A 52,486-nucleotide genomic window follows, 5' to 3' on the forward strand; every position below is an offset into this window, starting at 1 on the left:
GTCTCCCCCGGCGTCGAGATCGGCACGGCATAGAGCTGGTCCGGCCCGGAGAGGAAGGAGCAGCCGGCGAGCGGCAGAAGGAGGAGCGGCAGGAAAAGCGGCCGGGCAGCATGGCGCATGTCTATCGTCCTAGAATGAGGGAATTGGGCTGGCGTTCGATGGCGCGGGCGAGGTCGGAGACCGATTGCGCCGCCCGGGCAATCTCGCGGAGCGCGGAACGCGCCTCGCGAAGCGCCGGGCTTTCGGCATCGTAGCCGGAGAGGACGGCGGCGGCCGTATCGGCGAGCCGGTTGGCGCGGGCGACAAGGCTCGGCAGGTCGTTCGCCGCCTCCTCGATCGATTCCGCCGCCTCGCGGGCCGCGTCGAGCGTGGCATTGGTGTTGGCGATGGCGCCGCCGGTGCGCAGGTCTTCCAGCGCCGCCGCGAGCTCGGCGAGAGCGGCATTGAGCTGGCCTGGCAGCGCCTGCGCCTGTTCGGAGCTGACGAGATCGGCGGCGGCAGAGGCGAAGCGCTCCGCCTCGGCGCCGAAGGTCTCGAGCGGCAGGCTGTTGGCACGGGCCACGAGCGCGCGGGCGTCATCGACCAGCGCCGGCAGCTCGGCCGCGCCGGTCTCGATGCTGTCGACGGCATCGGCGGCGGCGGTGACCGCCTCGGAGATGCGCGCGGCGATCTGGTCGTCCTGCAGCGTGCGGATGATCGCGCCGGCATCGGCGGCGGCGCTGGTCAGCGCGCCGAGCGCGGTGGAGACCTCCGCCGGCAGGGCCTGCGCCGTCTCGCTGCCGAGAAGCGCCTCGGCCTCGGCGAGAACGCCCCGGGCGCGGGTGCCGAGCTCGGCGAGCCCGAGGCTGCGCGCGTCGCCGGCAAGGGCGGTCAGCTCGTCCACCAGCGCGGGGGCGGCATCGATGGACGGGCGGGCGGCATCCAGCGCGGCGGCGAAGCTGTCGGCGGCGGCGGCGATGCGCTCGGCCGTGCCGGCCGCGTCGATGCCGGCGACCAGCTCGCGGGCGGCGCCTGCGGCGGCGGTGACCTCGTCGAGCGCGGCGCCGACCCGGGCGGGCAGGCCTTGGGTCTCTTCGCTTGCAAGGATGCTCTCCGCGCTCGCCAGCACCGCTTCGGCGCGGGCGCCGAGTTCGGTGAAACCGAGCCCGCGCGCATCCTCGGCGAGCGCGGTGATGCTGTCCATCAGCTCCGGCAGGCCCTCGGACGCGCCGCCGATCCCCTCGGCGACGACAGAGATATTGTCGATGGCCGCGAGCACCCGCTCGGCGGCCTGCGCCTCGTCGAGCACTTCAAGAAGCGTGTCGATCCGCGCCAGCGAGCGTTCCAGATCGGTCATGACCGAGCCGATCTGCGCGGGCAGCGCCTGCACGGCATCCGAGCCGGTGATGCCGCGGATGTCGCCGAGAACGCCGGCAAGCTCCTCGGGGACCTGCCGGATCTCCTCGCTGCCGACGAGCGTGCCGGCGGAATCGAGGAAGCTGATGGCGCTTTGCAGCAGCTCCTCGATGGGCAGCGCGTCGATCCGTGCCAGCGTGCCCTCCGCCGTGGCGCTGACGTCGATGAGGTCGCTGGGCGCCGTCGGCAGGACGGGATATTCCCCGGGCCGCTCGACGAAGAGCCCCGGTTCGATCTCGTCCATCTTCACCAGCTCGACCTTGAGCCCGCCGGTCAGCAGGTTCGCCGTCGCCAGCCGGGCGCGGAGCCCCTGCCCCACCTGCCGGGCGAAGAACTCGAGCGCCTCCGCCTCCGACCCCTCGCCGTCGAAGCCGAGCCGGGCGGGCTGCACCGTGAAGACCACCTGAAGCTGCACCGAGGCATCGCCGAAGGTCTCGCCATCCGCGATGCCGTTGAGGCCCGTGACCTCGCCGATGCGCAGCCCGTCGAGCTCGACCGGCGCGCCGGAGGCAAGGCCGGTGACGTCCTGATCGAAGACGGCGGAAAGCGTCAGCTCCACCCCGTCGCGGCGGTTGAAGACCGAGGCGCGGGCGAGGCTGCGGTCGGTGAAGACCTCGAACGTGTCGCCCGGCTCGGCCAGCGTGCCGCCGGAGACGAAGGTGTCGAAGCTGACGCCGCCGGCGAGAAGCGAGGCGATGCTGTCGAAATTGAGCGCGGCGCCGGCGGAGCCGAGCGTGAAGGAGAAGCCCGAGCTGTCCCAGAACCGCGTCGATTCGGTGACGAGGTTGTCATAGGGCGCCTGGACGAAGGCCTCCGCCTCCACCGTCAGCCCGTCTTCCGAAACGCGGGCCGCGCCGATGCGGCCGACCTCGACGCCCTTGTAAAGGAGCGGCGCATTCCCAGAGAGCGAGGAGCCGGAGGTGCGCAGGTAGATCGTCAGCCCCTGCTCGTCGCCCTCGTTGAGCGGCGGCTCCTCGTTGGCCTCGAAGCTGCGCGCCGCAGGGCCGGGATCATTGTCCCACTGTCCGGCGAGATAGACGCCGGAGAGCACCGTCTCGAGCCCGGTGACGCCTTGCGTCGTCACCTCGGGGCGGACGACCCAGAACTGCGCATCCTCGTCCACGTAATCGGCGACGTCCCTGTCGAGCCGCACGGTGACGCGGACCTGCTCCATGCCGCCGGAGAAGGCCACGCCCTCGACGGCGCCGACCACGACATCGCGGTAGCGCAGCTGCGTCTCGCCCTCGGTGATGCCGGCGGCGTTGCGGAAGTAGATGTCGATGGTCGGGCCGCGCTGCGCCCAGCTCTGCCAGGCGATGCCCCCGGCGACGAGCAGCGCGGCGACCGGAATGACCCAGATGATCGATACACGCTCGAAGATCGAGCGGCGGGCCTTCTCGACCGGCACATCGCGGATCGGTTCGCCGGACGGATCGTGGCTCTCGTCGCTCATGTGAGCCTTTCCTCGGGGCTGCGGGCGGCCGCGGCCTTCCGCGTTGGGCGCATGTGATCCCAGATCATGCGGCTGTCGAAGCTCTGGGCAGAGAGCATGGTGAGCGCCACGGAGGCGGCAAAGGCCGCGGCGGCGGGGCCGGGATGGATCGAGGCCAGCGCGTTCAGTTGCACCAGCGCGGTCAGGATGGCAACGACGAAGACGTCGATCATCGACCAGCGGCCGATATATTCGACGATCTCGTAGAGCCTGTGCCGCGCATGGGCGCCCTCCACCGCCTGCCGCTGGACGGAGAGCGCCAGGAAGGCGATGGCCAGGAACTTGCCGATGGGAATGACAACCGAGGCGATGAGCACGATGGCCGCCACACCGCCGTTGCCGTGCTGCGCCAGCTCGATGGCGCCGCCGACGATGGTGTTCTTCGTCTCCTGCAAAAGCGTTGTCGTCACCAGCATCGGATAGAGATTGGCCGGGATATAGGCGATCAGCCCCGCCACCCAGAAGGCCCAGACGCGGCTGAGGCTGCGCGGGTCGCGCGATTGCAGCGGGGTGCCGCAGCGGCCGCAGAGGCTATCCTCCATCGGCCAGACGCGCCCGCAGCGCCGGCAGCCGACGAGCCCGGCGTCCCGGGCCGTCAGCGCCGTATCGGGCAGTTCATGCAGCGGGCCGGCGCTCACGCGGCGCCCTCCTGATCCAGCGTCTCCCAGATGGTCCAGCGGCAGACTAGCGAATCCTGGAAGACGACGAGCAGGGTCAGCAGCGCGAACATCCAGAAGGCCGGGCCGAAGGTGATGTCGGCGAGGTCGGCGACCTTCACCAGCGCCACGGCGCAACCGATCGCGAAGATCTCGGCCATGGACCATGGCTTGAGCTGGTCGGCGAAGGTGAAGGCCTGCTTCGCCCCCCGCGCCGGCGGCCGGCCGAGGGAAAGGGGGATGAGCACGTAGAGCAGCAGGATCACCCGGCTCACGGGCACGAGCACGATCAGCCCCAGCACCACCAGGGACAGCGCGAAGAGCGGCCCGCCGGTGAAGGCGATGGCGGCGGAGAGGAGCGAGGCGGAATGGCTCACCCCGGCGGCACGGATGGTGAGGAAGGGAAAGTAGAGCGCCCCGAAGGTCAGGATCAGCACGGCGAGGGCGAGCGCGATGATGCGCGCCTCGGCGCCCGTACGCGGCGTGATGAGCACGATGCCGCAGCGCCCGCAGCGCGCCCGCTCTCCCCGCGCCGGGGTGACGGCGTGGTAGATGGCATCGCAAGTGGGGCAGGCGACAAGATCGCTGGTATCTCGGGTCGCGGCGTGCATTTTCCCCCCGGCAGGTCACTCCCGTTCTAGCCCTGCCCCGGGGGGATGACCATAAGCTGTGACAGTGCCAGCCGTTTTTCCCGCCCTTTCCAGGCGGCCGCTTCCGGGGCCGCCCGGAAAGGCCGCGGGCGCTTGACGGGGGCGCGCCGGGGCGCGCGGTTCGGCCGCCGGAGCGCTACTTGCTGTGGCGTTCGAGCCCCACGGGGGTGGTGGTGAAGAGATCGTCGCCGTCGAACTGGTTCGACAGGATCACCGCCGTCGTCACCTCGGGCAGGTAGAGATAGGTCAGCTCCGCCCCGCCATCGGGGCCCCAGTCATAGCGAATCTCGGCGCGGATGACCTCGTAGTCACAGCCCGAGAGCGTCAGCGGCGGCGCGGCGCTGAAATGGACCGACATCACCTCGTTGCGGGTGCTGCCATCGTCGAACACATTGACCGTCGGCCCCTCCCAGGCGACGCCGGGCAGAGGCTCGGGCAGCCGCGCCGGATCGACCTCGAAGACCACCTCGAGCCCCGTGCCGGGGACGATTCCGCCATTCCCGTCACTCTCGCCCTCGGCCACGAAATAGATGCCGCGATGGGCGCGGAAGCGCGTGGGCGGTGTGCCGTCGACGTAATTCTCCTCGATGGTGAGGTAGCCGTCGGCCTGCCGGCGCATCACGGTGAAATCGCCGTTCTCGAAACGGGCGACGACGCCGCGCCCCAGATCGGCGGCGCTGAGGCACTCCGCCCCCGCCGTGCCGGCAATGGTGCAAAGGGCGAGCGCTGCCCCGAGCCTGACTATGCCCATGATCGTCCCCCCTTCGGACCAGTCTACCGTTTGTTCGCCGCCGCGATCAGGCGCATGGCGAAATAGCCGAGCCCCGAGCCGAGGACCAACCAGAAGGGCGAACCCCAGCTGAGAATGGCGAGCAGAATGGCGGCGATCAATTGGCAAACGATGAAGGCCAGGAGCCGCTGCTCCCCCGGCTCGAAGGTGATGCGCCCGCGCGCGGCGCGCACGATCGGTGTCGCGAGCGGCTCTTCGGCATGCGGTGCCAGAAAGCCGGCCGCGAGGCCCAGTAGAAATGCCAGCATTCGCTCATCCCCTTGCGATGTCCCTGTGGAGGGCATCATGCCTGCCCGGCGCCGGCGATCAAGTGCTATGGCCAAGGCAGGCGCGCGGCTGTATGCGCGAGGGCCATGACGAAGCCGCAGCCTGACAGCCTGACGATCCGCCAGCCCGACGACTGGCATCTGCATCTGCGAGACGGCGCCATGCTGGCCGCCGTGGCGCCGGAAACGGCCCGCCATTTCGGCCGGGCCATCATCATGCCGAACCTCGTGCCGCCTGTGGTCACGGGCGCCGAGGCCGCCTCCTATCGCGAACGCATCCGCGCCGCCCTGCCCCCGGGCAGCGCCTTCGAGCCGCTTATGACGCTCTACCTCACCGAGGGCACCGACCCTGCCGATGTGGCCGCCGCCCATACCGCCGGCATCGCCACCGCGGTCAAGCTCTATCCGGCCGGCGCCACGACCAACTCCGCCTCGGGCGTGCGCGACATCGAGGCGGTGCGCCCGGTGCTGGAGCGGATGGCCGAGATCGGCATGCCGCTCTGCGTGCATGGCGAGGTCACCGATCCTTCGGTCGACATCTTCGACCGCGAGGCGGTCTTCATCGACAAGGTGCTGAAACCGCTGCGCAAAAAGGTCCCCGACCTCAAGGTGGTGATGGAACATATCACCACCCAGACCGCCGTCGATTACGTCCGCGACCAGAAGAAGAACCTCGCCGCGACGATCACCACGCATCACCTCGTCATCAACCGCAACGCCATCCTCGCCGGCGGGATCCGTCCGCATTACTACTGCCTGCCGGTCGCCAAGCGCGAGAGCCACCGGCTGGCGCTGGTGGAGGCGGCGGTCTCGGGCGATCCGCGCTTCTTCCTCGGCACCGACAGCGCGCCGCATACCGACCCGATGAAGCTGCAGCCCTGCGGCTGCGCCGGCATCTTCTCGGCGCCGGTGACGCTCTCCTGCCTCGCCGAGGTCTTCGGGGCGGCGCTGCGGCTCGACAAACTCGAGGCCTTCGTCTCGCTGAACGGGCCGCGCTTCTACGGGCTGCCGCCGAACGAGGCGCGCGTGACGCTCCGCCGCGGCGCCCCCCTCTCCCTGCCGGAGCGGATCGAGACGGGCGAGGGCCCCGTCACGCTCTTCGACCCCGGCTTCCCGCTCCATTGGCATGTCGAGACGGAGGCGCCATGATTCCCGCCAGTTTCCCCCCGAAGGACGAGATCGCCCGCCTGACCGCGGCGATGCTGCTCGATATCGGCGCGGTGCGCTTCAACGCCGCCGAGCCCTTCACGCTGGCCTCGGGGAAGCAGGCGCCGACCTACGTGAACTGCCGGCAGATCGTCTCGCATCCGCGCGTGCGCTCGGTGCTGATGGACTTCCTCGCCATGACCATCATGCGCGAGGCGGGGGCGGAGACGTTCGACAACATCGCGGGCGGAGAGACGGCGGGCATCCCCTTCGCGGCGCTCGTGTCCGAGCGGCTCGCCCTGCCGATGACCTATGTGCGCAAGAAGCCCAAGGGCTACGGTCTCAACGCCCGCATCGAGGGCGCGATGGAGCCGGGCCAGAACGTGCTCCTGGTCGAGGATCTGACCACCGACGGCGGCTCCAAGCTCTCCTTCGTCGATGCGATCCGTCAGACGGGCGCGCGCTGCAACTGGACGGCGGTGATCTTCTACTACGGCATCTTCGAAGGCGTGACGGAGGCTCTGGCCGAGCACGAGATCTCGCTCCTCCATCTCACCACCTGGTGGGACGTCCTCGCCGTCGCCCGCGAGCGGCAGAGCTTCGATGCGGGCGAATTGACCGAGGTCGAGCGGTTCCTCCGCAACCCCCGGGGCTGGCAGGACGCGCGGGGCTGAGGCGGGCGATGGTGGTGGGTTGCAAACCCACCCTACTCTACCTCCCCGGCGTAGCACCGTAGGGCGGGCTTCAGCCCGCCACCCCTTCCCCACTTTCCCGCCCTCGCCGCGCAGGGCGAGCGCCGGCCCGGGGGTTGGCGCTCCTCACGCCTAAGCGGCGCGCTTTATGGTGAAACCAACTTCCCCGCTCTGAGCGTGAGCCCAGCCCAACCAGAGCGCCAGCCCGCGGGCCGGGCCGGCGCTCGCCCTGCGCCGTGCCGGCGCGTATCGGGCGGGGTCTGCTGCGGGAGTGTTCGGCCCCGCGTAGGGTGGGTTTGTAACCCACTGCCCCCTCTCAACCACTTCCCACCCTCACCCCGCAGGCGCGCCCCCCGCTCGGCCACCCCGCCAAAAAACCCGGCAAAACCTCGCCGATCGCTGCGCCGCCGCTCCCCCATCCTGTACCCCCCTCCCCAATGTTCGCCACATCTGGTAGGGTTAAGATGATCCACAGCTTATCCACCTTTTATACATTTTGCCCCCCGGCGGCCTCCTCCGTTAAGACCATCCTCACCGCCGGGCGCGAGGCAGCAATCAGCGCGAAGGGTGGGCCAGGGGGCAGCGATGAATGAAGTGACGGCAGTCCGTCCGCAGGCAGGCGCCGGGGACAGCGAAGAGAGCGTTCCGCACTCGATCGAGGCGGAGCGGCATGTCCTCGGCGCCATACTGACCAACAATGCGCTGCACGACGGGATCTCCACGATCCTCAAGCCCGAGCATTTCTACGAGCCCGTCCACGCCCGCATCTACGACATCGCCGGCCAGCGCATCGCCCGGGGCGCCCTCGCCTCGCCGGTGACGCTCAAGGCCTTCCTCGAGGAGGACGAGGGCCTGAAGCTCCTCGGCGGCCCGCGCTACCTCGTGCAGCTCGCCGGCTCGGCCATCTCCTCCTTCGCGGCGCGCGATTACGCGCAGATGATCCATGACATGGCCGTCCGCCGCGAGCTCATCGCGCTCGGGCAGGACATCTCGGCCAAGGCGCAGAAGATCGACATCTCCTCCGAGCCCGGCGAGCAGATCGTCGAGGCCGAGCAGGCGCTCTACCGGCTCGCCGAGCAGGGCAGCTCCGATCAGGGCTTCAAGTCCTTCCTGCGCTCCGCCACCGAGGCGGTGCAGGTCGCCGCCGCCGCCTATCAGCGCGACGGCGGGCTCGCCGGCATCTCCACCGGGCTGGTCGATCTCGACCGCAAGCTCGGCGGGCTGCACAAGTCGGACCTTCTGATCCTCGCCGGCCGGCCGGCCATGGGGAAGACCTCGCTGGCCGTGAACATCGCCTTCAATGTCGCCAAGGCCTATCGCAAGGGCGTGCTGCCCGACGGCACCGAGGGCGCCGTCAACGGCGGCGTCGTCGGGCTCTTCAGCCTCGAGATGGCGGCCGACCAGCTCGCCGCGCGGATCCTCTCCGACGCCGCCGAGGTGCCGAGCGAGCTCATCCGCAAGGGCGAGCTCAACGAATCGGAGTTCCGCCGCTTCGTCGATGCCGCCAAGGATTTCGAGGCCGCGCCGCTCTTCATCGACGACACGCCGGCGATCACCATCGCCCAGCTCTCCGCCCGCGCCCGGCGGCTCAAGCGCACCCACGGGCTCGACGTGATCATCGTCGACTACCTGCAGCTCCTGAACGGCGCCGGCCGGTCCGACAACCGCGTCAACGAGATCTCCGAGATCACGCGGGGCCTCAAGGCCATCGCCAAGGAGCTCAACATCCCGGTGATCGCGCTCTCGCAGCTCTCCCGCCAGGTGGAAAGCCGCGAGGACAAGCGCCCCCAGCTGTCCGACCTGCGGGAATCCGGCTCCATCGAGCAGGATGCCGACGTGGTGATGTTCGTCTTCCGCGAGGAATACTACAAGGAGCGCGAGAAGCCCTCCGAGCACGAGCTCGAGAAAATGGCAGCCTGGCAGGACGCCATGTCCCGCATCCACGGCAAGGCCGAGCTGATCATCGGCAAGCAGCGCCACGGCCCCATCGGCACGGTGGAGCTGAGCTTCGACGGCCGCTTCACCCGCTTCGGCAACCTCGCCAAGGAATGGCAGGGCGGCGGCGAGGAGAGCTTCCACTAACGCGCTTTTCTGCAAATACCCGCGGGGGGGGGAGTCGGCCCCTTGGGGCCGACTTGGGGCAGCGCCCCCCTCCTCACGTCACCAGGAAGAGCGTCAGCACCGGCAGCGCGAAGAGGATCGCCACCCGCACCAGATCGGCGGTCAGGAAGGGCACCATGGCCCGCCAGGTCGCCGTCAGCGGCACATCGGGCGCGAGGCGGTTGATGATGAAGAGATTGAGCCCCACCGGCGGGGTGATGAGCCCGATCTCCACCACCGAGAGCACGAGGATGCCGAACCAGATGGCGAGGCTGTCCTGATCCATCCCGAGGTCGAGCTGCAGGAGCAGCGGCCAGAAGACCGGGATGGTCAGAAGGATCATCGACAGCGAATCCATCACGCAGCCGAGCACGATATAGAGGGCGAGGATCAGCGCCAGCACCAGAAGCGGCGCCAGCTCCGCCCCGCCGACGAGCCCGGCGAGGTGCTGCGGCAGCCGCGCCAGCGCGAGGAAGCCGTTGTAGAAACCCGCGCCGAAGATCACGAGATAGATCATGGCCGAGGCGGCGGCGGTTTCCTTCAGCGCGGCGGCGAAGCTCTCCCGCGTCAGCCGCCCGCCGAGGAGCGCGAAGAGCCCGGTGAGGATGGCGCCGACCGCCGCCGCCTCCGTCGGCGTGAAGAGCCCGCCGTAGATGCCGCCGACGACGAGCACGAAGAGCAGCCCCACCTGCCAGAGCCGGCCGAGGGCCCCGAGACGCTCCGCAAGGGAGCGGCGAGGCAGGACCCCCTCCCCGCCCTTCACCCCGGCGCGGGCGGCGGCCATGTAGAGCGCCGCCGCGATGAGCCCGGGCACCAGCGCGGCGAGGAAGAGGTCGCCCACATTCGCCTCTGTCAGCATCGCGTAGATGACGAGGATCACCGAGGGCGGGATGAGGATACCGAGCGTCCCTCCCGCCGCCAGCGCCGCGGTGGACAGCCCGCCCGGATAGCCGTGGCGCCGGAGTTCCGGCAGGGCGATGCGCCCCATGGTGGCGGCGGTGGCGAGCGAGGAGCCGCAGATCGCCCCGAAGCCCGCCGAGGCGCCGATCGCCGCCAGCGCCAGCCCGCCCCGCCGATGGCCGAGGAAGGCGGAGGCCCCGTCGAAGAGCGTCCGCGACAGGCCCGACAGCGCCGCCATCTGCCCCATGAGCAGGAACATCGGCACGACGGTCAGGTTGTAATTGGCGAAGGTCGAATAGGTCTCGCTCTTCAGGCGCGCCAGCGCGATGCCGGGGCTGCCCGTCGCGATCCAGAGCCCGCCGAACCCGCAGAGCGCCATGGCGAGCCCGATGGGCATCCTGAGGAAAATGAGCGCCAGAAGCACCGGCAGCGACAGGTAGCCGAGGGCAAGGTCGCTCATCTCGCCCGCCCGAAGAGCCGGATCCAGGAGATCAGGGCGCCGAGGCAGGCGAGCACGAGACAGGCCGCATAGGGCCACCAGATGGGAATGGCGAAGATGAAGCTCGTCTGGCCGTTGCGGAGCTTGTCGGCCGTTCCGACCCCGAGCCGCCAAGCGATTGTCGTCAGCGCCAGCGCCATGACGAGCGCCCAGCCCCGCTCAAGCCAGGGGCGGAGGGCGAGCCTTTCGGTGAAGACCTCCACCCGCGCATGTGCGCCGGAGACATCGGCGAAGGGCAGGAAGGCGAAGACACAGATCGCCGCCCCCATCTCCACCAGTTCGTAATCCCCCCGGATCTGGCCGAAGGTGCCGAGCCAGGCGGCGAGCCCCTCCGGCAGCCAGGCGGCGCCGGAGAGATGCCCGAGCGCCCGGCCGGTGACGGAGGCGCAGACGAGCAGCCCCAGCCCGATGAGCAGCGCGCCGCCGGCCAGCGCCAGGGCGCGGGCCGTCCGCTCGGCAAGGGCCTGCATCACGCGGGCCGGCTCATTCGGAGGCGGCACCGGCGTCGATACCGGCGGTGGCCATCTCCTCGGCGATCAGCGCCTGGGCCTCCTCGAAAAGCCCGGTGCCGTCGCGGCCGGCATCGTCCATCTCGGCCTCCCAGGCGGCGACGACGGGCGCGGCCGCCGCGTGCCAGGTGGCGAGCGCCTCGCCGGTGACTGTCTCGATGGCATTGCCCGCCTCGACGGCCAGCGCGCGGCCCGGCGCGTCCAGCGCCTGCTGGCTCGCCCCGGCGGCGCCGGAGAAGTCGAGCCCGGCATTGGCGTCGATCACCGCCTTCAGGTCATCCGGCAGGCCCTCGTAGGTCGCCTCGTTCATCGCGAAGAGGAAGGTCGCGGCATAGAGGAAGGGGCCCTCGAACTCCGTGTGATGGTCCACCAGCTCGGCCATGTGGATCGAGGTCGTCACTTCCCAGGGGATCACGGCGCCGTCGATGACGCCGCGCTGCACCGCCTCGGGCACCGCCGGCACGGGCATGCCCACGGCATTGGCGCCGAGGGAGGAGAGGAGCGTCGTCACCGTCCGCGTCGGCGCGCGGAGGTTGAGGCCGGTGAGGTCCTCCGGCAGCGCCACCGGCGCATTGGCATGGATCACGCCCGGGCCATGGACCCAGAGCGCGAGCACATGCATGCCCGCGAGCTCGCTCTCGAAGAGCCCCCGGCTCTCGGCGAGGCGCCAGAGCGCCCGGCTGCCGGCGCCGGCATCCTCGAGGATGAAGGGCAGCTCCATCACCTCCAGCGAGGGGAAGCGGCCGGGCGTGTAGCCGGGCAGCGTCCAGACCACGTCGGCGATGCCGTCCTGCACCTGGTCGACCAGCTCCTGCGGGGTGCCGCCGAGCTGCATGGAGGGGTAATGCTCCACGGCGATGCGGCCGCCCGATTGCTCCTCCACCGCGTCGATCCAGCCCTGCAGGATGTTGGCGGGCACCGCCGAGGTCTCCGGCAGGAACTGGTGCAGGCGGAGCGTCACCTCCTGCGCGGCGGCCGGCCCGGCGAGGGCGGCCGCGAAAGCGAGGGCGGCAAAGGTCGATCTGGTCATCTGGTGCTGGTCCTGTCTTGCGGGGCCCTGCCGGGCGGGCCGATGGTCACGGCAAGGGGCGCGAGCCCGGTCACGGAGGCCTTGAGCCGGTCGCCGGGGCGGACGGCGCCGACGCCGGCGGGCGTGCCGGTCATCAGGATGTCCCCCGCGGCGAGGCTGTAGAGCCCGCCGAGATGCTCAAGAAGCGAGGGCACGTCCCAGACCATGTCAGTCAAGGGCGCCTCCTGCCGGCGCGCGCCGTTCACGTCGAGCGCGATGCGCCCGCCCGCGGGCAGCGGCCCGGGGCGGAGCGCGCCGATGATGGCCGAGCCCTCGAAATCCTTGCCCGTATCCCAGGGGCGGCGCTTGTCCTTGGCGGCGGCCTGCAGATCCCGGCGCGTCATGTCGAGCCCGACGGCATGGCCCCAGACCGCGCCGCCCTCGCCGAGCGCGACGACCAGCTCCACCTCGTGGTGCAGATCCTCGGTGCCCGCCGGATAGGGCATGATATCGCCCTCGAGCACGGCATGGGCGGATTTGGTGAAATAGAACGGCGCCTCGCGGTCGACCTCGCCGCCCATCTCGGCGGCATGGGCGGCGTAGTTGCGCCCGACGCAGAAGATGCGGCGCACGGCGAATCGCTCCGCGCTGCCCTCGATGGCAAGAGAGACCGGCTCCGGCACGGCAAAGACAAAGCTCACGGCCGCCCTCCCCCGGGTTGTCGGCGCCCCCTGCCTACGCCAAGCGCCGCGTCATTTCCACAGCGACTTGCCTGCCACATGCGGACATTCTAATGTTTGAGATCGAGAGGACCCGAGCGCCGGGCCAGCGCCAGAATGGCGAGGCAAAGCCGGTGGGACTTGACGATGGCAGGGTGCCTGTCCCTCACTGGCACCGTGACCTGGCAACAAGACCTGTCTCCGACCCGGCGACAGGCGTCTTCTCGGCCTGGGCCACCCCGTGTTCGTAACGAGTGATAGGGGTCAGGGCGGGGCGCTCTGCGCCCCGCCCGCATTTTTCCACCCGAAGGGCATTCCTCAGAGGATGTGCACGCCCAGCGGCGGGAAGCCGTTGAAGCAGACCGAAGAATAGGTCGTCGTATAGGCGCCGGTGTTGCGGATCAGCACCTTGTCGCCCGACTTCAGCCCCATCGGCAGCATGACCGGGCGCTTCTCGTAAAGCACGTCGGCGCTGTCGCAGGAGGGGCCGGCGAGGATGCAGGGGCCCATGGCCTCGCCATCCCGCTCGGTCAGGAACTGGTAGCGGATCGCCTCCCCCTCGGTCTCTGCGAGGCCCGAGAAGCGGCCGATCGACAGATAGACCCAGCGGTGCATGTCACGCTCGGACTTGCGGGAGACGAGCATGACCTCGGCGACGATGACGCCGGCCTCGGCGACCATGCCGCGGCCCGGCTCCGCCATGACGCGGGGCACATTCGGGAAATGCGCCTCGATCAGCTCCATGACACCAGCGGCATAGGCGGCGGGCGCCTCGACGCTCTCGCCGTAGAAGGCCGGAAAGCCGCCGCCGATGTTGAGGAGCGTCAGCTCGAAGCCGCGCGCCTTCGCCTCGGCCCAGGTGCGGGCGAAGACCTTGAGGACGGGCTCCCACATCTCGGCCTTGCGGGTCTGCGAGCCCACATGGAAGGAGAAGCCGGCCGGCGTCAGGCCGAGCGCGCGGGCGGTCTCGAGAAGCTCGAGCGCCATGTCATGGTCGCAGCCGAACTTGCGGGAGAGCGGCCAGTCGCCGGGCGACATCTCGACGATCAGGCGGATGTAGACCTCGGCGCCCGGGGCGTTTTCGGCAATCTTTTCCAGCTCTTCGGCCGAGTCGGCAGCGAAGAGCGTGATGCCGTGCTCATGCGCCCAGGCGATGTCGCGGGCCCGCTTGATGGTGTTGCCGAAGGAGATCTGGTGCGGCTGCGCGCCGAGCGACAGGCAAAGCTCGACCTCGCCCTTGGAGGCGGCGTCGAAATGCGAGCCGAGCGAGATCAGGCGCTCCAGCACCTCGCGCTGCGGGTTGGCCTTCACGGCGTAATGGATATGCGCGCGGCCGAGCCCGGCCTTGAGGCCGCGGTACTGCGCCTCGACGCGGTCGATGTCGAGGATGAGCGTCGGATGATCACACTCGTATTCGGCCGCGAAGGCTTCCAGACGATTGGCGACATCAAAGGAGGGCGCAACGGCGCCCGCAACATGCATGTTCATCGGTCATCTCCGACAGACGGGGGTGAGACCCCCAGGTTCCAAAGGAGACGTTACCGTCGCTGCATAAACGCGTGCTGGGGCTTGGGTCCGGCGGGGCCGGGGTCCAGGTCGTGGCCAGAGGCGCGTGCGTTGGCGTCTTGAGCGCGCATTTGGGGCCATTCGGGATTCGGATCAAGAGGGAATTTGAGGCTCGGCAAATAAATTCCCGCGTGGGACTTGTTGATGGGCCGGGGGGCTGTCTGCCCCCCGGACCCCCCGAGGATTTTTCGGAGCAAAGACAGGGGGTTGAGAGGTCGTCCCCCAATCCCTGGCTGAGTACGTTCGGAGGGGGCGTTGCAGTCAAGGCGGCGGCCGGCGCATATGGCGCCCATGGCGCGCGTCATCCTCTTCAACAAGCCTTTCGGGGTGCTCTCGCAATTCACCGATGCGAAGAGCCCCTCGCCGCGGCCGACGCTCTCGGCCTATCTCGATATCCCCGGGATCTACCCGGCGGGACGGCTCGACCGCGACAGCGAGGGGCTGATGGTGCTGACCGATGACGGGCGACTGCAGGCGCGGCTGTCCTCGCCCAGGCACAAGGTGCCGAAGCGCTACCTCGCCCAAGTGGAGGGCGCGCCGGAGGAGGCCGATCTGGAACCGCTCCGCCGCGGCGTCACCCTGAACGACGGCCCCTGCCGCCCGGCCCCGGCCCGGCTGATCGAGCCGCCCGAGCTCTGGGAGCGGGACCCGCCGGTGCGCTTCCGCAAGTCGGTACCCGATCGCTGGATCGAGGTGACGCTCACCGAAGGCCGCAACCGGCAGGTGCGCCGGATGTGCGCGGCCATCGGCTTTCCCGTCCTCAGGCTGGTGCGCTGGTCCTATGGCGAGTGGAGCCTGGGCGGGCTGGCACCGGGCGACTGGCGGGAGGCCTGAACCCGGGGCGCCCTACCCCGCCAGCGCCTCCCAGACCTCGCGGGCCACGATGCCGTTGACGGTCAGCCCCCGCGCGCGCTGGATTTCCATCACCGCGAGCTCCGTCGCCGGCCCGAACTCACCGTCGCGCGTCACCGGCAGGCCGGCGTCGCAGAGACGCTCCTGCAGCGCGGCCACCGCCTCGCCGAAATCGCCCCGGCGGAAGATCGGATGGCTGACGCCCTGCGCCGCCGCGATGACGATGGCCTGGCGCCGCGCCAGCGCCGTCTTGGCCCGCGTCAGGAAATACTGCCGGTCTTCCAGCCCCCGCAGGCGCCCGTTCACCTTGAGCGTCACCGCATAGAGATCGTCGCGGTCGCAATCGGGCAGGATCTCCTTCTCGCGGAAATAGGCGCAGGCGATCTTCAGCGAGGTCAGCGGGTCGGCGGCGAGGCGGGGCTGGTCTTCCAGAGGCAGGCCGAGGAGCTCGCCATAGATGCGGTAGTTCTTCCGGCCCGTGAGCTGGAGGAGCCCCCTGCCCTTGTAGCGCTTGCCGTCGCCCGGCTCGGTATTGCCGATGTCCTCGCGGCCCTCGTAGGCCTCGCCGCTGGCGAATTCCTCCGTCGTGCGGAAGCCGGCGCATTCATGCGTCACCTGCGCCATGAAATGCGCGATGCGGAGGTAATCGTCGATCCCGTAGCTGGCGAGCACCCGGCCGAACTCTCCCGCGAGCGCGCCGACGATCTGCCGCTGCGCCACACCGAAGGGGCCGGCGAAACTCGGCGCCACGTCCAGTATGAAATCTCCGTCGAGTGGAATCATGCGAAAGCTCCCTCCCGGCAGCCTGACCTATCGCCGGCAACGGCGCCAGCGCCCGTCAGGCGTCCGGATCCTCCTTGCCGACACCGCGGAACACCGCCTTGAAGGGCAGCGCCCAGACCACGCCGAGCGCGATGTAGATCAGGAGCTCCGCCCAGATCGGCGGCCGCGGGATCGACGACATGATGAGCACGGCGGCGAGGATATAGACCGGCAGCCCGACCACGAGGATCAGGAGCGACAGGCGGCGGCGGGTCTTGTAGCTGAGCGCCATCAGTCTTCGAACGGATCGGTGACGAGGATCGTGTCGTCCCGCTCGGGCGAGGTCGAGACGAGCGCGACCGGCGTGCCCACCAGCTCTTCGATGCGGCGGACATATTTGATCGCCTGCCCCGGCAGGTCGGCCCAGGAGCGGGCGCCGGCGGTGCTTTCCGCCCAGCCCTCCATCTCTTCATAGACCGGCACGCAGCGGGCCTGCCGGTCAGCGGCGGTGGGCAGGTGGTCGAGCAGCTCGCCGTCGAGCTCGTAGCCCGTGCAGATCCGCAGGGTCTCGAAGCCGTCGAGCACGTCGAGCTTGGTGAGCGCGAGGCCCGAGACGCCGGAGGTCGCGCAGGTCTGCCGCACGAGCACCGCATCGAACCAGCCGCAGCGGCGCTTGCGGCCCGTCGTCGTGCCGAACTCGTGGCCGCGGGTGCCGAGCCGCTCGCCGTCATCGTCGAACAGCTCCGTCGGGAAGGGGCCCTCGCCGACGCGGGTCGTATAGGCCTTGACGATGCCGAGGACGAAATCGATCGCCCCCGGGCCGACGCCCGTGCCCGTCGCCGCCTGGCCCGCGATGACATTGGAGCTGGTGACATAGGGATAGGTGCCGAAATCGATGTCGAGCAGCGCGCCCTGCGCCCCCTCGAAGAGGATGCGCTTGCCGGCCCGGCGCGCCTCGTTCATCACCTTCCAGACCGGCTTGGCATAGGGCAGGATCTGCGGCGCGATCTCGCGCAGCTTCGTCAGCAGCGCCTCGCGGTCCACCGGCTCGAGCCCGAGCCCGTTGCGCAGCGCGTTGTGGTGGACGAGCGCCCGGTCGACCCGCAGCTCCAGCGTCGCGTCATCGCCGAGATCGGCGACGCGGATCACCCGGCGGCCCACCTTGTCTTCATAGGCGGGGCCGATGCCGCGCCCGGTGGTGCCGATCTTGGCGAGCGAGTTCTGCCCCTCGCGGGCCCGGTCGAGCTCGCCATGGAAGGGCAGGATCAGCGGCGTGTTCTCGGCGATCATCAGGCTCTCGGGCGTGATCTCCACCCCCTGCCCCCGGATCGTCGCGATCTCTTCGATCAGGTGCCAGGGGTCGAGGACGACCCCATTGCCGATGACGGAGAGCTTGCCGCCCCGGACGACGCCGGAGGGCAGCGCGTGCAGCTTGAAGACCTCGCCGTCGATGACGAGCGTATGGCCGGCATTGTGACCGCCCTGGAAGCGGGCGATGACATCGGCCCGCTCGGAGAGCCAGTCGACGATCTTGCCCTTGCCCTCGTCGCCCCACTGGGTGCCGACGACCACAACATTCGCCATGAGGCGCTCCTTCTCCACGTTCCGGCCGTCTTCGGGCCGGGGGCCGGTATAGCGCCGCGGCCACGCCCGCTTCAAGGCCGCTCCCGGGGCGCTGGACAGGGCTCCGGCCGCTCCCTAAAAGTTCATTAAAACTTTAAGAACCCGGGCAGCAGACAGGCAGACACTTATGGCACTGCAATTTTTCATGCGGTGGGGCTTCGCCGGCCTCCTCGTCGCCTTCACCTACAATCCGACCCAGTTCAATTACCTGCACTGGCTCGCGCAGAATTACATCGAGCAATTGCCGCTGGCCGCCGTGCTCGGCCTCGCCCTCGTCATCGGCTATATCGTGACGCTCCGCGCGACGCTGCGCTCGCTGGGCTATATCGGCGTCGTGCTCGTCCTCGCGTTCGTGGCCGCGATCGTCTGGCTGGGGCTCGACAAGGGCTGGCTGTCGATCGGCACGCGCGACAGCGCCACCTGGCTCGGCGTCTTCACCGCCTCGCTGGTGCTTGGCACCGGGCTTTCCTGGTCGATGGTCCGCCGGCGGATCTCCGGCCAGGTGGATGTGGACGATGCCGACAACTGAGGGCGGGCCGAAAGGCGCCGCCCGTGGCCCGGTCGCCGGGAGCGGCGCGACCCGGAGCGGCGATCTCGCCGCATCCCGGCGCGCGCTGGCCGCGCCGGGGCCGGCCCCGCGCACGTCAGGCGGCTTCATGCTTGCGCTCGCAGGATGCCGGTTCTAGATACCCCCCGTTGCACCGGGAGCCCCAATGGAAACCGTCGTCCTGATCATCGATCTGCTTCTCGCCCTCAGCCTCATCGGCGTGGTGCTGCTGCAACGCTCCGAAGGGGGCGGCCTCGGCATGGGCGGCGGCGGTGGCGGCGTGATGAGCGGCCGCGCGGCGGCCGATGCGCTCGGCAAGGTGACCTGGGGCCTCGGCACCGCCTTTTTCGTCTGCACGCTGGCGCTGACGATCATCTCGGCGGAGAATTCCTCCGGCGCCTCCGTCATCGACAGGATCCAGCCGGTCGGCGGCGGCAATGTCTCGACGCCCGACCTCGGCACGTCGCTCCTGCCGCCCTCGGCGGACGAGAGCGGCCCGGTCGTGCCGAATGCGGAGGACACGGAAGCCTCCGTGCCCGGCGCCGCCCCGAGCGAGACGCCCGCCGAGACGCCTGAGGGCTTCACCCTGCCCCAGGCCGGAGAAGAGGCCCCCGCCGGCGATTTCGCCCTGCCCGAAGCCGATGCGGCGCCCGAGGCGGATGCGCCCGAAGCCGCCGAGCCGGAAGCCGTAGAGCCCGAAGTCGCTGAGCCTGAAGCCGAGAGCCCCGAGACGGTGACGCCGGAGGCGGACGCGCCCGCCGCGGATGATGCGGCCGACGATGCGGCCCCTGCCCCGGCCGAGGAGGCCAGCGACGGGGCCGAGACGCCGCCCGCGGGCGGCAACTGACCTCACGCGACGGGTGGCGCCCCGCGCCACCACAAGGGGTTGGTGACCCCGGCGAATTCGCAACATTATCTTGCGGTTCTCTATGGACAGAGGCGGCCGAATCCGCCTATCCTTGAGTCCCGTGGTGCTGGTGGCTGAACGCCTCCGGGCAAACCTCCATTTGGCTGATCACGGGAGTTCTCATCGCATGGCGCGCTACGTATTCATCACCGGCGGTGTGGTCTCTTCGCTCGGAAAGGGGCTGGCCTCGGCGGCGCTCGGCGCGCTTCTGCAGGCGCGAGGCTTCTCCGTCCGCCTCCGCAAGCTCGACCCCTATCTCAACGTCGACCCCGGCACGATGAGCCCCTTCGAGCATGGCGAGGTCTTCGTCACCGACGACGGGGCGGAGACCGACCTCGACCTCGGCCATTACGAGCGCTTCACCGGCGTCGCTGCGCGGAAGACGGATTCCGTCTCCTCCGGCCGCATCTATTCGAACGTGCTGGAGAAGGAGCGTCGCGGCGATTACCTCGGCAAGACCATCCAGGTCATCCCCCATGTCACCGACGAGATCAAAGACTTCATCGCCATCGGCGATGACGAGGTGGATTTCCAGCTCTGCGAGATCGGCGGCACGGTCGGCGATATCGAGGGCCTGCCCTTCTTCGAGGCGATCCGCCAGTTCAGCCAGGACCGGCCGCGCGGCCAGTGCATCTTCATGCACCTGACCCTGCTGCCCTATATCGCCGCCTCCGGGGAACTGAAAACCAAGCCGACCCAGCACTCGGTGAAGGAGCTCCGCTCCATCGGCCTCGCCCCCGACATCCTCGTCTGCCGCTCCGAAGGGCCGATCCCGCAGAAGGAGCGCGCAAAGCTGGCGCTCTTCTGCAACGTCCGCCCCGATGCGGTGATCGCGGCGCAGGACCTCTCGACGATCTACGACGCCCCCCTCGCCTATCACCGCGAGGGGCTCGACCAGGCGGTGCTCGACGCCTTCCAGATCAGCCCGGCGCCGCGGCCGGACCTGACGAAATGGGAGGATGTGAGCGACCGCATCCACCATGCCGAGGGCCAGGTGCGCGTCGCCATCGTCGGCAAGTACACGCAGCTCGAGGATGCCTACAAGTCCATCGCCGAGGCGCTGACCCATGGCGGCATGGCCAACCGCGTGCGGGTGAAGGCCGAATGGATCGACGCCGAGATCTTCGAGCGCGAGGACCCGGCCAGCCATCTGGAGCGCTTCCATGCGATCCTCGTCCCCGGCGGCTTCGGCGAGCGGGGGACGGAGGGCAAGATCGCCGCTGCGCGCTTCGCCCGCGAGCACAAGGTGCCCTATCTCGGCATCTGCCTCGGCATGCAGATGGCGGTGATCGAGGCGGCGCGCAACGTCGCCGGCGTCGCCAAGGCCGGCTCGGAGGAGTTCGACCACGAGGCGGGCGTGAGGCGCTTCGAGCCGGTGGTCTATCACCTCAAGGAATGGATCCAGGGCAACCATTCGGTGCGCCGCAAGGTCGATGACGACAAGGGCGGCACCATGCGGCTCGGCGCCTATACGGCGATGCTGGCCGAGGGCTCCAAGGTGGCGGAGATCTACGGCACGAACGAGATCGAGGAGCGGCACCGCCACCGCTACGAGGTCGACACCAAGTATCGCCAGCAGCTCGAGGACGTGGGCCTCACCTTCTCGGGCATGAGCCCCGACGGGCGGCTGCCGGAGATCGTCGAATGGGCCGACCATCCGTGGTTCATCGGCGTGCAGTTCCACCCCGAGCTCAAGTCCAAGCCCTTCGAGCCCCATCCGCTCTTCGCCGATTTCGTGCGGGCGGCGGTGGAGACCTCGCGGCTGGTCTGACACCGGCGGCGGCTCCACGGCGGCGGAAACCAGATGGTTTTCGCAAGGGGGGCCGTCTGCCCCCCTCTTGGCCTGACGGCCAATTCACCCCCCGAGGATTTTTGGGGAGCAAAGACGGGGCCTTTGCGGACGTATAGCCTTGCGGTTATACGTGGAGCAGAGGGAGGCCCCGGCGATGATGATCACCGAGATCGAGGACTATTTCAGCATGGGCTGCGGCCGCTGCAAGCGCTTCGCGACGCCCGACTGTTCCACGCGCCGCTGGATCGAGGGGCTGGAGGCCCTGCGGGAGATCTGCCGCGCGGCGGGGCTCGAGGAACAGGTGAAGTGGGGGCATCCCTGCTATACCCATGCGGGGCGCAACATCGTCATCATCGGCGCGCTCCGGGGCTATTACTCTCTCGGCTTCTTCAACGCCGCGCTGATGAAAGACCCCGAGGGCGTCCTGGAGCGGCAGGGCCCGAACACCAAGCATCCCGATGTCATCAAGTTCACCGAGCCAGGTGCCGCCGCCGGGATGGCGCCGGTGATCCGCGCCTATCTGGACGAGGCCAAGGGCTATGCCGAGGCCGGGCTGAAGCCGCCGAAGGACGAGGACGAGCCGGACGTGCCGGAAGAGCTGATCGAGGCGATCGACATGGATGCCGCGCTGGCCGAGGCCTGGCACGCGCTCACGCCGGGCCGGCGGAAATCCTATGTCTATGCCGTCGGCTCCGCCAAGAAGGCGGAGACACGGGTCGCGCGCGTTGAGAAGTTCCGGGAGAAGATCCTCGCCGGCAAGGGCGCGCTCGACCGCTAGACGGCAAAACGGCGGCCCGGGGGGCCGCCGCCGTCACGCCAGAGGCGCGGAAGTCAGTAGATATAGCGGATCTGGTCGGCCCAGTAACGCTCCACCCGGCGCAGCGAGGTGGTGATATTGTCGAGTCCGTCGAGGTCGATCACGCCGCGGCTCGTCAGCCCCTCGGCATGGGCCGCGAAGAGCTTCGAGACGGTATCGCGCACGTTGCGGCCCTTTTCCGTCAGGCGGACGCGCACGGAGCGGCGGTCGATCTCGCAGCGCTGGTGGTGCATGTAGCCCATCTCGACCAGCTTCTTGAGGTTGTACGACACGTTCGAGCCCTGGTAGTAGCCCCGGCTCTTCAGTTCGCCCGCGGTGACCTCGTTGTCGCCGATGTTGAACAGAAGCAGCGCCTGAACGGCGTTCAGCTCAAGATGCCCGAGCCGTTCGAACTCGTCCTTGATGACATCCAGAAGCAGGCGGTGAAGGCGCTCGACGAGCGTCAGCGCCTCGAGGTAGCTCGCCATGAACCCGGCGTTCACGCCGAGGGCAGAGTCGTCTTCGATGGCAGAATGCAGGCTCATCCGACTGTCTCCAATCTCGTCTTTTCGATCCTAACTTGGAGAAAATTGCTCAAGATGTGGTTTAAAACCCAGTCAGAATGTGGCCGACCCGGGGCATTTCGGCGGAAATATGGTGGCTAAGCCTCACTTGAGGATGAGGTTCCGACACCCTCGGCCCCCTTGCGAACAAGGGCCATGAGCGCCTCGAGCCCCTCGGGCTCCCCCTCCCCGGTAGTAACCCAGCGGTAAATGTCGTGATCGGATTCCGCGAGGAGCCGCTCGTACTCATCGAGGCGTGACTCGCTGAGACCCGGCAATTGCTCCCGGGCGAAGGCGCCGAGGATCAGGTCCATCTCGCGGATGCCGCGGCGGATGGAGCGCATGTGGAGCCGTCGCAGCCGCGTCTCGCGGCTCTCTCCCGGCGGGCCGGCCAGCTCCATCGGCTCAGACCGGCGTGCTGGCGCGGAGCCGCTTTTCGAGCCGCCCGAGCCGCGCGAGCGTCGCCGTCAGCTCGGCGCGCACCTTGCGCAGTTCCGCCAGTTCCTCGGCGCGGCTGGTGCTGCGCTCTTCCTCGCTCGGGCCCTCGGGGCCGTCGCCGACGCCCGTGAGGATCCACGAGAGAGAGACGCCGAGCACGCCGCAGAGCATCTGCAACTTGTTGGCCCGCGGTTCGGCCCGGTCCTCTTCCCACCGCTGGACGGTGGAATTCTTCACGCCGAGCCGCGCCGCCAGCTCCTTCTGGCCGAGCCCGGCGGCCTCGCGGGCGCCGTGGATGCGGTCGCCGAGTGTGGCGCTGTCTTCACTGTACCAACCGTCTTCGGGGGTCATTCGTGGCTCCTCCTTGCCGGGTCTGCCCGCCCGGCTTATGACAGCCGCGCCGCGACTTTGCCACCCCGGGAGCCCCTGATGCCCTTTCTCGCCGACGCGCTCGCCCGCGTGAAGCCCTCGCCCACCATTGCCGTCACGACCAAGGCGGCGGAGCTGAAGGCGGCCGGGCGCGACGTGATCGGCCTCGGCGCGGGAGAGCCGGATTTCGACACGCCGGAGAACATCAAGGCCGCCGGCATCCGCGCCATCGAGGAAGGCAAGACGAAGTACACCGCCGTCGACGGCATCCCCGAGCTCAAGGCGGCAATCTGCGCCAAGTTCGAGCGCGAGAACGGCCTCAGCTACACGCCGGCGCAGGTGACGGTCGGCACCGGCGGCAAGCAGGTGCTCTACAACGCGCTGATGGCGACGCTGAACCCCGGCGACGAGGTCATCATCCCCGCGCCCTACTGGGTGAGCTATCCCGACATGGTGCTCCTCGCCGGCGGCGAGCCCGTCACCGTGACGGGCGGGCTGGAGACCGGCTTCAAGATCACGCCCGAGGCGCTCGAGGCCGCGATCACGCCGCGCAGCAAGTGGCTGATCTTCAACTCGCCGTCCAACCCCACTGGCGCCGGCTATTCGCGCGACGAGCTGAAGGCGCTGACCGACGTGCTGATGCGCCATCCCCAGGTGCATGTCATGACCGACGACATGTACGAGCACCTGACCTTCGGCGATTACAAGTTCTGCACCCCGGCGGAGGTCGAGCCCGGCCTTTACGGGCGGACGCTGACCGTCAACGGCGTCTCCAAGGCCTATGCGATGACCGGCTGGCGGATCGGCTATGCGGCGGGGCCGGAGGAGCTGATCCGCGCCATGCGCAAGATCCAGAGCCAGTCGACCTCCAACCCCTCCTCCATCAGCCAATGGGCGGCGGTGGAGGCGCTGAACGGGCCGCAGGACTTCATCGAGCCCAACCGGGCGCTGTTCGAGCGGCGGCGCGACCTCGTGGTCGAGGGGCTGAACGCCTGCCCGGGCATCACCTGCCCGGTGCCGGACGGCGCCTTCTATGTCTATCCCGACATCTCGGGCTGCCTCGGCAAGACCTCCGCCGGCGGCGCGCGGATCGAGACCGACGAGGACTTCGCCACGGCGCTCCTCGAGGAGGAGAATGTCGCCGTCGTCTTCGGTGCGGCCTTCGGACTTTCGCCGAACTTCCGCGTCAGCTACGCTACCTCCGACGCGGCCCTGACCGAGGCCTGCGCCCGCATCAAGCGGTTCTGCGAGGGCTTGAGCTGAGGGGGGCCGATGGCCGACAGGATCACCGCGAACCTGCCGGCCCGCGACATGGCCGAGACGGCGGAGTTCTACGCCGCCCTCGGCTTTGTGCCCGGCTACCGGTCTGACGGCTGGATGATCCTGGAGCGCGGCGCGCTGGAGCTGGAGTTCTTCCACGCGCCGGGTCTGATCCCGGCCGAGAGCTGGCATTCGGCCTGCATCCGGGTGGATGACCTCGATGCGCTCTACGACAGCTTCGCCGGTGCCGACCTGCCGGCCACCCCCCGCGCCATCCCCCGCCTCACCCCGCCCGAGCGCCTGCCCGATCCGGAGGTGCCGCGGCTCTTCTTCCTCGTCGATCTGAACGGCAGCCTTCTGCGCTGCCTGGAAAACTGATGTCCGACCTGCCCCGCTATTTCTACCGCATCCGAGAAAACGGCGCCGCCGTCTTCGAGATCGACACCGAGAACCGCGAGCGGCGGCTCGACATGAACCAGATCGCCGTGGCGAACTGGAAGAACGGCGAGATCAAGCCGCATGGCCAGCATGTGCTCACCGAAGAGCAGCGCACCGAGATCGAGGGCTGGATCGAGCGGCGCCGGGCGCTCCTCGCCCGCCGCGAGATCGACGACATCCACCGCGCCATCGACCACATGAACCTCACGGCCCAATGGGTGCAGGCGCGTGCGACACCGGAAGAGCTCGACGAGGTGACGGATGCCCTGCTGCTCGCCATGCACGATCTGAGGACGATCCTCGTCCGGCGGAAGGCCGAACGGCTGGCCGAGGCGCCGGCGCAGGCGCGCCCGCTCGGCTCAGGTCGCGGCGAGGGGGAAGGCTGAGATCCTGACCGCGCGGCGCCAGAAGCGCAGCGTGAAGAAGGTCATGGCGCTCGTCACCCCGGCAAAGAGCCCGAGCCAGAGCCCGACCGGCCCCACGCCCAGCGGGAAGGCCAGGAGCCAGCCCACCGGCAGGCCGATGATCCAGTAGCAGAACGCGGCGATCACCATCGGCACCCGCGTGTCCTGCACGCCGCGCAAGAGCCCCAGGATCGTCGCCTGCCCGCCGTCGCCGAACTGGAAGAGCGCGGCAACGAGGAGTAGCGGCGCGCCGATGGCGACGATCGCCGGGCGCTCTGGATCCTCCGGATCGAGGAAAAGACCCACCAGCTCATGCGGCCAGAGGACGAAGCAGGCGACGACGACGAAGCCGAAGAGCACGGCGAGCGATTGCGCGGTCAGCGCCGTCCGCCGGAGGCCCGCCTCGTCACCCCGCCCGAGCGCCGCCCCGGCGAGCACGGTGCCCGCCTGGCTCATGCCCACATGGAACATGAAAAGGAGCGCGGTGAGCTGCATGGCGATGCCATGCGCCGCCAGCTCCACCTCGCCGATCCAGCCCATCATCACGGCGGAGCCGGTAAACATGCCGGTTTCGGCGAGCGAGGTGATGCCGATGGGCGCACCGAGGCGGAAGGCCTCGCCCAGCGCCTCCCAATCCGGCCGCCAGAAGCGCACGAAGAGCTCGAATTCCGGCGCCTTGCGCGCCGCCCAGATCGCGGCGGCGAGCGCCATGGAGACTTCCAGGATCACCGAGGCGATGGCGGCGCCGCGAATGCCGAGCTCCGGCGCGCCGAAATTGCCGAAGATCAGCGCGTAGTTGATGAGCGCGTTGAGCCCGACGCCGATGATGGTGATCCAGAGCTGGATCGCCGTCATCTGCAGCGCGCCGAGGAAGCCGCGGATCGAGGTGGCGAAGAGCGAGCCGAAGAGCCCGAAGCAGGTGATGCGCAGGTAGATCTGCGCCTCCGCCGCCACATCCGCCGGCTGGCCGATGGCGAGGAGGATGGGTTCGGAGAACCAGAGCGGCGGCAGGCAGAGGAGCCCGAAGGCCAGCGACAGCCACATCGCCATCCGCGTGAAGCGGCGGGCGCGCACCGCGTCTCCCCGCGCCGCGGCAGCCGCCACCACCGGCGCGCAGGCGGTGCCGAAGCCGGCGCCGAGGATGAAGAGCGTGAACCAGAAGGACGAGCCGATGGTCGAGGCGGCGAGCGCGGTGACGGAATACCAGCCGAGCATGATCGTATCGGTCATATGGATGAGGAAGCCCGCCACCGAGGCGCCGACGAGCGGCAGCCCGATACGCAGAAGCGCACCGACATGGGACGACAAACTTGACGGCTCGGTGCGCATGGCGATCCTCTAGGCCGAGTGCCCCGCCCCGTCCAGAGCCCTTCGCCCCGGAGCCCGCCGCCCATGCCCGACACCCTCTCGGTCCCCCGTGTCCGCGCCTTCCTGACCCGCCTCGAGGCAGAGAACGACCGCGCCTGGTTCAAGGCGCATCAGGGAGAGTACGAGGCCGATCTGAAGGCGCCGGCCGAGGCCCTGCTAGACAGGCTCCGCGCGCCCCTGCGGGAGATGACGGGGCTCGAGGCGACGCCGAAGCTCTTTCGCCCGCAGCGCGACCTGCGCTTCTCGAAGAACAAGCGGCCCTATCACCTGCATCTGCACCTGATGTGGTCTCTTGCCGCAGGCGGGGCGAGCGAGCCGGCCTGCTTCCTCGGCATCGACCTGAAGGGGGTGACGGTCGGGCTCGGATGCATGGCGATGAACCGCGAGCAGCTCGAGCGCTGGCGCAGCCTCCTCCTCACCGACACGGCCCGCATGGCGGCGCTGATCGAGCGGGCGGAGGCGGGGGGCTTCACCTTCCGCGAGGGCGAGCTGAAGCGCACCCCCGGCCCCTGCCCCCCCGATCATCCGCTCGCGCGCTTCGCCCGGATGAAATCATGTGTGGCGACGAAAGAGATGGCGGAGAGCGGGCCGCTGGAGCCGCGGCTGATGGAGGCGTTCCGGCAGGGCTTGCCCGTGCTCGAGATGCTGCACCCGGTGCTCTGAGGGTACAGCCAGCCCCGAGGGGTCTCCCGCCAGCCAGGCTTAGGCGGGTTCGGATTCCACGACGGCGTCCCTGACCGGCAGCGCCTCGGGCTCGCCCGCGCGGCGCCAGCCCTCCGGCCCGTCCTCGAAGGTTTCGGGCGCGGCGGGCTCGAACGTGCCCGTCTCGTCGCTCGCACAATAGCGCGTAACCTCGGCCCGGCCGGGGCCGCAGTCTATGAGGTTGAAATCATTCGGCTCCCCGCGCTTCCGCGTCGAGAGCCCGGTGCCCGCCTGCACGAAGAGCAGCGCCCGCCCCTGCGGCATCTCGAAGGGCTCCGCCCCCCAGAGATGCAGATGCCCGGTGAGGACGATATCCGCCCCCGCATCCGAGAACGCCCGCGCCGCCGCATGGGCGCCGGCCATCGGCGCCTTGTCGGAGCCGGGCGGGTGCACGATCGGATGATGCATGACGATGACCTTCAGCGTGTCCTCCGGCAGCGCGGTCAGCCGGCGCGTCACCTTGGCGAGACGATCGGCATCCATGCGACCGCGCTGGTGGCGGCGAGGATCGACGGAGTTGACGCCGATGACCGCGACATCGCCGAGGATCCGCTTCGGCTCCTTGTCCTCCCCGAAGGTGGCGCGGTAGCGGCGGAAGGGCCGAAAGATGCGGAAGAGGAAGTTATAAAGCGGCACGTCGTGATTGCCGGGGACGACGAGGCAAGGCGCCTCGAGGCGTTCAAGGAGCGCTGCCGCATCGCGGAACTGCCCGGGCCGGGCGCGCTGGGTGAGGTCGCCCGAGACCGCCACCAAATCGGGGGCGAGCGCATTCACCCGCGCCACCAGCGGGTCCAGAAGCTCCGGGCGGGTGCGGCCGAAATGCAGATCGGAGAGGTGAACGAGCCGCGCCATCAGGCCGCGCTCGCCCGGCCGGCGCCTTCCTGCGCGCGGGGCGCCACGACCTTGAGGGAATGCTCCAGAAGCCGCATCGTCACCGGCGGGTCGAAATGGAAGCGCTCGCCATCGAGCGCCGCCGTGACCTTGCGGGTCTTTTGCGGCCAGACCTTGATCTCGCGCCCCGCCAGCATGGCGAATTCGCGATCCTTCCGGGCGATCTTGAAGCCGAGCCAGAGCGCGGTGCGCAGCATGGCGAAGCGCCCGACATCCTGCCCGTAGTAGAAGGCGAGCTGGCCTTCCTCGGGCAGTTCGGCGCCGTCGAGTTTGAAGATGCGCAGCTGGAAGGGGTTGGAGCCGACGAAGACCATCGGCGTGTGGATCGTCTGGCTCTGGCCATCGACCTCGACCGTCAGGCGCATCCCGTGGCCGGGCTGGATGAGGATCTTGAAGACCGACCAATAGGCCGCGATCCGCGAGCGGCCCCAGTTCTCGTAGACTGTCTCCCGCGCACGGAGGATGGCGGGATAGACGCCGAGCGAGGCGTTGTTGAGGAAGATACGGCCGTTGATCTCCCCCACCGGGAAATCGCGCACCTCACCGGAAAGGAGCGCCTCGACGGCGGCCTCGTCGCCCTCGGGGATGTCGAGGCCGCGCGCGAAGAAGTTGAACGTGCCCATCGGCAGCGGCGCCATGGCGACGTCGGAGCCCTTCAGCACATCGGCGATGCCCGAAAGCGTGCCGTCGCCGCCTGCGGCGAAGACGGTGCCATGGCCGGCGTCCCGCGCTGCCTTGGCGGCCTCTGAGATGCCCTCGCCGCCCTTGCACGGGCGGTAGGCGACGGGCTCGCCGAGCCCCTCTTCCAGCATCCTGTGCAGCGCTTCGAGCCGGTCCGCATCGCGGCGGCCGGAGGTTTCGTTCGCGATGAGTGTGTAGGGGGCGTCCATGATCTGTCCCGGCTTTTGCAGTCAACGCGGGCCGAAGCGGGAGGGTTCCGGCGCGTCGAAGGCGGACCCGCCTTCAGAAGCGGGCGTAGCGCAGGCCCGTCAGGTCGTGGCCCGGGGGCTTGCCCTGCATGAGGTCGGCGAGGACGCGGCCGACCGCGGGACCGATGCCGAAGCCATGGCCCGAAAGGCCGGTGCCGAGCCAGAGGCCGGGGATCGGCGTTTGATCCACGATCGGCACCTGATCGGGCAGGACGTCGATCATCCCCGCCCAGGCGGCGCGGATGCGGGGGGCCGGCAGGGTGGGGAAGCGGGCGGCGAACCCCTCCGTCAGCTTGCGGAGGCGCCGGCGGCTGGGGGCCGGATCGAGGATGCGCATGGCCTCGAAGGGCGAGGCGCCCTCCCAGCTCCGCGGCGTGCCCCAGGCGTCGGGGAAGCCCTTCGGCGCGGCGGCGATGGGCAGGTTCTCCAGGGGGTCGGCCCACCAATAGGGCAGGAAGGCGCGCAGGGAGCGGAGGAGATCGGGGCCGACGAACACCTCGTGGCCCCAGCCGGGCGCCAGCGTGTAGCCACCGTCCTGCCGGTGGCGGAAGCCGAGCGCGCCGTCGACGGCGCCGCCGGCGAAGACCTCCGGCAGCGGCTCGGTCGCCGCCACGGTGGCGCGGACGGAGCATTGCGGGATCGTCAGGCCGAGCGGCCCCAGGAACAGCCGCGACCAGGCGCCGCCGGCGAGGAGGACGCGGGTGGTGAGGATCGTCCCGGCCTCCGTCACAACGGCGGAGACGGCACCGCCGGAACGCTCCAGGCCGCGGGCGGCGCACTGCTCGCGGATGGCAAGCCCGTCGCGCACGGCGGCGCGGGCAAAGGCGGGCACAGCCTTCCACGGCTCGGCGGACATGTCGGAGGGCGTGACGACGCCGCCCCGCCAGTCCCACCGGGCCTCGGGCAGAAGGTCGGCGAGCTCCGGGCGGGTCAGGAGGCGGATGTCGGTGCCGTGCGCCCTGCCCTCCGCCTCGTGGCGGGCGAAGGTCTCCATATCCGCCGGGCTGTCGGCCATGTAGAGAATGCCGCCGCGTTTGAGCCCGATGTCCTCCCCTGCCCGCTCGGCCAGCTCGGGCCAGAGCCGGTTGGCCTCGACCATCATCGGCAGCTCGCGCAGGTCGCGCGCCTGCTGGCGGATGAAGCCCCAGTTGCGGCCCGACTGCTCGGCGGCGACGCGGCCCTTCTCGACGAGGACGGTCTGCACCCCGGCGCGGGCGAGGAACCAGCCGGTCATCACGCCGGCAATGCCGCCGCCGATGATGACGACATCGGCCGCCTCGGGCAGCGGCGCCTGATGTTCGGGCGGGGTGGCGAGCGTGAAGGGAAAACTCACCGGCAACTCTCCAGTAGTCGGGCGATGAAGGCCTCGCCGGCCTGCCAGTCGGCCAGCGTCAGATATTCGTCGGGCTGATGGGCCTGGGCGATATTGCCCGGCCCGCAGACGACGGAGGAGATCCCGGCCGCCTGGAAATGCCCGGCCTCGGTCCCGTAGCTGACGACATGGGTGCCGTTGTCTCCCGTCAGGCCGCGGGCCAGCGCCTCGGCGGCGCCACCCTCCTCCGGCAGGAGCGGCGGCACGCCGAAGCTCTCCTCCGCCGTGATGAAGCAGCCCGGATGGCGGGCCTTCATGCCGGCCTCGAGCTCGGCGCGCTTCGCCTCGAAGGCGGCCTTCCAGTCGGCGATGTCGTCGCCGGGGACGACGCGGAAGTCGAAGCCCAGACGGCAATGGCCGGCGGTGATGTTATGGGCGGTGCCGCCCTCGATCTTGCCGACATGCGCCGTGGTGCAGGGCGGATAGAAGGGCGCAGCCAAGGGCCCGGGGGTTGCGGCGCGGTTGGCGGCGTTGATCTCGTCGGCCCAGCGCACCAGCTTCGCCGCCTCGAAGATCGCCGAGACGCCGTCATAGACCAGCGAGGAATGCACCTCGTAGCCCCTCACATGCACATGCCAGTGGCAACCGCCCTTGTGGCCGGTGATGACCTTCATCTCCGACGGCTCGCCGATGATCGCAGCGCCGGCCTTCGGCACCCCCGCCTCCGCCATCGCCTCGATGACGGGCGGGGCGCCGTAGCAGCCGAGTTCCTCGTCATAGCTGAGCGCGAGCTGGAGCGGGCGGGAGGTGCCATGGAGCGCCGCCTGCCCCACGGCCCAGATGGCGAGGGCGTCGAACCCCTTCATGTCGGTCGTGCCGCGGCCGTAGAGCCGGCCGTCCCGCTCGGTCAGCTCGAACGGGTCGCTCGACCACTCCTGCCCCTCGACGGGCACCACGTCGGAATGCCCCGAAAGGAGCACCGCCCCCTCCTCCTCCGGCCCCGCATGGGCCCAGAGCCCGGCCTTGGGCTCGCCCGGCTTCGGCACGAGCCCGACCCGCGCGCCGCAGGCGGTGAGGTAGCCCTCGACGAAGGCGATGAGATCGAGGTTGCTCTCGCTGCTCACCGTCGGGAAGGCGATGAGGCGGGCGAGGATCTCTCTCGCGGTGAGGTCTTTCATGGCAGTCTCCCCTGTTCCTGCCGTTCTGCGCGGCATTCGCCGTGGAGAAAAGGCGTTATTTACGCGCACGGCACCCCGGGGCTTGTTCGGCAGGCGAAACTTGCTAGGCTGATGCCAACAAAATGGGCAGACGCGGCCACACCCGCAGCCCGACAGGGATAAAGTACAACCAAAAGAACCATTTGGAGGTTCTGAATGCCCGATGGGGCACAGCCCGTCCTTGATGTCCGCGGCTTGACTGTCGTCTTCCACACCAGGGCCGGCTCGGTCCATGCGGTGAACGATGTCAGCTTCACGCTGCAGCCCGGCGAGCTTCTGGGCGTCGTCGGCGAAAGCGGCTCCGGCAAGTCGGTGACGATGATGTCGCTCATCGGCCTTTTGCCCTCGCCGCCCGCAATCACCGGCCCCGGCGAGGTGCATTTCGGCGGGCGAGACCTCCTGCAGATGCCCGAGCCGGCGCTTCGCGACGTGCGGGGCGGCGAGATCGGATTCGTCTTCCAGGACCCGATGACCTCGCTCAACCCGGTCTTCACCGTGGGAATGCAGATCGCCGAGCCGCTCCGCCGGCACATGGGGCTTTCGAAGCGCGCCGCCGCCGACCGGGCGGTGGAGCTGCTGGAGCTCGTCGGCATCCCCGATGCGCGGCGGCGCCTCGGCGACTATCCCCACCAGTTCTCGGGGGGCATGCGCCAGCGGGTGATGATCGCCATCGCGCTCGCCTGCGACCCCAAGGTTCTGATCGCCGACGAGCCGACCACGGCGCTCGACGTGACGATCCAGGCGCAGATCCTCGAACTGATGCAGGAGCTGCGCGAGCGGCTGGGCATGGCGGTGATCTGGATCACCCATGACCTCGGCGTCATCGCCGGGATCGCCGACCGGGTGATGGTCATGTATGGCGGGCAGGTGGTGGAGCATGCGCCGGTGCACGAACTCTTCTCCAACCCGCAGCACCCCTATACGCAGGCGCTCCTCAAGACCGTGCCGAATGTGCAGGGGCAACGGGCCAAGCGGCTGACGGTGATCGAGGGACAGCCGCCGATCCTGCTCGCGCCGCCGGCCGCCTGCTCGTTCCGCGACCGCTGCCCCCATGCGTGGGAGCTCTGCCACCGCGCCCTGCCCCAGCGCTATCCGATGGCCGGGAATCACGACGCCGCCTGCTTCCTCTGCGACCCGGGCCTCGCGCCGACGCGGCCGGCCGCCACCAGCCCCGAGGTTCAGGATGCTTGACGCCGCCGCCACGCCCGGGGCCGCGCCCGCCGCCGAGACGCCCGCCGGCACGCCGCTCGTCGAGGTGCGCGGCCTCAAGATGCACTTCCCCATCCATACCGGACTCCTGCGCCGCCAGACCGGCGCCGTGAAGGCGGTCGACGGCGTGGATTTCACGGTGATGGAGGGTGAGACGCTCGGGCTCGTCGGCGAGTCGGGCTGCGGCAAGAGCACCACGGGCCGCGCGGTCCTGCGGCTCTACGACATCACCGAGGGCTCCATCCGCATCGGCGGCACCGAGATCGGGCATATGAGCCAGGGGGCGCTGCGCAAGCACCGCCCGACCATGCAGATGGTCTTCCAGGATCCCCAGGCGAGCCTCAACCCGCGCATGAACGTCAGCCAGATCATCCGCGAGCCGCTCGACGAGCACACCAAGCTCTCGAGCAAGGAGAAGGACGAGAAGGTCCTCGAGCTCATGGATGCCGTCGGGCTCAACCGCGCCTTCGCGCGGCGCTTCCCCCATGCCTTCTCCGGCGGGCAGCGGCAGCGGATCGGCATCGCCCGGGCGCTGGCGCTGAGCCCGAAGTTCATCGTCTGCGACGAGCCCATCGCGGCGCTCGACGTCTCGATCCAGGCGCAGGTGGTGAACCTGCTCGAAGACCTGCAGGAGCAGTTCGGGCTCACCTACCTCTTCATTTCCCATGACCTCTCGATGGTGCGGCACATCGCGACGCGCGTCGCGGTCATGTATCTCGGCAGGATCGTCGAGCTCGCCCCGCGCGAGGCGCTCTATGCCGAGCCGCTCCATCCCTATACGCAGGCGCTCCTCTCGGCCGTGCCCGAGCCCGATCCGGCACTGGCGCGCAAGGTCGAGCGGGTGATCCTGAAGGGCGACGTGCCCTCGCCGGCCAATCCGCCGAAGGGCTGCAACTTCTGCACCCGCTGCCCGCAGGTGATGGAGGTCTGCCACGAGATCGACCCGGCACCCCGCCACCTGCCGGACGGCCGCCAGGTCGCCTGCCACCTTTACGACGATACCAACAAGACCGCCGGAGAAACGGCGGCCGAGCCCTCGAGGCCAACAGAGCACCAACAAGGAGTGAGTCCATGAAACTGAAAGCAGCGCTTCTCGGCGCGATTGCGGTGACGGCCGTCGCGCCCGCCGCCTTCGCCGAGCGGGGCGAGGACGGCCATGTCAACGTCATCTACTGGCAGGCCCCCTCGACCATGAACCCCTACCTCTCCGGGGGGACGAAGGAGATCGAGGCCGCGAGCCTCGTGCTCGAGCCGCTCGCCCGCTATGACGAGACCGGCACGCTGGTGCCCTATCTGGTCACCGAGATCCCGACGCTCGACAATGGCGGCGTGTCCGAGGATCTGACCTCGATCACCTGGAACATCTCGCCGGATGTCATGTGGTCCGACGGCTCGCCGGTGACGGCCGAAGACGTGCGGTTCACCTGGGAATACTGCACCGCCGAAGGCGGCGGCTGTGCGCAGGGCGCCAAGTTCAACGGCGTCGAGGATGTGGAGGTCGTCGACGACAAGACCGTCACCGTCCACTTCTCCGAAGCCAAGCCCAACCCCTACCTGCCCTTCACCGGGGCGGAATCGCCGGTGATCCAGGCCGCGCAATTCGCCGATTGCCTCGGCGCCGCCGCGCCGACCTGCACGGATGCGAACTTCAATCCGATCGGCACCGGCCCGTTCACCGTCACCGACTTCCGCGTCAACGACGTGATCGAGCTGGCGGCGAACGAGAACTACCGCGACCCGATGCTGCCCAACTTCGCCACCATGACGCTCAAGGGCGGCGGCGATGCGGCGGCGGCGGCGCGGGCCGTGCTGCAGACCGGCGAGTTCGACTACGCCTGGAACCTGCAGCTCGCCCCCGATGTCATCGAGGAGATGAGCCAGGGCGGCGTCGGCACCCCGATCTCGGCCTTCGGCACGCTCGTCGAGCGGATCGAGATGAACCTCACCGACCCGAGCCCGGATCTGCCGGAAGGCGAGCGCTCCACCGTAGCGCATCCGCACCCCTTCCTCTCCGACCAGACCGTGCGCGAGGCGCTCTCGATCGCCATCGACCGCGACCTGCTCGTCGAGGTGGGCTACGGCCAGGCCGGCCGTCCGACCTGCAACCTGGTTCCGGCGCCGGAGCTCTATGCCTCCGACAACACGTCCTGCATGCCGCAGGACATGGAGCGCGCCATGCAGATGCTGGATGACGCGGGCTATGTCGACACCGACGGCGACGGCGTGCGCGAGACGCCCGACGGCGTGAAGATGTCGATGCTCTACCAGACCTCCACCAACGCCGTCCGTCAGGACTTCCAGGCGCTGATCAAGGAATGGTGGGAAGAGCTCGGCTTCGAGGTCGAGCTGCGCAACGTCGATTCGTCCGTCTTCTTCGGCGGCGACCCCGGCTCGCCGGACACGTTCCAGCGCTTCTACGCGGACGTGGAGATGTATGCGAACAACTTCCCCGGCACCGACCCCGAGGCCTATCTCGGCGCCTATACCTGCGACAAGATCCCCTCGCCGGAGACGCAGTGGCAGGGCGAGAACATCAACCGCTACTGTGACCCGGCCTATGAAGAGCTGGTCGCCGAGCTGGCCCGCACGGGCGATCTCGAGGAGCGGGGCCGCATCGCGCGCCAGATGAATGACATGCTGACCAAGGACAGCAGCATCATCGTCGGGCTCGTCGACCGTGGCCGGGTCTCCGCCCATGCCAACTCGCTGGGCGGCGTGATCCTCAACACCTGGGACAGCGAACTCTGGAACGCGGCCGACTGGTACCGCATCGACGAGTAAGCACCTCTCGCGGGCGGGCCCGGCCGGGCCCGCCCGCATCCTTCACCGGGGGCATTCATGCACGACGAACTCTGGGATCTGGAGCGCAGGCTTTGGCTCGAAGGCCGCGAGGCCTATGTGGAGCTCCTCGCCGAGGATGCGCTCATGACCTTTCCCATGCCGGGCGGCCCGCTCGACCGGGCGACGGTGCTCGACAGCGTCGAGGGCACCACGCGGTGGGAGGCGGTGGCGATGGACGACCAGCTCATGCGCTCGCCGGCCAAATCCGTGACGCTCCTCGCCTATTCGGCCGAAGCCCGGCGCGAGGGCGAAGGCTATGCCGCCGGCTGTTCCTCGCTCTGGCAGATGACGGAATCCGGATGGCGCCTCATCCACCACCAGCAGACGCCGCTCTGACATGCTGGCCTATACGATCCGCCGCCTGATCCTGGCGATCCCGACGCTGATCTTCATCGCGCTGGTGATCTTCCTCCTTCTCGAACTGGCCCCGGGCGATCCGATGGCAAACATGCCCTTGTCGATCCCGCCCGAGGTGCGCCAGCAGATGCGCGAGGCGCTGGGGCTCGGCCAGCCCTGGTACGTGCGCTTCGGGCTCTGGCTCTACCAGTTCTTCATCGTCGAGCCGCAATACTGGATCGACGCGGCCTTCGGCACGAACTTCGCCGATGGCGCGCAGCGCATCATCTCGTTCCAGTCCCGCTCGCCGGTCTTCGAGATCATCGCCGAGCGCATCCCCCAGACGCTCTGGGTCGTCGGCCTCAGCTACATCGTCGGCGTGCTCATCGCGCTGCCGATCGGCATCGCCGGCGCCTATTGGCAATATTCGTGGTTCGACCAGCTCGGCACCTTCATCTCGATGGTCGGCTTCTCGGTGCCGACCTTCTTCACCGGGGTGCTGCTCATCGTCATCTTCGCGGTGAACCTCGGCTGGTTCCCCTCGATCTACAACACGACGCTGGTCGTGAACGACTGGTCGAGCTTCCTCGCCCAGGTCCGCCAGATGGCGATGCCCGTCTTCGTCCTCGCCCTCTACAACGCCGCCCAGATCAGCCGCTACATGCGCGCCTCGATGCTGGACAACCTCCAGCAGGATTACGTCCGCACGGCGCGGGCGAAGGGCATGAACGAGCGGGTCGTCGTGCTGAAGCATGTGCTGCGCAATTCGATGATCCCGGTCGTCACCGTCATCGCGCTCGGCGTGCCGCAGGTCTTCGGCGGCGCGATCATCACCGAGCAGGTGTTCAAGGTGAACGGGCTCGGGCAGCTCCTCATCATCGCCATCCAGGGCAGCGACATCCCGATGGTGCTGACGCTGACCTTCATCTTCGCGGTGCTCATCGTCGTCTTCAACCTGATCGCCGACATCCTTTACGGCGTCTTCGACCCCCGGATCCGCTATGACTGACCGGCCCGATCAGAACGCCGACCCGCACGAGGGCGTCGAGCCCCCCGCCTCGCCGCTGCCCGCCGGCGGCGCCACCACCGGCACGACCACCGGCGGGCCGCCCGAGGAGCCGCTCGCAGAGGCCGCCGGCTCCGCCGCGCCCGGGCAGAGCGCCACCTCGCTCTGGCGCGACGTCTGGCAGCAGTTCCGCGAGCACCGGGGCGCCGTCATCGGGCTCACCTTCCTTATCTTCATCACGCTCTTCGTGATCATCGGCCCCTGGATCTGGACGGTCGACCCCGCCAAGCTCGACATCCGCAACAAGGACGTCCGGCCGATCTACAGCTGGCTCTGGGACAGGGAGGCCAAGGTCCTCTGGTCCCGCCCGCTGGGGACGGACAACCTCGGCCGCGACATCCTCGCCAACCTCATGCAGGGGGGCCGCGTCTCGATGGCCGTCGGCTGGGTCGCCATGCTGCTCGCGCTGATCCTCGGCACGGTCGTCGGCGTCATCGCCGGCTATTTCCGCCGGCTCGACGGGCTGCTGATGCGCTTCACCGACCTCATGCTGGCGCTGCCGCTCCTGCCGCTCCTCCTCGTCATGATGCTGCTTTTCCGCGACCAGCTCCGCTCCGCCTTCGGGCCGGAACAGGGGATCTTCATCCTCATCGTCACCGCCATCGGCATCACCTCGTGGATGCACACGGCACGGATTGTGCGGGGCGACATCCTCGCACTCAAGGAGCGCGAATACGTGCTCGCCGCCCGCTCCATCGGCACGCCCTCACGGCGGATGATCACGCGGCACCTGCTGCCGAACGTGCTGTCGCCCATCATGGTCTCGGCCACGCTGGGTCTGGCGACGGCGATCATCACCGAGAGCGCGCTCAGCTTTCTCGGGCTGGGCTTCCCGTCGGATTACCCGACCTGGGGCAAGATCCTCTTCGACAGCGTCGAGCGGATGGAGCGCTTCCCCGAGCGGGTGATCTGGCCGGGGCTCTGCATCTCCTTCACCGTGCTGGCGGTGAACTACATCGGCGATGGCCTTCGCGACGCGCTCGACCCGCGCATCCGCGGCCGGTGAGGGGGGCGGCGCTGCTTCTGGCGCTGGCCGCCTGCACGCGGGGGCCGATGCCGGAGGCGGAGGCGCTGGGGCTGACCGCCCGGCTCATCGAGGCCGGCCCCCATGCCGTTGAAGTCGAGGCCCGGGTGACGAACGGCGCGCCGGATCGGATCTGCGTGCTGGAGCCGCCGCCGAGCGACGCGGCGCTGCGCTATCTGCGGCTCCACGATGAAGCCGGCCGGCCGCTCCCCTCGTTCATAGGCGCGCCCTTCGCCCCCGGCACCGAGGTGCGGCTCGCGGCGGTGGAGCCGGGCGCGACGCTCCCCCTGAGGCTGACGGCGCCGCTCTACGTGCTCGCCGGCCCCCCCGCCGGATGGTCGGTCATGCTCGAGGCCGGCCCCTGCCCCGCCGTGCTCGTCGTCGCCGGCGCCGCCTTCAACCCCGGGACGATGGCCTTCGAGAGCCTCGAGATCACCACGCCCGTGGCGCCGCTCCCCTAGGGGCGGAAATCGGGGGCCGAGCCTACCGCCTCTCAAACCGGCATCCGCCCGATCCCCGGGCAGTCCGTCGCCGCCGAGCCCACCGATCCCATTGCAAGGCTTCGCTGCCGCTCCTAGGCTCGCCAAAAGCCTAGACCACATCGGGGAGACCAACATGCGCAAGACCCTCATCGCCGCCACCGCAATCGGCACCGCCCTCGCCGCCCTCGGCACGGCCTCCGCCGCGCAGGACAGCGAGCTCATCGTGCTCGACTATCCCGGCTTCGAGAATCCCGACTACCACCCGGCCTATATCGAGACCTACGGCATGAGCCCGACCTGGTCCTTCTTCTCGGACGAGGAAGAGGCCTTTCAGAAAGTGCGCGCCGGCTTCGAGGCCGATGTCACGCAGATCTGTGCCGGCTCCGTCACCAAATGGGCCGAGAGCGGCATCATCGAGCCCTGGGATGTCAGCCGCATCCCCGAATACGAGAACATCGACCGCAACCTGACCGGCCAGGCCGTCTCCGGCGAGGGCGAGGATGTCTGGTTCATTCCTCAGAACTTCGGCTCCACCGCCATCGCCTACAACCCCGAGGAAGTGCCGGAAGAGGACGTCTCGACCCTCGCCGTCTTCGCCGACCCCAAGTATGCGGGCCGCGTGACGATGCCCGACAACGTCGATGACGCCTTCGCGCTCGGCTACCTCGCCACAGGCGTCTCCGACTGGACCAACGTGACGGACGAGCAGTTCGAGGCGGCGGCGGACTTCCTCCGCCAGGTGCATCCGAACATCCGGACCTACTGGTCCGACCCGGCCGAGCTGGCGCAGCTCATGTCCACCGGCGAGATCCTGATCTCCTGGGCCTGGAACGAGACCTATCCGACGATGGTCGAGGAAGGGCGGCCGATCGGCTTCCAGCGCGAGCCGGCCGAAGGCTCCTCCGTCTGGCTCTGCGGCTATGTGAACATGGCCGACGGCGCGGGCTCAGAAGACAAGGCCTATGACTTCATGAACGCCATGCTCGACCCGGCCATCGCCACGGCGCTGCTCGATTCGGGCTACGGCCTCGCCAACCGCCGCGCGCTCGACGAGATGGATCCGGCGGATCTCGAGATCGCCGGCGTCGGCTCGGTCGACGTGCCGATCCTCGCCCAGCTGCCGATCCCGAACGAGCTGCGCGAGCGTCATGCCGAGACCTTCGAGCTCATCAAGGCCGGCTTCTGAGTTAAGCCCCCTCGAGGGCATCTGACAGGCGCCCGGGCTTCACGGCCCGGGCGCATTTGCTTGCGCTCAGCCGATCCTGAGCGAGGTGATCTCGCCCCCCGCCACGGTGAAGCGATGCGTCAGCTCCACCGGCGAGCCCTTGAAGCTGCCGGACACGCGGGCGCGCACCTGCTCTTCGCCCGCCTCATGGCGGACCTCCAGCACCTCCGGCCGGGCCTCGTTGGCGATGGAGGCGCGGGCGATCCAGGCCTCGATCGCGGCGCGGCCGCTGACCCAGGCGCCTTCATCGAAGACGCGCGCCTCGGCGGCGAAGGGGGCGAGCATCGCCGGCGCGTCGAGCCGGGCGGCGGCGGCGAGATAGGCGGCGACGGGGGGTGACATCTGCATGGGTTCGGTCCTTCATCTGCATGTGCCCCCGAACTGGGCGCGCGAGATGGCAAGGACAAGAACGCACAGAATGGGGAACAACGCACCTTCCGGTAAGCGCAAGGCGTACAGCCCGGCCACGGCGGCCGACGGGGTGGCGGAGGTTCTGGCGATCCTCTCCGGCCGCTGGAAGCTCCTGATCCTCTTCCAGCTCTTCGGGGGCGGCGTGATGCGCTTCTCCGAACTTGAACGGGCCATTCCCGGCATCTCGCAGAAGATGCTGGTGCAGCAGCTCCGCCAGCTCGAGGAGCATGGCGTCGTCACGCGCACCATCCATCCCGAGGTGCCGCCGCGGGTGGAGTACGGGCTGACCGACTGGGGCCGCGCGCTCTGCCCCCGGCTCGATGCGCTGCTCCTCTGGGCGGAGGAGCGGCCGGACGGCGCCTGAGCGGGTGGTGGCCCGAGGCCCACGGCGGCCGGCGGCCGGGGGCGCCCCTTGAAGCGGCGGGCCGGGCGGGTCATCTTGCCTCTCGCGAGGACGACCTCCAAAGACGGACCCACCCGGGACGACCCGGCCCCTGACGAGGAACCCATGCGCAGCCCGCTCGACCGTCTCCGCCACGCCATCGCCTTCGAGCTCATCGCCCTCGTCATCGCCATCCCGCTCGGCGCGCTGGCCTTCCATCAGCCGCTGGGGGACATGGGCGTCGTCGGTGTGGGCAGCGCCGTGATCGCCATGCTCTGGAACATGGTGTTCAACTACGGCTTCGACCTGATGCTCCGCCGTGTGCGGGGCACGACGGAGAAGACGCCGCGCTGGCGGGTCCTGCATGCCGTGACCTTCGAGGTCGGGATGCTCCTGATCCTGATGCCCTTCATCGCCTGGTATCTGCAGATCTCGCTCTGGCAGGCCTTCGTGATGGATCTGGCGTTTTCAGTTTTCTACATGTGCTACGCCTTAGTCTTCAACTGGGGCTACGACCGGCTGTTCCCCCTGCCCGAATGGCAGGAGGCGCAGCCCCGCTGAACGCGACGGGGGGTGGACCCGGCCCCCGGGGAGGCCGGGAGCGGATCACCAGTTCCGGTCGAAGGTCACGCTGTTGGCGTAGCGGCCCCAGGCGCCCGAGGAGATGCCGTTGGCCTCGCTCGCCGTGTAGCGCTCCAGCCCCGGCACCGCGAGCGCGGTGATGTCGCCGCCGCCCTCGCCGATGATGCCGGCATGGCGCGCCGCCGCGCAGATGTCGCTGTCGGCGGTATAGGGGCCCGAGCCCCAGACGGAGCCGGTGCCCTCGCCCGCCGCGCAGTTGCAGGTGTAGCTCTCCTCACCGACCGGGAAGCGCAGGCAGGCCGCCATGCCCGGCGTCGAGGCGGGGACGGTGTTGTTCACCGTCACCTCCGGCACGACCTCCGGCTCGGACACCGGCTCGGGCTCAGACACGGGCTCGGGCACGATCTCCGGCACCGGCTCGATCTCCGGCAGGCGCTCGACCACGACGAGCGGCGCGCCCTTGGTGATGGTGAAGCTGCGGTTGTAACGGCCCCAGGCGCTGGTGGAGATGCCGTTGGCCTCGCTGGCCGGATAGCTCTCCATCCCCTCGGCGGCGAGCGCCGAGATCACGCCGCCCTCCGCGCCGATGACGCCGGCATGGCGGGCCGCGGTGCAGACATCGCTGTCGGCGGTATAGGGGCCGGAGCCCCAGACGCTGCGGTTCTGGTCATTCGCCGGGCAGACACACATGTAGCGGTCCTCCTCGGCCGGGAAGCGCTCGCAGTTGGAGAGGTTGGCGGGGATCACCACGCCGGTGCCGAAGCTGTAGCTCGAGCCGTAGCTGCCCCAGTTGCGGGTGGTGACGCCATTGGCGACCGAGCCGCTGTAGCTCTCCTGCCCCGCCATCAGCGTCGCGGTGATCTCGCCGCCGCTCTCGTCGATCACGCCGGCATGGATGGCGGCGAGGCAGACGGGGCTGTCGGTCGTGTAGGGGTCGGAGCCCCAGACGGTGCCGCCCGGCAGGCCCGCGGGACAGGTGCAGGTGTAGCTCTCTTCGCTGGCCGGATAGCGGGTGCCGCAGGCCTCCTGCGCGGAGGCGGCAGCGGGCATGAGGGCGGCCAATAGGGCGCTCAGGACAGCGGCCCCCAGAAATCGGTTGATAATATGCATTTCGTCACTCCAAATCCGGCGCCCGCAACGGGACGCTCCGATCGGGAGATTACAACGTCGATCCTCTTTGGGAAGGTCAGGAAATCCTAGCGCACCAGATGCGCGCGGCGCGGGCCGGAGCCGGCCACCGGCGGGCCGGGCACATCGACGCGGCCGTAATGGCTTTCCAGATACTGGCCGGCGCATTCCGCGCCGATGCTGATGTTCCCGCCGAGCGAGGCATTGCGATTGCTGAACTCGTAGTAGATCCCCGAGGCCGTCATGGCCCCGCCGGGATTGAAATCGGGCGCGACGCCAAGCACGTTGTGCGACGACACGGCCTTGCCCCAGCCGCCCATCGACAGCGCCGAGCGGCCGAAGAGGTAGACGGAAAAGGCATCGGCGTCGCACCAGGCCGAGCGCGGCCCCCAGGTGATGTTGCCGGCGAGCTGGATCCGGTCGGCGAAGACGAAGAAATCCTCGAAATGCAGATCGTTGCCGCCGCCGACGCCGAGCTGGCCGTTGACGATGAAGGCGACGTTATGCGCCTGCACATTGCCGGCGAACTGCGCGCCGCCGTTGATGACGTAGATCGTGTTGGGCTGCACGTCGCCGGGCTGGACCGTCCACCAGCCGGATTTGCGCACGATGCGAGCCGGGCCGCCCTCGAACATGAAATCGGGCAGGAGCGGGCCGGAATAGGTGGTGGCGGTGGAATTCCAGAAGGTGTTCCACATGGTCGTCCAGCGGCTCGACAGCGTCGGCAGGATCACCGGCGCGAGGCTGCGCTCGACCTTGTAGTTCTCCGGCGGCACGTTCGAGGGGCTGTAGGGCGCGAGGTAGATCTGGCTGAGGCTCGGCGCCGAGAAGCGTACGCTTTCCTGCAGGTAGTCGTTGCCGCCGGTGGCGACGCCGCCTTCACCGTGGATGCAGGTATCGCCGTAGAAGGAATTGCCGCCGCCGGTCTGGATATGGCCGGTGGAGAGGAAGGTCGCCGAGGAGCAGGCCGGCCGCTCGGTGCCGCCCGAGGCGGGCGCCGGCGGGGCGAGCGCCACGGCATTGGCGCCGATCGAGAAGGCCTCCGTGCCGACGAGGCGGAGCAGATAGGTCGACAGCTCGTTGCCCCGCTCCGCCGTCCGCCGCGGCCAGACGCGCACGGCATCGACCTCCTCGGCCTCGAGCCCGGCAGAGAGGTATTCGACGAATTCCAGGCTCTCCGGGTCGTAGGTGCCGAATTCCACATCCTCGGCGGCGACCATGCCGCTGTCGCCGAGGTTCATCGCCGCGACGTCGATGGCGGTCTGCCGGGCGGTGTCGAGATCGTCGAGCCGCGTGGCGGCGGCGAGCGCGGCAGCATCGGCAGCGACCTGCATCCGCGTCTGCTCGCGCCAGCCGTTGGTATAGTCGATGGCCAGGCCCATCACCATGGACGAGGCGAGGATCACGAAGATCCCCCAGATGCTGGCCGAGCCCTCCTCGGCCCTGAGGAAGCGCTCAGGTGCCATCGGTTTCCACCAGCATCGAGACCTCGGCGACGAGCGTGCCGTCCTTCAGCGCATCGGCGAAGAGCGTGAAGGCGCTGAAGGGCGCCGAGATCGAAGAGGTGACGAAATCACCCGTGGTGGTGACCCGCGCCGACAGGCCGCCGACCTCGGCGAAACGCGACGCGAGCTGGCTCTCGGCCTCGGCATCGCTGAGCGCACCGACGGCCACCTGGCGCGAGGCATCGCGGGCGGCGATGAAGAACTGCGACTGTTTCTGCATCAGCATGGTGGCATCGACGGTCATGCCGAAGATGAAGAAGATGACGGGGATCCACAGGACGTACTCGATGGTGACGCTGCCATCCTCGGCAGCGCGCCAGAGGCGAAGCTTCTTGAGACATCGGTCGTAGAGATCAGCCATCATGGCCGGACGTGCTCCTTTGCGGAACCTGTCTGACGATGTAGGGCCTGTCTCCGGCATGAATGGGGCAGACGAGCGGCAATTCGGGGCCGAAGCTGCCCCACGGCGGCCTCATTCGGCAGGCGGGCGAAGGACTTGGGCCCTGTCCGGCGGGGAGCGCGGGGGGTGCCGCGCGGGCTCTCGCCCCGGGCCCCAGACGGGCGCAGCCGGGCCGCGCCTGCCCCTTGTCAGCCGGGCACTTGGGCCCTATCTTGATCCCTGTCCTTCGGGACTATGGACATAAACGCGCTCGTAATAAGCGGATCGGACCCGGGGGCGGTACCCGGCGGCTCCACCATAAACCCGTTGTTGGAGGGTAAATGGGGCCGAAACAGGATCGACGAACGTCTAAAGGTGTGGCTTTGTCCCGGTGAGGTACCACCGTTATCGGTCCGTAAAGCATAGTTGCCAACAACAATCGTGCTCCGATCGCCCTGGCTGCCTAAGCAGTCCGGAAGATCGAAATCTAAGCCCTTGCGCCTAGCAGCGTAAGGCGGGGTTCGCAGGCACCTGGCAACAGAAGCCTGCACTTCCCCCCCCTCTTCCGACGGCCTGACAACGAATGTCGCGCGACGTTCGTGCACGGAACTTGATTGAGTTCCGCGCCTCAGGCCTCGGGCGGCGGTAAGGGTTTGCGGCGGTTGATCAAGACGATGCCGAGCGCCACCAGCGCCAGCGCCGCGAAGAGCCGCCAGCTCAGGTGATCCCCCAGCACCAGCCAGCCGAGCCCCACCGAGAAGACCGGCGCGAGGAACGAGAAGCTGGCAACGCCCCCGGCCGGGTAGATCGACAGGAGCCACAGCCAGAAGATGAAGCCGAAGCTCACCACCACGACGATCTGGAAGGCGATGCCGATGAGGTGCACCGGCTCGAACTCGCGGATGAGCGGGCCGAAGAACGGCGCGAGGAGAAGGAGGATCGGGGCGGAGACCAGGACCTGCCATAGGAGCTGCCCCTCGGGGCGAAGCTCCCTCAACGGCGAGTGCTTGGCGATGAGCAGCGTCACCGCCCAGCCGATGGCGCCGGCGATGGCGCAGAGGTCCCCCGCGAGGCTCGCCGCCTGCCTGCCCCGCTCGGCCAGCGCCAGCACCATGCCGCCCATCGCACAGGCGAGCCCCAGCGCGGCGGCGCCGGTGATGCGCTCCGTCCCGAGCACGAAATGCCCGATGAGCAGCGTCCAGACCGGCATGGAATAGAAGAGGATCGAGGTCCGGGTGACGTTGGTGAGGTCGAGCGCGAGGAAGAGCGCCATGAACTCGAAGGCGAAGACCACGCCGCAGATCGCTCCGGCCAGCGCCACCCGGCCCTGCCCGAGGCGGATGGGCCTGCCCCTCAGGCGGAAGAAGGCCCAGATGCAGAGCGCGGCGCCAAGCGAGCGGATTCCGGCGAAGAAGACCGGCTGGATGCCCTCGTAGGTCAGCTTCGTCACGACCTGGTTTATGGCCAGGAGCAGCGAGAAGCCGACGAGTGCCGCCGCGCCGAAGGCGTCGATCCGGTCCTTCTTCATGGCGCGGCGGCTCTTTTCCTTGCAAGTCCGAGGTTTACTCGGTGACGGTCACGCTGGCCATCACGTCGGGCTGGCCGACGACGGCGCCGTTGGCGCCAGTGCCGCGCTTGATGGCGTCGAGCACGTCGAGCCCTTCGGTCACTTCGCCCACGATCGTGTAGGCGCCGTCGAGATGCGGCGCCGGGGCGAACATGATGAAGAACTGCGAGTTGGCGCTGTCCGGGCTCTGCGAGCGGGCCATGCCGACGACGCCGCGCTCGAAGCTGCGCGCATCGGTGAACTCGGCCGGCAGATCGGGGAAGTCCGAGCCGCCCATGCCGGCCCGCGACATGTCGCCCCCGGCCTTGCCGTATTGCACGTCGCCCGTCTGCGCCATGAAGCCGTCGATGACGCGGTGGAAGACCACGCCGTCATAGGCGCCCTGGGCGGCCAGCGTCGTCAGCCGCTCGGCATGGGCCGGGGCGGTGTCCTCGAAGAGCTCGATATGGATCACACCATTGGCTTCGCCCTCGACCTCGATGTCGAGGCCGGCGGCGAAGGCGGGGCCGGCGGCGAGCGCCGCCACGGAGGCGAGAAGGAGATTACGCATCGGAGGCCACCTTGACGGAGATCATGCGGTCGGGGCTGGCAGGCGGCTCGCCCCGGGTGATGGCATCCACATGCTCCATCCCGTCGATGACCCGGCCGTAGACCGTGTACTGGCGGTTGAGGAAGTGGTTGTCGGAAAAGTTGATGAAGAACTGGCTGTTGGCCGAATCCGGGCTCGCCGAGCGGGCAGCGCCGAGCGTGCCCCGGTCATGCGGGACGCCCGAGAATTCCGCCGGCAGGTCCGGCAGGTCCGAGCCGCCGCGGCCGGCCATGTTGATGTTGAAGTCCTTCTCCATGTTGCCATGGGCGACGTCGCCGGTCTGGGCCATGAAACCCTCGATGACGCGGTGGAACGCGACGTTGTCATAGGCGCCGGCGCGGGCCAGCTCCTTCATGCGCGCCACATGCTTGGGCGCGACGTCCGGCAGGAGCTCGATGGCGACGGTGCCGCCCTTCAGCTCCATCAGGATGGTGTTCTCCGGGTCTTTGATCTCGGCCATGGGCCTTCCTTTCCGTTCTTTTGCGGCGGACGCTATGCGGCTTCCGGCCGAATGCCAAGGCGCGCCTTGACGCCATGGGCGGGGGGGGCCACCAAAAGGGCGAACAAGAATTCGGGAGGCCGCGATGGCTTGGACAGCGCTCGAGCAGATGGATCTGAAGGGCAAGCGCGTTCTGACGCGCGTCGACATCAACGTGCCGATGGAGGGCGGCCGCGTCACCGACATGAGCCGCATCGACCGGATCGTGCCGACGGTGAAGGCGATCCTCGCCAAGGGCGGCAAGCCGGTGCTCCTCGCCCATTTCGGCCGGCCGAAGGGCAAGGTGGTGGCGGAGATGTCGCTCAGCCATGTCCGCCCGGCGCTGGAAGGCGCGCTCGGCGTGCCGGTGCGCTTCGCCGAGGATTGCGTGGGCCCCGCCGCCGAGGAGGCCGCCGCGGCCCTGCCCTCCGGCGAGGTGCTGCTCCTCGAGAACACCCGCTTCCATCCGGGCGAGGAGAAGAACGCCCCCGAGCTCGCCGCCGCCATGGCGAAGCTGGGCGATGTCTATTGCAACGATGCCTTCTCGGCCGCCCACCGCGCCCATGCCTCCACCGAAGGGCTCGCGCATCTGCTGCCCGCCTGCGCCGGCCTTCTGATGGCCGAGGAGCTGACGGCGCTCGACAAGGCGCTCGGCAATCCGGCGCGACCGGTGATGGCCATCGTCGGCGGCGCGAAGGTCTCGACCAAGCTCGACCTCCTCGGCAATCTCGTCGCCAAGGTCGACACGCTGGTGATCGGCGGCGGCATGGCCAATACCTTCCTCGCCGCCAAGGGGATCGGCGTCGGCAAATCCCTTTGCGAGCATGACCTTGCCGAGACGGCGCGCGAGATCATGGACAAGGCCGAGGCCGCCGGCTGCAAGATCCTCCTGCCCGAGGACGTCGTGGTGGCGCGCGAGTTCAAGGCCCATGCCGAGAGCCGTATCGTCCATGCCGACGACTGCCCGGAGGACATGATGATCCTCGACGCCGGCCCCATCGCCGTCGCCGCCATCGCCACCGCCCTCGGCCGCAGCCGCACGCTGATCTGGAACGGCCCGCTCGGCGCCTTCGAGATCCCGCCCTTCGATTCTGCCACCAAATCCTCCGCCCAGATCGCCGGCAAGCTGACCGTCAACGACGGGCTCGTCTCGGTCGCCGGCGGCGGCGACACCGTCTCGGCCCTGAAACAGGCCGGCGCGGCGGAGGAGTTCACCTATATCTCCACCGCCGGCGGGGCCTTCCTCGAATGGATGGAGGGCAAGGAGCTGCCCGGGGTGGCGGCCCTCGGCTGAGCCCGATGAAACAGGCTGGTGGCGATAACAGAATTGCACCCCACGGGCCCGGCCTCTATCCGGGAGGGCGACAAGGAGGACCGAAGACATGGCCATGACCCAGATCGTGCGCGATATCCTGGCGAAATACGAAGGCGAGACCCCCGGCGTGAAGGGCAACCTGGCGCGGATGCTGATGCAGGGGCGGCTCGGCGGCACCGGCAAGATGATCATCCTGCCGGTGGACCAGGGGTTCGAGCACGGGCCCGCCCGGAGCTTCGCCCCCAACCCGCCCGCCTATGACCCGCATTACCACTACCAGCTCGCCATCGACGCCGGCCTCTCGGCCTATGCGGCGCCGCTGGGGCCGCTCGAGGCCGGGGCCGACACCTTCGCCGGGCAGATCCCGACGATCCTGAAGGTGAACTCCGCCAACAGCCTGATGTCCGGCACCGCCGGCAAGAACCAGGCGATCACGGCCGGCGTGGACGATGCGCTCCGCCTCGGCTGCGCCGCCATCGGCTTCACGATCTACCCCGGCTCCGACATGGCGCTCGACATGTTCGAGGAGATCTCAGAAATGCGCCGCGAGGCGGCCGCCGCCGGCATCGCCACGGTGATCTGGAGCTATCCGCGCGGCGAGGCGATCAGCAAGGAGGGCGAGACGGCGATCGACATCGCCGCCTATGCCACCCATATCGCCGCGCTTCTCGGCGCGCATATCATCAAGGTGAAGCTGTCGACGGATCACCTCGAGCTCGCCGAGGCGAAGAAGGTCTACGAGGCCGAGGGGATCGACATCTCCACCCAGACGGCGCGGGTGAAGGATTGCGTCAACTCCGCCTTCGGCGGGCGGCGGATCATCGTCTTCTCCGGCGGCGCCAAGAAGGGCGGCGACTCGGTGCTCGACGATGCCCGCGCCATCCGTGATGGCGGCGGCAACGGCTCGATCATCGGGCGGAACTGCTTCCAGCGGCCGCGGGACGAGGCCATGCGGCTTCTCGACCAGATGGTCGACATCTACCTGGGCAACGACTGATGACCCGGGGCGCGCTCCTCCTCAGTGGGGCGCTCGCCCTGCCCCTCCTCCTCGCGGCCTGCGCGGAGGAGGCCGCCGCCCCGGCGGCGCCCGAGGGCGCCGAGGTCGCGCCTGCGGAGGACTCCGCCGAGCAGGTGGTGCTTCTGGAGCCCGGCCTCGGCACGCTCGGCCCCGGCGACGACTGGGAGCCGAGCCTGATGGGCACGCTCAGCGGCACCATCGAGGCGGTGCCGGTCATGTACCAGACCTGGGACTTCTCCGTCGGCGCCTTCGACGCCTCGGCGCAGTTCCGCAGCTACCCCAACCTTCATCTCAACATCGGCGCCTATCCCGAAGGCATTTGGGACGACCCGGCGAATACGCTGGTGATCCGGGCCGACCTGGCCAGCCTCTCGGCCGGCCGCACGGGCCCCGCCACCGTCACGCTCAACGGCGAGAATTTCGGCGAGCCGCTGCTGACCGTCCCGGCGGAGGTGGAGATCCTCAGCCTCACCCGCGGCGCGCCCGGCTCGGATTACGGCACGGCCTATGGCGACCTGACCGCCAGCGTCTCGGCCCCCGATTTCTGCCCCTCGCTCGGCACCCCGCCCTGCAGCGGCGGGCTGCAACTGACGGTGGAGACGAGGGTCCAGTACGACGTGCCCTGAGGCACGTGGGGGCGTGCCATCACGGCAGGTCGCGGCATCCTTCGACGTCGAAGATGTCGCTATGGGTGAAATCGTCCTGCAGGCCCTCGGTCTCGAGCACCACCCGCTCCGGCGCAAGCGGCGCGCCCTCGAGCGTCAGGCGATAGCGATCGAGGTCGCCTTTCATCTCCATCGCGCAGGTCGTCTCGCAGACGAAGAGATAGGGCAGATCGTCGCCGTACTCCGTCCGCGCCTCGAGCACGATCGAATGAACGAAGTCTTCGTAATGGAAGATGCGCAGCTCGGCCGAGGCGAGGCCCGACTTCTCGTTCGGCGTGAGCGTGCAGGCCGTGACATCGGCCATGGCCGGCGTGGCGGCGAGCGCGCCGCAAAGGACCATCCATCGGGGTCGCATGTCTCGTGCCACTCGTGACTTCCGCAAGGGCATCCTAGCGGCGGGCGCCAGTTGAAAGCCAGTCTTTTCATCCGGCAGCCCCCGGCGGCTTGTCCCACGCCCCTCCCGGCCGGAACGACCGCCCCCTATGGCATTTCCGCCGCGCCCCGGGCGCCCGCGCCCCCGGCCCTCTTGCTCCCACGGCCCGGCCCCATATCCTGACCCGCACGCGCCGCCCGCCAAGAGGCGGCCCCCGAGGAGCAGTCCGTTGATCCGCATGAGCCGTCCGCCGCTGGCGCCCGTCGTCTACAGCTCCGCCATGGTGCTCCTGGCGGTCTATTTCATGTTCGCCGCCGTCCAGGGCGACTACGGACTCTTCCGCCGCGCCGAGGTCGAGGCGGAGGAGCGGGCGCTGCAGGAGCAGCTCGCGACGCTCGAGGCCGAGGTGGCGAAGATGGAGAACCTCACCCATCGCCTGTCCGACGATTACCTCGACCTCGATCTGCTCGACGAGCGCGCCCGCGACGTGCTGGGCTATATCCGCTCCGACGAGCTCATCATCCGCTGACCCGCCTCACAGCACCTGCCGGAGTTTGGAGAGCGCGCTCTCCATTGGCTCCTGATAGGTGATCGGCTGGGTGAAATTCCCCTGCCCGTCGAAGAGCAGCACGAAGGCCGAATGGTCCATCGTGTAGTCGCCATCCTCGAGCGGCACCTTGGCGGCATAGACCCCGAAGGCGCGGATCGCCTTGTCGATCTCGCCCCTGGGGCCGGTGACGCCGGTGGCGCCGGGCACCCAGGAGACATATTCGCCCAAGGTCTCGGCATCGTCCCGCTCGGGGTCGACGGTGACGAAGTAGATACGCAGATCCTCCGCCTCCTCCCCCAGCTCCTCCTGCCAGGTCAGGAGGTCGCCGAGTGTCGTCGGGCAGACATCGGGGCAATGGGTGAAGCCGAAGAAGATCGCCGAGGGGCGGCCCTCGGTGAGGGTCGCCTCGGTGAAGGCCTCGCCCTCGGTGGTGGTCAGGGCGTAATCGCCCTGGCCGAGGGTGGAGGCGATGGGCAGGTCGCTGCCCCGGCTGAGAAGAAACCAGGCCGAGCCGCCGGCGATGAGGGCCACCGCGACGGCGGCCCAGAGGAGGATGTTGAGCGTGCGGGTGGTCATTCACTGGCCTCCATGTCCATGTCCATGTCCGTATCCATATCTTCGTCATCGCCATGGCCCATCGAGCCATGGTCCATTCCCTGACCGGTCGCGCCGGAGGCGTTGATGGCACCGACGGACAGCACGATCTCCACCGCGCCGGCCTCGGCGAAGGTGAGCGTGACCGGCACCTCGGTGCCCTCCACGAGCGGGCCTTCAAGCTCCCGCAGCATCAGGTGATAGCCGCCGGGCTCGAGCACGACGGTCTCGCCGGCGGGGATCGGCAGGCCGTCCTCCAGCTCGCGCATCCGCATCACGTCGCCGTCCATCTGCATCTCGTGCAGCTCGACGCTGCCGGCGGTGGGAGAGCTGGCGGCGATGAGCACGTCGTCGGTCTCGCCGCCGTTTTCCACCGTCAGGAAACCGCCGCCCACCGGCGCGTTCGGCAGCGTGGCGCGGGAATAGGCGCCAAGGATCGTCAGCGCGCCGACCTCCCAGCTCGTCACCTCATCGGCGACGAGGAGGACGGGCAGCCGGTCGGCGGAAGGGGCGTCGCCCCCGGGCCGGGCAGCGCCGCCGGCAAGGGCGAGGCCGGGCATGGCCGAGAGGAGAAGGGCGGAAAGGATCGTGATCTTGGGCATGACATGCCTCCGAAAGGGCGCCGCGCCGGGGCCCTCGGGCCCGCAGCGGCGGCGTGAAACGCTGGGTGCCCCGGGAAGGGGCGCGGGTCTCTCGCTCAGGCCGTGCTCGGCGGGGCGCGGGCGCCGGGCGGGAGGGCCGGCGCGAGGGGCGCGAGGCCGAAATCGGCCAGCGCGGGCGCCTGCCACGGCAGGGCGAGCCGCTCGGCGGCCGGGTCGAAGGCGAGGGCCGGCGCCTCGGGCAGGCCATGGCAGATCGGGCAATGGCCCGCATGGCCGCTTCCGTGGCCGCCCGGCCCGCCGGCGCAGAGATCGGCCAGATCACCGCCGGCGGCGACGTAGAAGGCAAGGCTGTCCGGCAGGGGCTCGTCCGGTGCCATCTGCCCCGCGGCCATGGCGCTGGCCGCCGAGAAGGCGAGCGCGGCGAGGACAAGCGTGAAGCGATGCCAGAGAGCCATGCCGCCCTGCTAGGCCGCGCGGGGCGACTTTGCAATGGCGCGCAAGTCCATGCTGCGGCGCGGCAATTCTTCCCCTGCATGGCAGGGTTGCGCCCGGGCGCCAAATCGCCAATGGTCATTGACCACAAGCTCTGGCAGAATAGTTCAAAGC

The 52,486-nt window shown here is 69.2% G+C and carries 59 protein-coding genes and 1 other RNA gene (1 of these 60 cut by a window edge); 27 read left to right on the forward strand and 33 right to left on the reverse strand.

Features of this window, described 5'->3' with window-relative positions; translation table 11 throughout:
• The 6 genes from ACAZ03_RS09625 to ACAZ03_RS09650 form a co-directional block, all read right to left on the reverse strand.
• A protein-coding gene (locus tag ACAZ03_RS09625; RefSeq protein ID WP_373353086.1) for a membrane integrity-associated transporter subunit PqiC crosses the window boundary here: on the reverse strand, positions 1-119 show its 5' end (the start). 463 nt of this gene lie to the left of the window's left edge; only the first 119 of its 582 coding nucleotides appear in the window; it begins with the start codon at positions 117-119; its stop codon lies off the left edge, out of view.
• 2 nt (positions 120-121) lie between these two features.
• Entirely contained in the window at positions 122-2,848 is a 2,727-nt protein-coding gene (locus tag ACAZ03_RS09630) for an MlaD family protein (RefSeq protein WP_373353088.1), read from the reverse strand.
• The gene (locus tag ACAZ03_RS09635; RefSeq protein ID WP_373353090.1) at positions 2,845-3,525 is read right to left on the reverse strand and encodes a paraquat-inducible protein A; all 681 of its coding nucleotides are present in this window, start codon (positions 3,523-3,525) and stop codon (positions 2,845-2,847) included. Before ACAZ03_RS09635 ends, ACAZ03_RS09630 begins: the two co-directional genes overlap by 4 nt.
• Positions 3,522-4,154: a paraquat-inducible protein A gene (locus ACAZ03_RS09640; protein ID WP_373353092.1), complete on the reverse strand. Its 633-nt coding sequence runs from the start codon at positions 4,152-4,154 to the stop codon at positions 3,522-3,524. Before ACAZ03_RS09640 ends, ACAZ03_RS09635 begins: the two co-directional genes overlap by 4 nt.
• Positions 4,155-4,329: 175 nt before the next feature.
• A complete protein-coding gene (locus tag ACAZ03_RS09645; RefSeq protein WP_373353094.1) occupies positions 4,330-4,944 on the reverse strand; it encodes a hypothetical protein in 615 nt (204 codons plus the stop codon).
• Between the two features lie 23 nt (positions 4,945-4,967).
• Positions 4,968-5,231, reverse strand: a complete 264-nt coding sequence (locus ACAZ03_RS09650; RefSeq protein ID WP_373353096.1) for a hypothetical protein — start codon at positions 5,229-5,231, stop codon at positions 4,968-4,970.
• Positions 5,232-5,336: 105 nt separating this feature from the next.
• On the opposite strand from ACAZ03_RS09650, the gene pyrC reads away from it, so the two are divergent.
• From pyrC to ACAZ03_RS09665, 3 genes are all read left to right on the forward strand, one after another.
• Positions 5,337-6,398, forward strand: a complete 1,062-nt coding sequence (gene pyrC / locus ACAZ03_RS09655; RefSeq protein ID WP_373353098.1) for a dihydroorotase — start codon at positions 5,337-5,339, stop codon at positions 6,396-6,398.
• Entirely contained in the window at positions 6,395-7,069 is a 675-nt protein-coding gene (locus ACAZ03_RS09660) for an orotate phosphoribosyltransferase (RefSeq protein WP_373353100.1), read from the forward strand. The genes pyrC and ACAZ03_RS09660 overlap by 4 nt, the downstream gene beginning before the upstream one ends.
• 603 nt (positions 7,070-7,672) lie before the next feature.
• On the forward strand, positions 7,673-9,169 hold the full coding sequence (locus tag ACAZ03_RS09665; RefSeq protein WP_373353102.1) for a replicative DNA helicase: 1,497 nt from the start codon (positions 7,673-7,675) through the stop codon (positions 9,167-9,169).
• A gap of 73 nt (positions 9,170-9,242) precedes the next feature.
• Here ACAZ03_RS09665 and ACAZ03_RS09670 read toward each other — a convergent pair whose 3' ends face one another.
• The 5 genes from ACAZ03_RS09670 to ACAZ03_RS09690 form a co-directional block, all read right to left on the reverse strand.
• Positions 9,243-10,547, reverse strand: a complete 1,305-nt coding sequence (locus ACAZ03_RS09670; protein ID WP_373353104.1) for a TRAP transporter large permease — start codon at positions 10,545-10,547, stop codon at positions 9,243-9,245.
• Entirely contained in the window at positions 10,544-11,056 is a 513-nt protein-coding gene (locus ACAZ03_RS09675; protein WP_373357065.1) for a TRAP transporter small permease, read from the reverse strand. The genes ACAZ03_RS09670 and ACAZ03_RS09675 overlap by 4 nt, the downstream gene beginning before the upstream one ends.
• Before the next feature lie 13 nt (positions 11,057-11,069).
• Positions 11,070-12,125: a TRAP transporter substrate-binding protein gene (locus tag ACAZ03_RS09680; RefSeq protein ID WP_373353106.1), complete on the reverse strand. Its 1,056-nt coding sequence runs from the start codon at positions 12,123-12,125 to the stop codon at positions 11,070-11,072.
• A complete protein-coding gene (locus ACAZ03_RS09685) occupies positions 12,122-12,805 on the reverse strand; it encodes a fumarylacetoacetate hydrolase family protein (RefSeq protein ID WP_373353108.1) in 684 nt (227 codons plus the stop codon). Before ACAZ03_RS09685 ends, ACAZ03_RS09680 begins: the two co-directional genes overlap by 4 nt.
• 336 nt (positions 12,806-13,141) lie before the next feature.
• A complete protein-coding gene (locus tag ACAZ03_RS09690) occupies positions 13,142-14,311 on the reverse strand; it encodes a type III PLP-dependent enzyme (protein ID WP_373353109.1) in 1,170 nt (389 codons plus the stop codon).
• A gap of 369 nt (positions 14,312-14,680) precedes the next feature.
• Between ACAZ03_RS09690 and ACAZ03_RS09695 the strand changes: the two genes are divergently transcribed.
• Positions 14,681-15,223, forward strand: a complete 543-nt coding sequence (locus ACAZ03_RS09695) for a pseudouridine synthase (protein ID WP_373353111.1) — start codon at positions 14,681-14,683, stop codon at positions 15,221-15,223.
• Between the two features lie 12 nt (positions 15,224-15,235).
• On the opposite strand, the gene ACAZ03_RS09700 is transcribed toward ACAZ03_RS09695, so the two are convergent.
• Genes ACAZ03_RS09700 through ACAZ03_RS09710 form a run of 3 tightly spaced genes read right to left on the reverse strand, consistent with a single transcriptional unit; the run spans position 15,236 to position 17,587 of the window.
• Complete coding sequence (locus ACAZ03_RS09700; protein ID WP_373353113.1) at positions 15,236-16,024, reverse strand: peptidoglycan-binding protein; 789 nt, start codon at positions 16,022-16,024, stop codon at positions 15,236-15,238.
• Between the two features lie 55 nt (positions 16,025-16,079).
• Positions 16,080-16,295, reverse strand: a complete 216-nt coding sequence (locus ACAZ03_RS09705) for a DUF2842 domain-containing protein (RefSeq protein ID WP_373353115.1) — start codon at positions 16,293-16,295, stop codon at positions 16,080-16,082.
• Complete coding sequence (locus tag ACAZ03_RS09710) at positions 16,295-17,587, reverse strand: adenylosuccinate synthase (RefSeq protein ID WP_373353117.1); 1,293 nt, start codon at positions 17,585-17,587, stop codon at positions 16,295-16,297. Before ACAZ03_RS09710 ends, ACAZ03_RS09705 begins: the two co-directional genes overlap by 1 nt.
• Before the next feature lie 166 nt (positions 17,588-17,753).
• On the opposite strand from ACAZ03_RS09710, the gene ACAZ03_RS09715 reads away from it, so the two are divergent.
• From ACAZ03_RS09715 to ACAZ03_RS09730, 4 genes are all read left to right on the forward strand, one after another.
• Complete coding sequence (locus ACAZ03_RS09715; protein WP_373353119.1) at positions 17,754-18,155, forward strand: DUF6524 family protein; 402 nt, start codon at positions 17,754-17,756, stop codon at positions 18,153-18,155.
• Between the two features lie 184 nt (positions 18,156-18,339).
• Positions 18,340-19,020, forward strand: coding sequence for a preprotein translocase subunit SecG (gene secG / locus ACAZ03_RS09720; protein WP_373353121.1), 681 nt, complete (start codon positions 18,340-18,342; stop codon positions 19,018-19,020).
• Between the two features lie 187 nt (positions 19,021-19,207).
• Positions 19,208-20,851 (forward strand): CTP synthase, encoded by a 1,644-nt coding sequence (locus ACAZ03_RS09725; protein ID WP_373353123.1) that lies wholly within the window; start codon positions 19,208-19,210, stop codon positions 20,849-20,851.
• A 175-nt stretch (positions 20,852-21,026) separates the two neighbouring features.
• Positions 21,027-21,650, forward strand: coding sequence for a YdeI family protein (locus tag ACAZ03_RS09730; RefSeq protein ID WP_373353125.1), 624 nt, complete (start codon positions 21,027-21,029; stop codon positions 21,648-21,650).
• A gap of 53 nt (positions 21,651-21,703) precedes the next feature.
• On the opposite strand, the gene ACAZ03_RS09735 is transcribed toward ACAZ03_RS09730, so the two are convergent.
• The 3 genes from ACAZ03_RS09735 to ACAZ03_RS09745 all read right to left on the reverse strand — a co-directional run bounded on the left by ACAZ03_RS09735 (position 21,704) and on the right by ACAZ03_RS09745 (position 23,020).
• Complete coding sequence (locus ACAZ03_RS09735; protein WP_373353126.1) at positions 21,704-22,213, reverse strand: MarR family winged helix-turn-helix transcriptional regulator; 510 nt, start codon at positions 22,211-22,213, stop codon at positions 21,704-21,706.
• A gap of 116 nt (positions 22,214-22,329) precedes the next feature.
• A complete protein-coding gene (locus ACAZ03_RS09740) occupies positions 22,330-22,632 on the reverse strand; it encodes a succinate dehydrogenase assembly factor 2 (protein WP_373353128.1) in 303 nt (100 codons plus the stop codon).
• Between the two features lie 4 nt (positions 22,633-22,636).
• Positions 22,637-23,020, reverse strand: coding sequence for a multiprotein-bridging factor 1 family protein (locus tag ACAZ03_RS09745; RefSeq protein ID WP_373353129.1), 384 nt, complete (start codon positions 23,018-23,020; stop codon positions 22,637-22,639).
• Positions 23,021-23,098: 78 nt separating this feature from the next.
• On the opposite strand from ACAZ03_RS09745, the gene ACAZ03_RS09750 reads away from it, so the two are divergent.
• From ACAZ03_RS09750 to ACAZ03_RS09760, 3 genes are read left to right on the forward strand one after another with little or no spacing between them, the layout of a single operon-like run.
• Complete coding sequence (locus tag ACAZ03_RS09750; protein ID WP_373353131.1) at positions 23,099-24,301, forward strand: pyridoxal phosphate-dependent aminotransferase; 1,203 nt, start codon at positions 23,099-23,101, stop codon at positions 24,299-24,301.
• A gap of 9 nt (positions 24,302-24,310) precedes the next feature.
• On the forward strand, positions 24,311-24,676 hold the full coding sequence (locus ACAZ03_RS09755; protein WP_373353133.1) for a bleomycin resistance protein: 366 nt from the start codon (positions 24,311-24,313) through the stop codon (positions 24,674-24,676).
• A complete protein-coding gene (locus ACAZ03_RS09760; RefSeq protein WP_373357066.1) occupies positions 24,673-25,122 on the forward strand; it encodes a hypothetical protein in 450 nt (149 codons plus the stop codon). Before ACAZ03_RS09755 ends, ACAZ03_RS09760 begins: the two co-directional genes overlap by 4 nt.
• Here ACAZ03_RS09760 and ACAZ03_RS09765 read toward each other — a convergent pair.
• Positions 25,096-26,469 carry an MATE family efflux transporter gene (locus ACAZ03_RS09765; protein ID WP_373353135.1) on the reverse strand — a complete coding sequence of 458 codons (1,374 nt, stop codon included), beginning with the start codon at positions 26,467-26,469 and terminating at the stop codon, positions 25,096-25,098. The genes ACAZ03_RS09760 and ACAZ03_RS09765 overlap by 27 nt on opposite strands.
• 63 nt (positions 26,470-26,532) lie before the next feature.
• On the opposite strand from ACAZ03_RS09765, the gene ACAZ03_RS09770 reads away from it, so the two are divergent.
• Positions 26,533-27,171 carry a DUF2461 domain-containing protein gene (locus ACAZ03_RS09770; RefSeq protein WP_373353137.1) on the forward strand — a complete coding sequence of 213 codons (639 nt, stop codon included), beginning with the start codon at positions 26,533-26,535 and terminating at the stop codon, positions 27,169-27,171.
• 39 nt (positions 27,172-27,210) lie between these two features.
• Here ACAZ03_RS09770 and ACAZ03_RS09775 read toward each other — a convergent pair whose 3' ends face one another.
• From ACAZ03_RS09775 to argE, 4 genes are all read right to left on the reverse strand, one after another.
• Positions 27,211-28,062 carry a metallophosphoesterase gene (locus ACAZ03_RS09775; protein ID WP_373353138.1) on the reverse strand — a complete coding sequence of 284 codons (852 nt, stop codon included), beginning with the start codon at positions 28,060-28,062 and terminating at the stop codon, positions 27,211-27,213.
• On the reverse strand, positions 28,062-28,991 hold the full coding sequence (locus ACAZ03_RS09780; protein ID WP_373353140.1) for a diacylglycerol kinase family protein: 930 nt from the start codon (positions 28,989-28,991) through the stop codon (positions 28,062-28,064). The genes ACAZ03_RS09775 and ACAZ03_RS09780 overlap by 1 nt, the downstream gene beginning before the upstream one ends.
• A gap of 73 nt (positions 28,992-29,064) precedes the next feature.
• On the reverse strand, positions 29,065-30,363 hold the full coding sequence (locus tag ACAZ03_RS09785) for an NAD(P)/FAD-dependent oxidoreductase (RefSeq protein WP_373353142.1): 1,299 nt from the start codon (positions 30,361-30,363) through the stop codon (positions 29,065-29,067).
• Entirely contained in the window at positions 30,360-31,520 is a 1,161-nt protein-coding gene (gene argE / locus ACAZ03_RS09790; protein WP_373353144.1) for an acetylornithine deacetylase, read from the reverse strand. Before argE ends, ACAZ03_RS09785 begins: the two co-directional genes overlap by 4 nt.
• A gap of 195 nt (positions 31,521-31,715) precedes the next feature.
• On the opposite strand from argE, the gene ACAZ03_RS09795 reads away from it, so the two are divergent.
• The 8 genes from ACAZ03_RS09795 (at position 31,716) to ACAZ03_RS09830 (ending at position 39,703) form a co-directional block, all read left to right on the forward strand.
• Positions 31,716-32,750, forward strand: coding sequence for an ABC transporter ATP-binding protein (locus ACAZ03_RS09795; RefSeq protein WP_373353146.1), 1,035 nt, complete (start codon positions 31,716-31,718; stop codon positions 32,748-32,750).
• A complete protein-coding gene (locus ACAZ03_RS09800) occupies positions 32,743-33,843 on the forward strand; it encodes an ABC transporter ATP-binding protein (RefSeq protein ID WP_373353148.1) in 1,101 nt (366 codons plus the stop codon). The genes ACAZ03_RS09795 and ACAZ03_RS09800 overlap by 8 nt, the downstream gene beginning before the upstream one ends.
• The gene (locus ACAZ03_RS09805) at positions 33,840-35,549 is read left to right on the forward strand and encodes a peptide ABC transporter substrate-binding protein (RefSeq protein WP_373353150.1); all 1,710 of its coding nucleotides are present in this window, start codon (positions 33,840-33,842) and stop codon (positions 35,547-35,549) included. Before ACAZ03_RS09800 ends, ACAZ03_RS09805 begins: the two co-directional genes overlap by 4 nt.
• A 57-nt stretch (positions 35,550-35,606) precedes the next feature.
• Positions 35,607-35,945, forward strand: coding sequence for a DUF4440 domain-containing protein (locus ACAZ03_RS09810; RefSeq protein ID WP_373353152.1), 339 nt, complete (start codon positions 35,607-35,609; stop codon positions 35,943-35,945).
• Position 35,946: 1 nt separating this feature from the next.
• Positions 35,947-36,954, forward strand: a complete 1,008-nt coding sequence (locus ACAZ03_RS09815) for an ABC transporter permease (protein ID WP_373353154.1) — start codon at positions 35,947-35,949, stop codon at positions 36,952-36,954.
• Complete coding sequence (locus ACAZ03_RS09820; RefSeq protein WP_373353156.1) at positions 36,947-38,017, forward strand: ABC transporter permease; 1,071 nt, start codon at positions 36,947-36,949, stop codon at positions 38,015-38,017. The genes ACAZ03_RS09815 and ACAZ03_RS09820 overlap by 8 nt, the downstream gene beginning before the upstream one ends.
• Positions 38,014-38,496: a hypothetical protein gene (locus ACAZ03_RS09825; RefSeq protein ID WP_373353158.1), complete on the forward strand. Its 483-nt coding sequence runs from the start codon at positions 38,014-38,016 to the stop codon at positions 38,494-38,496. Before ACAZ03_RS09820 ends, ACAZ03_RS09825 begins: the two co-directional genes overlap by 4 nt.
• Positions 38,497-38,650: 154 nt before the next feature.
• On the forward strand, positions 38,651-39,703 hold the full coding sequence (locus tag ACAZ03_RS09830) for an extracellular solute-binding protein (RefSeq protein WP_373353160.1): 1,053 nt from the start codon (positions 38,651-38,653) through the stop codon (positions 39,701-39,703).
• A gap of 66 nt (positions 39,704-39,769) precedes the next feature.
• On the opposite strand, the gene ACAZ03_RS09835 is transcribed toward ACAZ03_RS09830, so the two are convergent.
• A complete protein-coding gene (locus tag ACAZ03_RS09835; protein ID WP_373353162.1) occupies positions 39,770-40,090 on the reverse strand; it encodes a nuclear transport factor 2 family protein in 321 nt (106 codons plus the stop codon).
• Between the two features lie 70 nt (positions 40,091-40,160).
• On the opposite strand from ACAZ03_RS09835, the gene ACAZ03_RS09840 reads away from it, so the two are divergent.
• Together ACAZ03_RS09840 and ACAZ03_RS09845 are read left to right on the forward strand one after the other, a co-directional pair.
• Positions 40,161-40,517, forward strand: a complete 357-nt coding sequence (locus ACAZ03_RS09840) for a winged helix-turn-helix transcriptional regulator (protein ID WP_373353164.1) — start codon at positions 40,161-40,163, stop codon at positions 40,515-40,517.
• A gap of 144 nt (positions 40,518-40,661) precedes the next feature.
• On the forward strand, positions 40,662-41,096 hold the full coding sequence (locus ACAZ03_RS09845; RefSeq protein ID WP_373353166.1) for a PACE efflux transporter: 435 nt from the start codon (positions 40,662-40,664) through the stop codon (positions 41,094-41,096).
• 45 nt (positions 41,097-41,141) lie between these two features.
• Here ACAZ03_RS09845 and ACAZ03_RS09850 read toward each other — a convergent pair whose 3' ends face one another.
• The 3 genes from ACAZ03_RS09850 to ACAZ03_RS09860 all read right to left on the reverse strand — a co-directional run bounded on the left by ACAZ03_RS09850 (position 41,142) and on the right by ACAZ03_RS09860 (position 44,114).
• Positions 41,142-42,167 carry an LCCL domain-containing protein gene (locus ACAZ03_RS09850; protein ID WP_373353167.1) on the reverse strand — a complete coding sequence of 342 codons (1,026 nt, stop codon included), beginning with the start codon at positions 42,165-42,167 and terminating at the stop codon, positions 41,142-41,144.
• A 146-nt stretch (positions 42,168-42,313) separates the two neighbouring features.
• Positions 42,314-43,711 (reverse strand): pilus assembly protein TadG-related protein, encoded by a 1,398-nt coding sequence (locus tag ACAZ03_RS09855; RefSeq protein WP_373353168.1) that lies wholly within the window; start codon positions 43,709-43,711, stop codon positions 42,314-42,316.
• On the reverse strand, positions 43,701-44,114 hold the full coding sequence (locus ACAZ03_RS09860) for a TadE/TadG family type IV pilus assembly protein (protein WP_373353170.1): 414 nt from the start codon (positions 44,112-44,114) through the stop codon (positions 43,701-43,703). The genes ACAZ03_RS09855 and ACAZ03_RS09860 overlap by 11 nt, the downstream gene beginning before the upstream one ends.
• Before the next feature lie 217 nt (positions 44,115-44,331).
• On the opposite strand from ACAZ03_RS09860, the gene ssrA reads away from it, so the two are divergent.
• Positions 44,332-44,681: a transfer-messenger RNA gene (gene ssrA / locus ACAZ03_RS09865) on the forward strand.
• A gap of 76 nt (positions 44,682-44,757) precedes the next feature.
• Here ssrA and ACAZ03_RS09870 read toward each other — a convergent pair.
• Genes ACAZ03_RS09870 through ACAZ03_RS09880 form a run of 3 tightly spaced genes read right to left on the reverse strand, consistent with a single transcriptional unit; the run spans position 44,758 to position 46,745 of the window.
• Entirely contained in the window at positions 44,758-45,657 is a 900-nt protein-coding gene (locus ACAZ03_RS09870; RefSeq protein ID WP_373353172.1) for a DMT family transporter, read from the reverse strand.
• A gap of 34 nt (positions 45,658-45,691) precedes the next feature.
• Entirely contained in the window at positions 45,692-46,246 is a 555-nt protein-coding gene (locus ACAZ03_RS09875; RefSeq protein ID WP_373353173.1) for a peptidylprolyl isomerase, read from the reverse strand.
• Complete coding sequence (locus ACAZ03_RS09880) at positions 46,239-46,745, reverse strand: peptidylprolyl isomerase (RefSeq protein WP_373353175.1); 507 nt, start codon at positions 46,743-46,745, stop codon at positions 46,239-46,241. The genes ACAZ03_RS09875 and ACAZ03_RS09880 overlap by 8 nt, the downstream gene beginning before the upstream one ends.
• A 124-nt stretch (positions 46,746-46,869) precedes the next feature.
• Here ACAZ03_RS09880 and ACAZ03_RS09885 point away from each other — a divergent pair, with 124 nt between their 5' ends.
• From ACAZ03_RS09885 to ACAZ03_RS09895, 3 genes are all read left to right on the forward strand, one after another.
• Positions 46,870-48,057 (forward strand): phosphoglycerate kinase, encoded by a 1,188-nt coding sequence (locus tag ACAZ03_RS09885; protein WP_373353177.1) that lies wholly within the window; start codon positions 46,870-46,872, stop codon positions 48,055-48,057.
• A gap of 88 nt (positions 48,058-48,145) precedes the next feature.
• Positions 48,146-49,075, forward strand: a complete 930-nt coding sequence (locus ACAZ03_RS09890) for a class I fructose-bisphosphate aldolase (RefSeq protein WP_373353178.1) — start codon at positions 48,146-48,148, stop codon at positions 49,073-49,075.
• Positions 49,075-49,722, forward strand: a complete 648-nt coding sequence (locus tag ACAZ03_RS09895) for a hypothetical protein (RefSeq protein ID WP_373353180.1) — start codon at positions 49,075-49,077, stop codon at positions 49,720-49,722. Before ACAZ03_RS09890 ends, ACAZ03_RS09895 begins: the two co-directional genes overlap by 1 nt.
• A gap of 19 nt (positions 49,723-49,741) precedes the next feature.
• On the opposite strand, the gene ACAZ03_RS09900 is transcribed toward ACAZ03_RS09895, so the two are convergent.
• A complete protein-coding gene (locus ACAZ03_RS09900; RefSeq protein WP_373353183.1) occupies positions 49,742-50,116 on the reverse strand; it encodes a hypothetical protein in 375 nt (124 codons plus the stop codon).
• Between the two features lie 256 nt (positions 50,117-50,372).
• Between ACAZ03_RS09900 and ACAZ03_RS09905 the strand changes: the two genes are divergently transcribed.
• A complete protein-coding gene (locus tag ACAZ03_RS09905) occupies positions 50,373-50,663 on the forward strand; it encodes a septum formation initiator family protein (RefSeq protein WP_373357067.1) in 291 nt (96 codons plus the stop codon).
• A gap of 6 nt (positions 50,664-50,669) precedes the next feature.
• On the opposite strand, the gene ACAZ03_RS09910 is transcribed toward ACAZ03_RS09905, so the two are convergent.
• From ACAZ03_RS09910 to ACAZ03_RS09920, 3 genes are all read right to left on the reverse strand, one after another.
• On the reverse strand, positions 50,670-51,260 hold the full coding sequence (locus ACAZ03_RS09910; protein ID WP_373353184.1) for an SCO family protein: 591 nt from the start codon (positions 51,258-51,260) through the stop codon (positions 50,670-50,672).
• Positions 51,257-51,880 carry a copper chaperone PCu(A)C gene (locus ACAZ03_RS09915; protein WP_373353186.1) on the reverse strand — a complete coding sequence of 208 codons (624 nt, stop codon included), beginning with the start codon at positions 51,878-51,880 and terminating at the stop codon, positions 51,257-51,259. The genes ACAZ03_RS09910 and ACAZ03_RS09915 overlap by 4 nt, the downstream gene beginning before the upstream one ends.
• 95 nt (positions 51,881-51,975) lie before the next feature.
• The gene (locus tag ACAZ03_RS09920; protein WP_373353188.1) at positions 51,976-52,335 is read right to left on the reverse strand and encodes a hypothetical protein; all 360 of its coding nucleotides are present in this window, start codon (positions 52,333-52,335) and stop codon (positions 51,976-51,978) included.
• Positions 52,336-52,486: the final 151 nt, after the last annotated feature.

The organism is Pseudoroseicyclus sp. CXY001 (genome assembly GCF_041714655.1).
In the GTDB taxonomy this organism is placed as follows: domain Bacteria; phylum Pseudomonadota; class Alphaproteobacteria; order Rhodobacterales; family Rhodobacteraceae; genus Pseudoroseicyclus_A.

What these genes read in the sequence shown, in the direction of transcription:
- ACAZ03_RS09795 (WP_373353146.1), top strand. Translation starts at nt 31,716, where the DNA reads ATGCCCGATGGGGCACAGCCCGTCCTTGATGTCCGCGGCTTGACTGTC.
- ACAZ03_RS09810 (WP_373353152.1), top strand. Translation starts at nt 35,607, where the DNA reads ATGCACGACGAACTCTGGGATCTGGAGCGCAGGCTTTGGCTCGAAGGC.
- ACAZ03_RS09715 (WP_373353119.1), top strand. Translation starts at nt 17,754, where the DNA reads ATGGCACTGCAATTTTTCATGCGGTGGGGCTTCGCCGGCCTCCTCGTC.
- ACAZ03_RS09770 (WP_373353137.1), top strand. Translation starts at nt 26,533, where the DNA reads ATGCCCGACACCCTCTCGGTCCCCCGTGTCCGCGCCTTCCTGACCCGC.
- ACAZ03_RS09725 (WP_373353123.1), top strand. Translation starts at nt 19,208, where the DNA reads ATGGCGCGCTACGTATTCATCACCGGCGGTGTGGTCTCTTCGCTCGGA.
- ACAZ03_RS09920 (WP_373353188.1), bottom strand. Translation starts at nt 52,335, where the DNA reads ATGGCTCTCTGGCATCGCTTCACGCTTGTCCTCGCCGCGCTCGCCTTC.
- ACAZ03_RS09880 (WP_373353175.1), bottom strand. Translation starts at nt 46,745, where the DNA reads ATGGCCGAGATCAAAGACCCGGAGAACACCATCCTGATGGAGCTGAAG.
- ACAZ03_RS09645 (WP_373353094.1), bottom strand. Translation starts at nt 4,944, where the DNA reads ATGGGCATAGTCAGGCTCGGGGCAGCGCTCGCCCTTTGCACCATTGCC.
- ACAZ03_RS09650 (WP_373353096.1), bottom strand. Translation starts at nt 5,231, where the DNA reads ATGCTGGCATTTCTACTGGGCCTCGCGGCCGGCTTTCTGGCACCGCAT.
- ACAZ03_RS09850 (WP_373353167.1), bottom strand. Translation starts at nt 42,167, where the DNA reads ATGCCCGCTGCCGCCTCCGCGCAGGAGGCCTGCGGCACCCGCTATCCG.
- ACAZ03_RS09805 (WP_373353150.1), top strand. Translation starts at nt 33,840, where the DNA reads ATGAAACTGAAAGCAGCGCTTCTCGGCGCGATTGCGGTGACGGCCGTC.
- ACAZ03_RS09755 (WP_373353133.1), top strand. Translation starts at nt 24,311, where the DNA reads ATGGCCGACAGGATCACCGCGAACCTGCCGGCCCGCGACATGGCCGAG.
- ACAZ03_RS09915 (WP_373353186.1), bottom strand. Translation starts at nt 51,880, where the DNA reads ATGCCCAAGATCACGATCCTTTCCGCCCTTCTCCTCTCGGCCATGCCC.
- ACAZ03_RS09640 (WP_373353092.1), bottom strand. Translation starts at nt 4,154, where the DNA reads ATGCACGCCGCGACCCGAGATACCAGCGATCTTGTCGCCTGCCCCACT.
- argE (WP_373353144.1), bottom strand. Translation starts at nt 31,520, where the DNA reads ATGAAAGACCTCACCGCGAGAGAGATCCTCGCCCGCCTCATCGCCTTC.
- ACAZ03_RS09750 (WP_373353131.1), top strand. Translation starts at nt 23,099, where the DNA reads ATGCCCTTTCTCGCCGACGCGCTCGCCCGCGTGAAGCCCTCGCCCACC.
- ACAZ03_RS09680 (WP_373353106.1), bottom strand. Translation starts at nt 12,125, where the DNA reads ATGACCAGATCGACCTTTGCCGCCCTCGCTTTCGCGGCCGCCCTCGCC.
- ACAZ03_RS09775 (WP_373353138.1), bottom strand. Translation starts at nt 28,062, where the DNA reads ATGGCGCGGCTCGTTCACCTCTCCGATCTGCATTTCGGCCGCACCCGC.
- ACAZ03_RS09895 (WP_373353180.1), top strand. Translation starts at nt 49,075, where the DNA reads ATGACCCGGGGCGCGCTCCTCCTCAGTGGGGCGCTCGCCCTGCCCCTC.
- ACAZ03_RS09885 (WP_373353177.1), top strand. Translation starts at nt 46,870, where the DNA reads ATGGCTTGGACAGCGCTCGAGCAGATGGATCTGAAGGGCAAGCGCGTT.
- ACAZ03_RS09900 (WP_373353183.1), bottom strand. Translation starts at nt 50,116, where the DNA reads ATGCGACCCCGATGGATGGTCCTTTGCGGCGCGCTCGCCGCCACGCCG.
- ACAZ03_RS09870 (WP_373353172.1), bottom strand. Translation starts at nt 45,657, where the DNA reads ATGAAGAAGGACCGGATCGACGCCTTCGGCGCGGCGGCACTCGTCGGC.
- ACAZ03_RS09840 (WP_373353164.1), top strand. Translation starts at nt 40,161, where the DNA reads ATGGGGAACAACGCACCTTCCGGTAAGCGCAAGGCGTACAGCCCGGCC.
- ACAZ03_RS09780 (WP_373353140.1), bottom strand. Translation starts at nt 28,991, where the DNA reads ATGGACGCCCCCTACACACTCATCGCGAACGAAACCTCCGGCCGCCGC.
- ACAZ03_RS09890 (WP_373353178.1), top strand. Translation starts at nt 48,146, where the DNA reads ATGGCCATGACCCAGATCGTGCGCGATATCCTGGCGAAATACGAAGGC.
- ACAZ03_RS09690 (WP_373353109.1), bottom strand. Translation starts at nt 14,311, where the DNA reads ATGAACATGCATGTTGCGGGCGCCGTTGCGCCCTCCTTTGATGTCGCC.
- ACAZ03_RS09845 (WP_373353166.1), top strand. Translation starts at nt 40,662, where the DNA reads ATGCGCAGCCCGCTCGACCGTCTCCGCCACGCCATCGCCTTCGAGCTC.
- ACAZ03_RS09660 (WP_373353100.1), top strand. Translation starts at nt 6,395, where the DNA reads ATGATTCCCGCCAGTTTCCCCCCGAAGGACGAGATCGCCCGCCTGACC.
- ACAZ03_RS09860 (WP_373353170.1), bottom strand. Translation starts at nt 44,114, where the DNA reads ATGATGGCTGATCTCTACGACCGATGTCTCAAGAAGCTTCGCCTCTGG.
- ACAZ03_RS09735 (WP_373353126.1), bottom strand. Translation starts at nt 22,213, where the DNA reads ATGAGCCTGCATTCTGCCATCGAAGACGACTCTGCCCTCGGCGTGAAC.
- ACAZ03_RS09700 (WP_373353113.1), bottom strand. Translation starts at nt 16,024, where the DNA reads ATGATTCCACTCGACGGAGATTTCATACTGGACGTGGCGCCGAGTTTC.
- ACAZ03_RS09670 (WP_373353104.1), bottom strand. Translation starts at nt 10,547, where the DNA reads ATGAGCGACCTTGCCCTCGGCTACCTGTCGCTGCCGGTGCTTCTGGCG.
- ACAZ03_RS09815 (WP_373353154.1), top strand. Translation starts at nt 35,947, where the DNA reads ATGCTGGCCTATACGATCCGCCGCCTGATCCTGGCGATCCCGACGCTG.
- pyrC (WP_373353098.1), top strand. Translation starts at nt 5,337, where the DNA reads ATGACGAAGCCGCAGCCTGACAGCCTGACGATCCGCCAGCCCGACGAC.
- ACAZ03_RS09905 (WP_373357067.1), top strand. Translation starts at nt 50,373, where the DNA reads ATGAGCCGTCCGCCGCTGGCGCCCGTCGTCTACAGCTCCGCCATGGTG.
- ACAZ03_RS09875 (WP_373353173.1), bottom strand. Translation starts at nt 46,246, where the DNA reads ATGCGTAATCTCCTTCTCGCCTCCGTGGCGGCGCTCGCCGCCGGCCCC.
- ACAZ03_RS09910 (WP_373353184.1), bottom strand. Translation starts at nt 51,260, where the DNA reads ATGACCACCCGCACGCTCAACATCCTCCTCTGGGCCGCCGTCGCGGTG.
- secG (WP_373353121.1), top strand. Translation starts at nt 18,340, where the DNA reads ATGGAAACCGTCGTCCTGATCATCGATCTGCTTCTCGCCCTCAGCCTC.
- ACAZ03_RS09855 (WP_373353168.1), bottom strand. Translation starts at nt 43,711, where the DNA reads ATGGCACCTGAGCGCTTCCTCAGGGCCGAGGAGGGCTCGGCCAGCATC.
- ACAZ03_RS09705 (WP_373353115.1), bottom strand. Translation starts at nt 16,295, where the DNA reads ATGGCGCTCAGCTACAAGACCCGCCGCCGCCTGTCGCTCCTGATCCTC.
- ACAZ03_RS09800 (WP_373353148.1), top strand. Translation starts at nt 32,743, where the DNA reads ATGCTTGACGCCGCCGCCACGCCCGGGGCCGCGCCCGCCGCCGAGACG.
- ACAZ03_RS09675 (WP_373357065.1), bottom strand. Translation starts at nt 11,056, where the DNA reads ATGCAGGCCCTTGCCGAGCGGACGGCCCGCGCCCTGGCGCTGGCCGGC.
- ACAZ03_RS09730 (WP_373353125.1), top strand. Translation starts at nt 21,027, where the DNA reads ATGATGATCACCGAGATCGAGGACTATTTCAGCATGGGCTGCGGCCGC.
- ACAZ03_RS09695 (WP_373353111.1), top strand. Translation starts at nt 14,681, where the DNA reads ATGGCGCGCGTCATCCTCTTCAACAAGCCTTTCGGGGTGCTCTCGCAA.
- ACAZ03_RS09765 (WP_373353135.1), bottom strand. Translation starts at nt 26,469, where the DNA reads ATGCGCACCGAGCCGTCAAGTTTGTCGTCCCATGTCGGTGCGCTTCTG.
- ACAZ03_RS09835 (WP_373353162.1), bottom strand. Translation starts at nt 40,090, where the DNA reads ATGCAGATGTCACCCCCCGTCGCCGCCTATCTCGCCGCCGCCGCCCGG.
- ACAZ03_RS09745 (WP_373353129.1), bottom strand. Translation starts at nt 23,020, where the DNA reads ATGACCCCCGAAGACGGTTGGTACAGTGAAGACAGCGCCACACTCGGC.
- ACAZ03_RS09630 (WP_373353088.1), bottom strand. Translation starts at nt 2,848, where the DNA reads ATGAGCGACGAGAGCCACGATCCGTCCGGCGAACCGATCCGCGATGTG.
- ACAZ03_RS09820 (WP_373353156.1), top strand. Translation starts at nt 36,947, where the DNA reads ATGACTGACCGGCCCGATCAGAACGCCGACCCGCACGAGGGCGTCGAG.
- ACAZ03_RS09665 (WP_373353102.1), top strand. Translation starts at nt 7,673, where the DNA reads ATGAATGAAGTGACGGCAGTCCGTCCGCAGGCAGGCGCCGGGGACAGC.
- ACAZ03_RS09710 (WP_373353117.1), bottom strand. Translation starts at nt 17,587, where the DNA reads ATGGCGAATGTTGTGGTCGTCGGCACCCAGTGGGGCGACGAGGGCAAG.
- ACAZ03_RS09740 (WP_373353128.1), bottom strand. Translation starts at nt 22,632, where the DNA reads ATGGAGCTGGCCGGCCCGCCGGGAGAGAGCCGCGAGACGCGGCTGCGA.
- ACAZ03_RS09830 (WP_373353160.1), top strand. Translation starts at nt 38,651, where the DNA reads ATGCGCAAGACCCTCATCGCCGCCACCGCAATCGGCACCGCCCTCGCC.